A 57,671-nucleotide genomic window follows, 5' to 3' on the forward strand; every position below is an offset into this window, starting at 1 on the left:
GACCCGCACCACCACCGGAGAGCGTCGTGATCATGCCGACCTTCACCGGTTCGGCCTGGGCGGCTCCTGCCAGAATGGCCACCAGACTGGCGGCCGCAGCAAATTGTTTCAACATAGGAAATCCCCTCTCTTAAGTCCCTTGAGCCCGCTTGCGGGGCTCTTGAAACGACACTCTATCGGCACATTCGCGGATGGCAAACATGCAATTCGTCATAGAGTGAGAGGAGCGCTCCCTTTACTTTAAAGAGCGGTGCGCACGTGCCAGAGTTCGGGGAAGAGTTCGACCTCCAGCATGCGTTTCAGATAGGTCACGCCGCCGGTGCCGCCGGTCCCACGCTTGAACCCGATCACCCGTTCCACGGTGGTGACATGATTGAAGCGCCAGCGGCGGAAGTAGTCTTCGAGATCGACCAGTTTTTCCCCGACCTCATAGAGCGCCCAATGGGCGGCCGGGTCCCGGTAGACCGTCTGCCACAGAGCCATGATCTCGGGGATTTCGCGATGCGGGGCTGACGAAGGCTCGGCGATGGCGCTCTCCGGCACATCGAGCCCCTGCCTGCGGGCAAAGGCAAGCACGACCTGATAAAGGCTCGGCCGCGCCAGTTCCGCATTCAGCAGGGCAACGCTTTGCGCGTCATGCTCATGCGGGCGGATCATCGCCGTGTTCCGGTTGCCCAGCGCAAATTCGATCAGTCGGTATTGCAGCGACTGGAAACCGGATGACATGCCGAGCGCATCGCGGAACTGGGTGTAGTCGCTCGGCGTCATTGTCCGCAGCACGTCCCAGGCCGAATTCAACTGCTCCATGATGCGGCTGACCCGGGCAAGGAGCTTCATCGCCTGCGGCATGTGATCATCTTCAATGGCCTCGCGGGCGGCGTTCAGCTCATGCAGCATAAGCTTCATCCACAATTCCGAGGTCTGATGCTGGATGATGAAAAGCAATTCGTCAGACGCATCCGACAAGGGCGCCTGTGCGTTCAATATTTGTGTCAGGCCCAGATAATCACCGTAGGACATCTTGTCCGCAAAGCGCATCTCGGCGCCTTCCGATTCCGGATTATAGGCTTTTTCCGGCTCGACTTTATCGTTCATGCTTTTCCCCGCGGGTCCCTTCAAACGACCGTTTGAGGCATCTATAGCCTCCACACGGCAGAGTTGGATAGGAGAGATATCAAGAAGACACGACAAAACGGCCGGATACCGCCGTCTCCCTCCGGAAAGGTTTTAATTGCTGCCGGCAGCGTCCAGAATAGCCGCGGCAGAGAAGTCGTAGTGGCTGCGGCTGGAGATTGATTTGCAGAAGCCTGCAAAGTCTATCTTGTCCCAGTTGCTGTCCCCCAGCCGGGATAGATAGACGTCCACATTCTGCGAGGTGATGGGCGACATCGTGAACATGACATCGACAGAAACTTCGCTCTGGATGCGTCTGAAATAGTGGTCCCTCAGCATGACAATCGCCCAGGCGCCCGCGAAAAAATGACCACCGTGGGTCATGGTCAGCTTGCCCGATTTCACCGAGTCCATCCCCCGGGTCGACCAGTTGAGCCCTGCAAACAAAACGTCCTTGCCGATATGCAATCCGGCCTCGGCCGCTGCCCGTTGTGCGCCGAGAGCAATATCGTCGTTCGCGCCCCACACCACATCGATCCGCGTCCGGTTCAGGACATTGCGCGTGCGCACGAAAGCAAGTTCCTCATTCCAGCTCACCGGAATGGCATGGACCAGTTTGACATCGCTGTTGTCCGCGACGGCGCGCATCATGCCGAGTTCGCGTTGAAGGCCGGCAGGTGTGGTCGTGTCGCCTGTCAGGGCAAGCAACCGGATTTCTTTTACCTGCGGATGAAGCCGCCGCGCCTCGTCAAACAATGACTGTGCCATGTCGTACCCGGCCGTTTCATTGTCTGGAACGATCGAGGCAATGATGGCGCGCAGATCGATATTCCGGCGTTCGAGCTCGACCCTTTGCTGGGGTGTCAGCTTGTTGAGCAGGAACAGAACCTTGCTGGGCTTGCCTTCCATCAGCTGCATCAGCCGGGCTGCCGATTGGTTTTCGTTGACCAGGATGAAATAGTCCGGCAGGTCACCCTGGTCCAGACGGTGCTGGAGCAGTTCCTGCATGCCGTAGGGACGCCTGTTTGCATAAAGGATTTCCAGGTCGACATTCAGATCGGCGGCAGCCGCAGCCATCGTTCTGGACACATCTCCCCAAAAGCCCTTTTCCCCACCCGGATTGATGAAGGTCACGCGAAAGTCCGCCGCCTGAACCACACCGGCCGCAATCCAGAACCAAACCATGCACAGCAGTCTGACGAACATATCTACCCTTCGCACTTCAACCTTGCCCGCCACGGCCTTCCCGTCCAACCCGCCTTCAGGGACCAGACCAGAACCCTGGATCTGAAGCCCATCGGGTTCATGTGAACCACGCCACACATTCTGAAGAAGCGGCAAGCATTTCCGCGGACTTCAGTCAGGCAACACCCATGATTGTCAGGAACCGGCCTTCAAGACAGCCTGCGAAGGAACCGGGTTTGGCAGGACAACTGCCACCAGCCCGTTTGCAGACAGGCGGCACCTTGATCTGATTTTCTTAATCAAAGCAAAATCAGCGCTGAAAAAGCACGTTTCAAAACCGGCGGCGTCGGAACCATCGCATCGTGCTTAACGAACCCTGACCAACCGAACGTGGGTCTGAGCGACCACCTACCTAAGCGTCAGCCTCGTCGTCCTGACAAAGCGGTTCGCTGGGCGCTTCACCGCGCGCTTCGGCTCGTTTGCAAGGCCAAACTGCCTACAGAAAGACGTGGTTATACGTTTGATTTTGTGAAAACCTGAGATCCGCGCCTTGAAACGGACACTACCGGGATCCTGTTAATGTCAATTCGTGCAAGTATTTATCACCTCACCCATTACCGATACGACCGTCCAGTTACCTTGAGCCCGCAGATCATTCGCCTGCGGCCGGCCCCTCACAGCCGCACCCGGGTCCTCTCTCACTCGCTGAAGGTTTCGCCCGAAGGGCACTTCGTCAATCACCAGCAGGACCCCTACGGCAACTGGTTGTCCCGCTTCGTGTTTCCCGAGCCTGTGCGCGAATTCAAGATCGAGGTGGATCTGGTCGCCGACATGGCTGTCTACAATCCGTTCGATTTCTTCGTCGAGGAAAGCGCGGAGGAATGGCCTTTCGACTATCCGCCGGAACTGCGCGAGGATCTCCAGATCTACCGGCGGCTCGACCCGACTGGCCCGCACATGACCGCCTTCCTGGAAACGGTCCCGAAGGATCGCCAGAGGACCGTCGACTTCATCGTCGGACTGAACGCAAAAGTCGCCCAGACCGTCAACTACGTCATCCGGATGGAGCCCGGCGTCCAGACACCGGAAGAAACCTTCGAAAAAGGCACCGGGTCCTGCCGCGATTCCACCTGGCTGCTGGTGCAGGCTCTGCGCCACCTCGGCTTTGCCGCAAGGTTTGTCTCCGGATACCTCATCCAGTTGAAACCGGACCTCGAAGCACTGGACGGGCCTTCCGGCACCGATCACGACTTCACGGATCTGCACGCCTGGGCCGAGGTTTTCCTGCCCGGTGCCGGCTGGATCGGGCTGGACCCCACCTCTGGTTTGCTGGCGGGTGAAAGCCACATACCGCTGGCCGCTACCCCGCATTATGTCAACGCCGCGCCGATTGTCGGCATGGCGAGCAAGGCGGAGGTAGACTTTTCCTTTGATATGAGGGTCGCCCGCGTTGCCGAACATCCGCGCATCACCAAGCCGTTCTCCGACGACGCCTGGTCCGCGCTCAACCAGCTTGGCACCAAGGTCGACCGCATCCTGTCGCAGGAAGATGTCCGCCTGACCATGGGCGGCGAGCCGACCTTCGTTTCGATAGACGATTTCGAAGCCGCCGAATGGAACACCGATGCTGTCGGTCCAACCAAACGCCAGAAGGCCGACATCCTGATCCGCCGTCTGCGTGAACGGTTCGCCCCTGGTGGTTTCCTGCATTACGGCCAGGGGAAATGGTATCCGGGCGAAACACTGCCCCGCTGGACCTTTTCGCTCTACTGGCGGCGCGACGAAAAACCCATCTGGAAGGACCCGGCCCTGATCGCCGAAGAAGGCGACGACACCAAAGCCAGCGCCGAACAGGCAGAGGCGCTGCTGCAGGAAATCGCGACAAAGCTGGAAATCGATACGGACTATGTCGTGCCTGCCTATGAGGACCCGGCAGTCTGGCTGGTGAAGGAAGCCAATCTGCCGGAAAATGTCACCCCAAAAAATTCCAAGCTGGAGGATGCCGAAGCCCGGCATCGTATTGCCCGCGTCTTCGACCGGGGACTGACCGAACCTGCCGGGCATGTGCTGCCGATCCAGCGCTGGCAGTCGAAGGCCGGCGGACACCGCTGGCGGTCCGAGCGCTGGAAGCTGCGCCGAGATGCGCTGTTCCTCGTTCCTGGAGACAGCCCTGTCGGCTACCGCCTGCCGCTGGAATCCCTGCCCTATGTTCCACCGGCCCAATACCCCTACACCAACATCGCCGACCCGACCGTGCCGCGCGACCCTCTGCCGGAGTTTCCCGCCGGCCAACGCGCCGACCGCAAGCAGAATGTCGCCCATTTCACCGCTGCTGAAGGCCAGCAGGACCGGCAGGAGCAGACCCTGCCTGAGGGTGAACTCGGCGAAGCGTCCGTCAGAACCGCTCTGTCAGTGGAAGCTCGCGACGGACGGTTGTGTGTCTTCATGCCGCCGGTGGAGCGCATCGAGGACTATCTGGAACTGATTTCGGTTGCGGAAGCTGCCGCGGCCGACCTCGACCTGCCGGTCCACATCGAAGGGTATCCGCCCCCGACCGACCCGCGCATGAATGTCATCCGCGTCGCTCCGGATCCGGGCGTGATCGAAGTCAACATCCATCCCGCGTCCAACTGGCAGGACTGTGTCGCCATTACCGAAGGCGTCTACGAGGAAGCCCGCCAGTCACGGCTCGGGGCCGACAAATTCATGATCGACGGCAAGCACACCGGTACCGGTGGCGGCAACCACGTGGTGGTTGGCGGCGCGACGCCGCTCGACAGCCCGTTCCTGCGCCGGCCCGATCTTCTGCGCAGCCTGATCCTGCACTGGCAGCGTCACCCGAGCCTCTCCTACCTTTTCTCCGGCCTCTTCATCGGCCCGACGTCGCAGGCACCACGTGTTGACGAAGCCCGGCACGACGGCCTGTACGAGCTGGAAGTCGCCCTGGCCCAGATCCACCGCCCCAACGAAGGCGCTGCCCCGTTCCCGTGGCTGGTCGACAGGCTGTTGCGCAACCTTCTGGTGGATGTCACCGGCAACACCCACCGGGCGGAAATCTGCATCGACAAGCTCTACTCACCCGACGGCCCGACGGGGCGGCTGGGTCTGGTCGAATTCCGCGGCTTCGAAATGCCTCCGGACCCGCGCATGAGCCTTGCCCAGCAACTGTTGTTGCGGGCCCTCATCGCACGCCTGTGGCAGCAGCCGCTGTCCGGCAACCTGACCCGCTGGGGCACGGCCCTGCATGACCGCTTCATGCTGCCGCATTATGTGTGGACGGATTTCCTCGATGTTCTGGGCGATCTGGAGCATCACGGTTTTCAGATGCGTCCGGACTGGTTCGAGGCCCAGGCGGAATTCCGTTTCCCCTTCTGCGGGGAGATTGAGGTGGACGGCGTACACCTGGAGCTGCGCCAGGCGCTGGAACCTTGGCACGTCTTGGGCGAGACCGGCGCCATCGGCGGCACTGTGCGCTATACCGACAGTTCCACCGAACGCCTGCAAGTCAAGCTCACCACCAGCGATCCGGACCGTTATGCCGTCACCTGCAACCGCCGCACCTTGCCACTGAAGAAAACCGAAACCAACGGAGTTTCGGTCGCCGGTGTCCGCTACAAGGCCTGGCAGCCGGCGATGGCGCTGCATCCGGTGCATCCGGTCGACGCCCCGCTCACCTTTGATATTTTCGACCGGTGGAGCGGCCGGGCGCTTGGTGGCTGCGTCTACCATGTTGCCCATCCGGGTGGACGGAACTATGAAACGTTTCCCGTCAACGGGAACGAGGCAGAGGCCCGCCGACTTGCCCGGTTCGAGCCGCACGGCCACACGCCCGGGCTCTATCTGCCGGGGCTGGAACGGCCGCATCCCGAGTTTCCGTTGACGTTGGACCTGCGCAGACCGCAGAATGTCTGACGGACCGGCAGCCCCGCCGATTGGAAACAACGTATGAGCTTGGACGAAAACGCAGAAACCGGAGCGCTTCGCTACGGCCTCTTGAAGGCCTATCGTCCCTTTCCGGATGTCTCTGACGAGCTGTTGTTTCCTGACGGGCGGGTGAGACCTGTCTGGCGGCCGTTTCTCGATCATCTGAGCGCATTGACGGCAGAAGAAATCACCGAGCGGTTTGCGCGTGGCAATCAGTATCTGAACGATGCCGGTGTCTATTTCCGTCAGTACGGGCAGGATGGGGCCAACGAACGCGAATGGCCGCTGAGCCATATTCCGGTGATCATCAGCCAGGACGACTGGCAGGTGATCGCGGACGGCCTGACGCAACGCGCCGAACTGCTGGAACAGGTCGTTGCCGATCTTTACGGCGACAACCGGCTGGTGACGAATGGCTATCTGCCTGCAAGCCTGATTGCCCAAAGTCCCGAATGGCAGCGTCCGCTCGTAGGCATCAAGCCGAAATCCGGGCACTTTCTGCATTTCCTCTCGTTCGAGATCGGCCGCGGGCCCGACGGCACCTGGTGGGTCCTCTCCGACAGGGCGCAGGCGCCGTCCGGTGCCGGCTTCGCGCTGGAAAACCGGGTCGCCACAGGGCGCGTCTTCAACGAGTTCTTTGCCCGAGCGAACGTTCATCGGCTCGCCGGATTTTTCCGCCGGTTCCGCGATCACCTGGTTGAGCTGCGCGGAGAGAGCGACAGCCGCGTTTCCATCCTGACGCCAGGTCCCCTGAACGACACCTATTTCGAGCATGCTTATATTGCCCGCTATCTCGGCTTCATGCTGCTGGAAGGCGAGGACCTGACGGTTGAAAACGGCAAGCTGATGGTTCGCACGGTTGCCGGCCTGAAACCTGTCAGCGTTCTGTGGCGGCGCCTCGATGCCGGCTGGGCCGATCCGGTGGAACTGAACGAAACCTCCCAGATCGGCACACCGGGCCTTGTTCAGGCCGTGCGCAGCGGCTCTGTAACCATGATCAACGCGCTCGGCACCGGCATCCTGGAAACGCGGGCGTTGCTGGCGTTCCTGCCGCGCATCAGCGAACATCTGCTCGGCGAACGGCTGAAACTGCCGAATGTCGCGACCTGGTGGTGCGGCGAAGAGGGAACGAAAGCCTACGTGAAGGAACACGCGGAAGGCATGATGTTCAGCCCCGCGCTGTCGACCGCCCTGCCTTTCACCTCCTCCCAGACCGATTTTATCGGCAAGGATTTCGGCAAGTTCCACAAGGGCATTCTGGAAACCTGGATCGACAGCAAGAGCGACAAGCTCGTCGGACAGGAAGCCGTTACCCTCTCCACAACACCTGCCTACGACAAGGGTCTTCTGGTTCCCCGGCCGATGAGCCTGCGGGTGTTTCTGGCCCGGACCGCCAACGGCTGGGAAGTGATGGCAGGCGGCTTTGCCCGGATCGGCCAGACGGAAGATGTCAGCGCCATTGCCATGCAGTCCGGTGGATCCGCCGCCGACGTCTGGATCGTCGGCGGCCAGAAGCCTCACAAGGAAACCCTGCTTCACCAGACGGAATCGCCTTTCTTCAAATCGCAGACAGGCTCTCTGCCCTCTCGCGCTGCTGACAACCTGTTCTGGCTCGGCCGCTATGTTGAGCGGGCGGAAGGCGCGGTTCGGCTGCTGCGGGCCTATCACGCCCGGCTGATGGAAACGGCAGATCCGGAAGCCCCGTTGGTCGCCCTGACGGCGGAGTATCTCGACAAGATCGGCATGTCACCGGCCGAACCGGTTCCGGCAGGTTTGTGCGACATGCTGCAATCGGCCGTCGCCAGCGCGGCGAAGGTGCGAGACCGGTTTTCCGTTGACGGCTGGCTGGCGCTCAACGACCTGGCCCAGACCGCAAACGGCGTCAGGCTCACGATGCACGCCAATGCCGACGTTACACGGGCTATGGGCCTGCTCCTGCGCAAGATCACCGGCTTTTCGGGCCTCGTGCACGAGAACATGTACAGGTTCATCGGCTGGCGCTTTCTGTCCATCGGCCGCGCATTGGAACGTGCCCACCGGATGGCCGATCTCCTGTCTGTCTTCACCGCAAAGGATGCACCGGAAGGCTCTCTTGAACTGCTGCTTGAGGTGGGCGACAGCGCCATGTCCATGAGCCGTCGCTATGCGGTTTCCCTCAGCCAGGCCACGGTGCTGGACCTGCTGGCAATGGACATCAAGAACCCGCGCGCGGTGCTCTATCAGCTCACCGACATGAAAGACCATATCGGCGTCCTGCCCAACGCGACGGAAAACGGACACCTGTCGGAGCTGGCCCGCTCCGTCCTGCAGGTTCACACCCTTTTGGCAATCGCCACTCCGGAAACCCTGACACCGGAGTCACTTGCCGATCTTCGGGACCAGATTGCCTATCTCTCCGTGGAGCTGACCGATGCCTATATCCGCTGACATCCGGCCGCGTTCCCCCAACACGCCCGACGTGAGGCGCCCTTGCTCTACGATGTAACGCTTGAAATTACCTACGATTATGCCAGTCCGGCCAACTACGGTCATCACGCGCTCAGGCTGATGCCGGCAACCATTCCCGGCGAGCAGACATTGATGTCCGGGCAGATCCACATCGTGCCCGGCCCGTCCGAGCGGCACGACCGTGTGGACTTCTTCGGCAACGCCGTCACGGATGTCGCCTACCGGCGCAGCCACAGCGACCTCGCTTTCAAGCTGAAGGCCCGGATCGACAGAATCGCAATGCCGGAGGAACTCGACATTTCTCCACCGCTGAACGCCCTGCCGAAGGAACTTTCCGCAGTCCAGTCCCTGGCACCCAAGGCACCGGTGCATTTCCTGTCCGCCTCCCCGCGTCTTCCCCTCGACCCTGCCTTCGCGGTCTATGCGCAGGATCTCGTGGAGCCGGGCATGAGCACGATTTCAGCCATGGAAGCCATCGGCAAAGCCTTGAACCGGGACATGCATTTCGACGCTGAGGCCACGACGGTGGACACCCCGGCCCTTGATGCCTTCGAGCGCCGCCACGGCGTCTGCCAGGATTTTTCGCACATCATGATCGCCTGCCTGCGAAGCATCGGAATACCGGCAGGCTATGTCAGCGGCTTTTTGCGCACCATCCCGCCGGAAGGCCAGGAACGGCTGGAAGGCGCCGACGCCATGCATGCCTGGGTCATGGCGTGGTGCGGCATCGAGATCGGCTGGATCGAATACGATCCGACGAACGCGCTCCGGGTCGGCCAGGATCATATCGTTGTCGCCCATGGCCGTGACTATGGCGATGCGGCTCCGGTGAAGGGTGTCTTGCGAACCTCCGGGTCCCAATCGACCGATCACAAGGTCGATGTTGTTCCGCTTTGAAACAATCGTTTTGCCATCCCGACGTCTGAACATTGCCTTTGGATATTATCGCGAGATATCCCCGGCTGAGCCGGGCGCACCTGTTTCCATCAGGGCCGGTTTGGTAAAATGTGGAACGCGACCAAGGGGAGTTGGTTATGCGTTCTTTGCTTCATGCCATCGTGTTTTTGCTGGTCTCGGCCGGTACCGTGCAGGCAGGTTATGACCAGTCCAGGAACTGGTTCCATGCCAAGGACTGGAGAGAACGGGTCCGCATCCAGTTCCTGCTGGTTTTCACTGGCGATTACGCCTCCCAGGTGGATGGCACCTTTGGCAAGCTCACCTACAACGCGCTGACCACATTCCAGAAACATCGGGAGTTCTTTCCGGATGGTGTGCTCGATGACGAGCAGATGCAGATCCTTCAACGCGACGGTCTCGACCTAGTCGAGCGGGTCGGCTTCGAAACCTATAAGGATGCCATTGCCGGACTGCAGCTTGGCGTTCCGCGAAAACTCTTCGAACCGTCCACCCAGACACCACGCGGACACCTGTGGCGGGCCTATGACAACAGTATCGAACTTGAAACGCTGCAGGTCCCCAAAGACGAGACCACCTATGCGGCCCTCTACAAGCGGCTGACCGACACCAGCGACGGCAGGACCGTGGAGCACAAGCAGTTCCGCAACGATTACTTCGTCGTTTCTGGCCGGCAGAACGGACGCGATTTCTATCTGCGCATGATGAAGACCACTTCGGACAGCCGTGGTTTCTCGCTGGCCTGGCAGGCGCGTCATGCCGTCTTCATGGACCGGGTAGCCGTTGCCATGTCGAACAGCATGACGTTTTTCGACGGAACGGACGAGGAGAAACTGGACGCGGTCACATCGGCGCCCGCACTGCAGCTTCCCGAACCCGATAGCCGCACCGATCCGCTGCCCAAGGAAGCGCGCAAGGATGTGTCCGGCCGCAAGACATCTTCATCCGGCAGCGGTTATTTCCTGACCACGGAAGGCCACATCGGCACCAATGCGCATGTGGTCGGCAACTGCCGGTCGCTGGATATTCCGGGCCATGGAACAGCAAGACTGGTGAAGGCCGATACGGAAAACGATCTTGCGATCCTGCAGCTCGACAGCAAAAAATCGGAACATGCTGCGCAATTCCGGTCCGAACAGCCGATTGTGCGCGGCGAGGAAATCTTCGTGATCGGCTACCCGTTTGCCCAGATCCTGGACAACAACCTGAACTTCACCCCCGGCATGATCTCGTCACTGGCGGGCGTGAAAGGCGACAGCCGTCAGTTCATGCTGACGGCACCGGTCCAGCCCGGCAATTCAGGCGGCCCTGTTCTTGACCGCACCGGAGCCGTCGTCGGCACCGTTGTGTCCCGTCTCGACACGTTCAAGACGCTGAAGCTCGCCGGTGATCTGCCGGAGAACGTGAACTTCGCCGTGCGCGGAAAGCTGATGGCGCAGTTCATGGAAGAACTCGGCCTTGCGCCGCGCTACAACACGATCACCAGCATCAAGAGCCCGACGCGGATTGACGAGGAAGCCTCGCAATACACCGTCCTGGTGCTCTGCCGGAACTGAGCCTGCCGAAAAGAGATCCCTTCGTTCCGGCAGGCCTGACTTCAGCGGATGGCCTTGTCCTCTGCATCGAAGAAATGCAGGCGGCTTTCGTCGAAGGTGAGACCGACACGGGTGCCTTCCTCCACTTCGTCCGCCCCGCTGATGCGCACCAGGATCGTGTCCAATCCGTCGAGTGCCACATAAAGGAAGGTGTCGGCCCCCAGGTATTCGGCGACTTCCACCGTGCCGCTGCAATGCCCCTCACCCGGCGCGGTGATGCCGATGTGCTCCGGGCGAATGCCCAGTTTCACCGGCACCTGCGCGCTTCCCGCATGAGGATAGGGACCGCCGCCGTGCCCGCGCAGCGAAAATTGCCCCTCTTCCAGCGAACACGGCAGCACGTTCATCTTCGGCGAGCCGATGAACTGGGCAACGAACAGATTGTCAGGCCGCTCGTAGAGCTCCCGCGGAGACCCAACCTGCTCGATCCGGCCGGCCTGCAACACCACGATCTTGTCGGCCAGCGTCATCGCCTCGACCTGGTCATGGGTCACATAGATCATCGTGGTGCCCAGGCTCTTGTGCAGCCGCGCGACCTCAAAGCGCATTTCAACGCGCAGGGCCGCATCCAGGTTGGACAGCGGTTCATCGAACAGGAAGGCGCTCGGCTCACGCACGATCGCTCGGCCGATGGCCACCCGCTGGCGCTGACCGCCCGAAAGCGCCTTCGGGCGCCGGTCGAGATAGTCGTCCAGCTTCAGAACTTCGGCGGCCGCATTCACCTTGCGGTCGATCTCGGCCTTGGGAAAGCCTGCCGTCTTCAGGCCGAAGCCGACATTCTCGCGCACCGACATATGCGGATAGAGCGCATAGGACTGGAACACCATCGACAGCCCGCGCCCGGAAGGTGGCAGCGCCGTCACGTCCTTGCCGTCGATCTCGATAGCGCCGCGGCTGGTTTCCTCCAGACCGGAAATCAGACGCAGCAGTGTTGATTTTCCGCAGCCGGAAGGTCCGACAAATATGACGAATTCGCCGTCCTTGATATCGAGGTCGATCCCCTTGATGACCTGCAGGTCGCCGAACCATTTTTCGACCTTGTTGAGCTGGATCGCTCCCATCGCGTCCCCCTTAGGCTGCCTGCTCGGCGTGTGAAGGCGAAGCCCAGGTCAGCCAGATGGCCGACGTCCAGGAGAACGAGCGCCCACCTGCGCCCGCCCCTGTTTCCGGACTGAAATATTCGGCAAAGCCCCCGGTTTCGATCAGCCGCGCCGTATCGGCCCGCAGCCGTTCGGCCCGGGCGGCATCGCCCGCTTCGGCAAAGCCCTTTGCTATCATGTAGTTGATCATCGCCCACACCGGCCCGCGCCAGTAGCGCAAGGGCTCGTAGCTGCGGTGGTCAGGATCGTAGGAGGGCATCAGATAATCGACTTTTGCTGCGATCCTGTCGAAATGGTCCTGAAGCGCCGCAAGCGTCTGCGGATCGGCGAGCCCTGCATAGAGCGCCAGGAAAGAAGCGCTGGAAAGGCCATCGGTCTGCTTGCCGCTGCGCTCGTCGAAAGCGACATGAGCCTGGACCTCATCGTTCCACAATGTCCTGCTGCCTTTTTCCATCGCAGCGATCCAGCCCCGGATCTCATCGGCTTCCGCTCGCCTGCCGAGTTTTTCAGCCAGCGCGAGTAGGTCCCGGTTGGCACGCAGGAAGATGAAGGTCACTCCAGGATCGGCGACGAAGAAGGGGCAGGTCTCGGCAACCTTTTGCGGATCCCATCCAACCTTGCGGCAGGCCGCGACGATGCTGAGGTAACGGTCGTAATCCTCCTTGTGCGGCCGCATGGCAGGGTCGACGTGCGATGTATCCTTGCGCTCATACGGACCAATGTCCTTCACCTCGACCGCCCGCAGCGCTTCATCCCAGTCCGGCAAGTTGTCCCGGCCGGATTCCCAGGGGTGAATAACGGCAATGACCCCAAGCTTTTTCGGGTCGCGATAGGCCAGGTACCAGCGGTGCCAGGACATCAGCTTGGGCAACAGCGCCTCTGCCCGTTCCAGCGCCTTGCCGGTGCGGTCAGCCTCCACCAGACTGTGAACGACGGACGCGGCCACGGGCGGCTGGGAATGTCCGGAACTCGGGATCGGGCCGCCATCGGTACCCCAGACACTCGGTCCTGGAAAATAACTCGGGTCATCCTTGCGGAACAGGATGTGCGGCACCATTCCGTCGCGCCACTGGCCCTCGAACAGCATCTCGATTTCCTGCCAGGCGCGGTCCTGGTCGAATTCCGCAAACCCCAGCGCAACGAAGACGGAATCCCAGTTCCACTGGTACGGATAAAGCCCCTTTGTCGGGATCGTATATCCGCCCTGGTCGTTTTCGGTCAGGATGGCTCTTGCCGCCTGGTCTAGATCTGTGTGTGCCACAGCAAACTCCCTTGGGCTCTTCACAGCCCCTTCTCTTGATCGTTCAACCCTTAACGCTGCCGGCCGTCAGGCCCTGGACAAGGAAACGTTCGAACCACAGGAAAATGAAAAGGACGGGCACGGTCGCAATCACCGCGCCCGCCATGAGGTGCTGACGCGGCACCTCGGAGGAATTGAGGGACACCACGCCGCGCGATAGCGTGAAGATGTCCGGATCGTCCAGGAACATGAACGCGAACAGGAACTCGTTCCAGGCGATCATGAAGACGTAAAGCGAAACGGAGGCCAGCGCCGGCAGGGACAGCGGCAGGGTGATCTTCAGGATCACGCCGATGCGCGACAGCCCGTCCATCAGCCCGGCTTCTTCCAGTTCCGACGGCAGACCGCGGAAGTAGCCCTGCAGCATGTAGAGCGCGACCGGGATCGTGGTGGCCGGATAGACGATCAGAAGGCCGGTGAGCGTATTGCGCAGGCCAAGCTGCGAAAACACCGCATAGAGCGGGATCACCAGAACGATGGCCGGCACCATGTAGATGAGCAGCACGGAACGGGCAAGGAACGCCTGCCCCGGAAATCGCAAGCGCGACACCGCATAGGCACCCGGCACCGAGAACAGCAGCGTCAACACGACAGTTGCCACGGATACGAAGGCGGACACCATCAGGTAACGGCCGAAATTGAACTGCGTGAACAGCTCGACATAGGATCGGAACAGACCGCTGATGCCCTGACTGACATCGATCGAGAGGTCAAGCGGGTTGGCGAGCAGCGCCTGCTGGCTTTTCAGCGACGTCATGATCATGACGTAGAACGGTAGGGCCACGATGATGGTAAAGACGACGAAGCCGATGCCCTTGGCAATGCGGATATAGATGACCTCACGCTCGTAGCGCGACATGGCGCCAAGCTGTGCGCCGCTGAGACAGATGGCATTGGCACCTGCAACTCCGGCGATAAACAGCACCAGACCTAGCCCCTGCCAGAGAGTGTGCTGCCCAAGCGACAGACCGAAGGGCGCAGCAAAGGAAGCCGCGATCAGGACGACCAGCAGGACAGCTGCCGAAAGGCCCCTGTCCACCATGGCACCAGCGTGGCCCGCCGACTGCCTCCAGACCAGAACAAGAGCGCTGACAAGCCCGGCAAGACCCGCAGCGGATGCCTGCGGCAGGGCCACGTCGCCGGTGACCAGTGTCAGCGTGACCCCGATCACCACCATGGCTGTCACGCCCCAGATCAGGCCCGTCAGGGCAACGAGAAAGATGCTGCCGGGTTTCATAGCCCTTCCTCCTTCGGCGAGAAGCGGATGAACAGGGTGGCGAAGGTGACGAGGACGACGAAGACGACAACCGCGACTGCCGCACCGGCGCCGAGATTGGACAGGGCAAACCCCTGTTCATAGACATCGACGGTCAGCGTGCGGGTGCCTGCATTGCCGCCGGTCAGCAGGAAGATGTCGTCGAACTTGTTGAAGGTCCATATGAAGCGCAGCAGGAACAGGACCGAGAGGATGCCCATGAGCTGCGGCAGCGACAGGTACCAGAACTGCTGCAAGGGCGTCGCCCCGTCCATTTCGGCAGCCTCGTACATATCCGTGTTGATCGACTGCATGCGCGCTAGGATGAACAGAAAGGACAGCGGGAAGTAGCGCCACGCCTCAAAGGCGATCACCGTCGTCAGCGCCAGCGGAAATTCCATCGGAATGCCGAAGAAGGAAAACTCGATGGCCCGCTGGCCGAAGAAATTGATCGGATCGGTGACGACGCCCATTTTGGTCAAGAGGGCGTTCAGCGTGCCGGAGAACGGGTCGAACAGCACCACCCAGGTAAAGGCGACGGCAATCACGGGTGACACATAGGGAAACAGGAACAGGCCGCGCAGGACACCCCGCCCCGGAAAAGCCGTGTTGAGGAGCTGCGCCGCGAAGAGCCCCAGCACGAGGGCTCCGCCCGTGCCGAAGATGGTGTAGTAGAAGGTGATGCGCAGCACGGACCAGAATTCGTCCGCGCTGAAGATGCGGCTGAAGTTCTCGAACGTGAATTCGAAGTTGGTCAGCACGTTGTTGGCGTCCCCGGTAATCACCGGTTCGCTCGCCCGTTCGGGTCGATTTGCATCCAGAAATGCTTGTGTAACCGTTCCCACCAGCTCGACGTCGCCGCGCCAGCCGGGCGCCACCGTGCCAAGGTCACAGGTCATCTTCGAGCCGTTCAGGGAACAGCTTTCGGAGTGCGAGGTCACCGTGAAGCCCTCGGGCACCACATCGCTCAGCGTCACGTTGCGGATTTCCTCGTCCTGCGAGGAGTTGCGCAGCCGGTATTCCAACCGGGCCTCGTCGCCCGGTGCTTTCGGCCGGCCGCGCACCCGTTCGTTGACGAGCACGGTCGGCGGCCGCAGGTCTGCAAGCTGAACCGGTTTCACGCTGATCCAGAAATTGGCAAGCAAAGGTCCGGCAACAATCATCAGGATGATTGCAAATGTCGGTGCCAGCATCAGATAAGCCAGCCACATTTCGCGCCGTTGCATCGGGCCGATGCCTTTCGGTGGCCCTGAGGACGCTTCAGCTTGGGATTTGGTGTTCATGTTTCCGCCCGGGGTCTTGATCCCGTTCTGCCGTTGGCCCCATGCGGCACCAACCGGCAACTGTCTTGATTTCCATCAGGTCTGCGGGCCTGGCCGCAGCAGACGATGGGGAAGGACCGGGCATCCGATAGACGCCCGGTCCGGGTCGTTATGTGCGGGCTTTCCCACCCCTCGTGGGGTCTTGAGGGGTGGAAACGCGTTACTGGATCTTGGCCAGTTCTTCGTTGAGCTTGGCAACGGTTGCCGCTGCATCGCGCTCGTCGTCGATGTATTCACGCACCAGACGGTTCATCACCTGGCTGTTGATCATCTTGGAGGCGAGCGAAAGCTGGCCTTCCTTGACGCCCCAGCGGCTGGCTGTGTCGAGACCTGAAACGATGGTCTTGATGGTGTCCGCATCGTAGAGATCGGTCAGCGGTGCCTTGCGGTCGACGCCGACTGGAAGCTTCGCCCAGCCGTCGACAAACTCGGTCGGATTATCGGCCGTGCCACGGCGGATCGGGAACTTGCCTTCCGGCGCAATCGACAGCGTCGAGAGGTACCCCTCATCCATGGAGAACTCGACGAATTGCATGGCTGCTTCCGTATCCGCATCATTGGTGATGCCGAAATAACGGATGTCAGCCCAGGCAGCGCCATCGGGATTGGACGGACCGGTCAAGGTGGTGACGACACCGGTCTTGGACGCAAGTTCCTTGGAGGTCGGGTCATCGGTGATGGTCGGCGGGGCGCTGTCACGCAGGCCTGCAAGCTCATCGAGGATGAATGGCGACCAGATGATCATGGCTGCTTTGCCGGCAAAATAAAGTTCGCGCGACTGCTTCCAGAACAGATCACCCGGAGGTGATGCCTTGGCGATTGCCTTGTAGAACTCCAGTGCCTCGACGGTTTTCTTCTCGTCCAGCGGCGCGAAGCCTTCTTCGCCCACCGGGCTCACACCATTGGCCAGAAGCACATGCTCCAGCACCTGGCTCATGAAGTTTTCATCCACCTTGGTAGCGGCAACGAAGCCGAACATCTCGGGCGGATTATGCAGCTTTTCAACAGCCGCAAGAATGTCTTCGTAGCTGTCCGGCGCAGCAAGACCGTTTTCTTCGAACAGGTCCTTGCGATAGATCACCATCTGGGTCCAGCCGTCCACGGGGACCGAGGCAACACCGTCTTCGACGGCAGCCATGGCAACCGCGCCCGGCGCAAAGGTGTCAGCGCCCAGCTTCTCGAACACCTCGGTTGCAGCTTCCGTGTCCAGAATGCCCGCTTCAGCCCAGGGCAGCGCATATTGCAGCGTGTGATAGATGACGTCCGGCAGGTCACCAGCAGCAAAGGCCGCCGTGGCGCGCGTGCCGAGGTCGGATTCGGTCACCGGAATGACATTCACCTCAATGCCGGTCTTTTCCTTGAACGCAGCGGCCAATTCTTCCTGCTTGGCCAGGCGCTCCGGCTGTTCTTCTGTCGTCCAGAACCGCAACGTCTCGGCCTGTGCGTCCGTCAGACCGAGCGCGAGAACGCCCGCGATGGTCGAGGCCAGAAATGTCGTCCTCCCAATCATATTACTCTCCCTTCCTGCCGGAATGTGGCTGTTGGTTCAGCCGGTCGCGGAGCGCGCTTGCAAGCGCCTCCGATGAATTTGCCGGAGCGCCGTCGGAGGCGCGCCGGATCAGGTTTGCCTTGGCAAGTGCCTGCAGATCCGTGGGGTTCTTGCCGTCCAGAACGTCGATCAGCATGCGCGCAACCCTGCCGCCTGCTTCCTGAGCGCTTTGCGAAAACGTCGTCAGCGGCGGGTCCAGATATTCGCCCACCGGCAGGCCGTCATAGCCGACAATGGTCACGTCGGAGCCGACCTTGAGGCCGAACTTGCGGCAGAACTGGACCGCCCCGATGGCCAGGGCATCGGTCACGCACAAAAGGGCGGTCGGCGGCGCCTGAAGCGACAGCAACGCCTCGGCTCCGGCAAAACCGCCCTTCTCGCTGAGTTGCTGGATGTCTTCCAGTGCCGGATCATGCGCAAGGCCCAGCGCCTCGAGCCCTTGCCGGTAACCCTCGCGCCGCTGAAGCGCGAAATTGAGTTCCATCGGACCGCCGATGAAGCCGATCCGCTCATGCCCGAGGCTGTAGAGATGGCGGACGCCATCGGCAAAAGCCGCTTCGTTGTCGATATCGAACCAGGCATAGCCGGCCGGATCGCGCGTTCGCCCGTGAGCGACAAAGGGAAAGTTATGCTCCCGCAGATAAGCAATGCGCGGATCGTCTACCTCCGTGCGGGTGACGATGAAGCCATCCACCTTGCGCCGGGCAATCAAGCGCTTGACGGTTTCGATCATATGGTCGCGTGAATGGGCCGTTGTCACCAGAAGGTCGAGCCCCAGTTCGTCGAGAGCCCTGGCGATGCCATCAATGAATTCCGAAAGGAATGGATCAGCGCCGCTGCCATGGCCAACGGGAATGACGATGCCGAGCGTGTCCTGGCGCCCGCGCTTCAGGTTGCGGGCGGTGGCGGACGGCTGGTAGCCGAGATCCTGTACCGCTTTCAGGATGCGCTTGCGGGTGGCATCGGAGATATCGGTGTAATTGTTGAGGACCCGCGACACGGTTCCCTTCGCAACGCCCACATGGCGCGCCACGTCATCAATGGTGACGGAATCGCGAAGTCGCGACATCGATCCTCCCTGCGAGCCTTTTCGGCTCGGGTCCCGGTCCGCCGCCGTTTTCGGCAACGGTTTGTTTTATTGGGAAAATTTTTACAAAACCGATTTTGTAAGTCAACAAAATCGGTTTCGGAGATGAAATATTTCTTTTTTGCAGAGCGGGAAGCAACTGAGGTTACAACGAAACATGCCGCTGCAACGTTTCGGAAAACAAAAAAGGAGGAGCGTTTCCGCTCCCCCCTTGCAACGATGGAAATATGGTCACAGGCCCTTGAAACGGACCCGGTCGCCCACGATTGCGGCGATTGTCAGAACGGCACCCCGGAAACGAGAATCAGGTTGGCGTAAGGCGTGCACTCTCCCGTACGGATAACGGCGCGTGCTTTCGAGCATCGCTCCTTGAAATCCTCATGCGACAGACGGACGTGTTCGATGGGCTTGCCGGTATCGGCCGCCCAATGTGCCAGCCGGACCTCGATCTGGGTGACCAGATCCTCCGAGGCTTCATCCGCGAAAACAGCCTGTTCGACGATCATTTCATCGGCCAGCGCTTCCAGAACATCGAAAAAACCCGGAACACCCGGGCTCACCGCCAGGTCGATCACACCGACATTGGCAGGCACCGGCAGGCCCGCATCCGCAAGGACGATTTCGTCCATATGGCCGAGCGAGGCGACAAGTTTGCTAAGGTGCCGGTTTAATAGCTTCGTACGTTTCATGGCCTTGTCCTGAATGTTCTGGGGTGCTTACGTGAGCGAGACCAGCGTTTCGCAAAGCGGCACGGGATCATAATAGGGTGCGGAAGCCTTGCTGACGAGAGCGAGCCGAACCACGCAAAGACCCAGTTCCCGCAGCCCTTCCGTTTCACTTTCCGGAACCCCCTGGTCGACGATCACGAAATTAAGCAGGCGGTCCACCGGGCAGTCGCTGCCCGCGTCCCGCCTGAGATAGGCAAGCAGGGTCGTCACCTTGTCCGCCACGCTCATGGTCCCGGTTTCCGGGTCATGCCCCGTTCCGGGCACAAAGACCTTCGGCACCGTTCGTGAGGCGATGGCTTTTCCGACGCCAGTCGGCAAGAGGTTGGCAATCAGGCTGGTATAAAAACTGCCGGGGGCATAGCAGATGATATCCGCGGTCTGGATCAGGCTCCGGTTGCGGTCCGGAAATACCGCCTCGGCCTCATCCTTGCCGGACAGGCCCTGATTGAGGAAAAGGGATTTGATCGGCGACACCAGCGGCGGATGTTCCTTGCCGGTCAGAAGATGCTGGCCGATGACCACCTCGCCATTCTCAAGCTCCGCGCCCAGATGCAGGTTGTCGTCCGTAACGGCCCGCACGGTGCCCTGCACCCCCACCAGCTTGGCCACCAGAAAGATGATCGGTTCAAGCTGCTTGTTCTGGTTGAGATAGCCCCCGGCCAGGATCAGGTTGCCGATACTGGCGCCCCTGAGATCGAAACTGTCCGGACGCGCGTCGTCAAACATGCCCAACTGGTTCTGGATCAGTGTGCGCATCGGCTGCTCGATGGCCGCCACCAGAACATGTCTCCCGGCAATCATGCTTTCCAGCTCACCCGCGAGATCCGCTTGCGCTGCCGATTTGGCAAACCGGTGCGTGAACAGGCGAAAGACATCGGGATGGCCGAGCACCGTCTCGTCGGCAAGGGCCATCAGCCGGCTTCTGAGATCGCCGATGGCCGGCATGTTGAAGGCAATGCGGAGGCCTTGAGAGCTGCCTCCGCTATCAAAGGGTGTGACCAGATGAATGGAATTATGCGTGTAGCGTTTCAGGTTCTGGGCAACACCGTTGAGCGCCGATCCCCCGCTGAAAAACAGCGTCCTCGGACCAAGCTTGGGGTTGGACAGAAACCGTTCGATCCGGAACGGATCGGGCAGGCGCGCCACACGGGTGATGGTGATTTCAGTCAAGTCCTGTCCCTTGGGATGTCCGGCCAGATCAGCCGGGTAAAGGAAGTGGGGCGCCTATCCTGCCAATGCGCTATCCGATCCATATGGCACGGAAATCATTGACATTCGTCAGTGTCGGTCCGGTGACAATCTGATCTCCGATCGTGTCGAAAAAGCGGTGAGCGTCATTGTTGAGCAACGCTTCTTCCACATGGGCCCCGGCCGTGTCCGCCCGGGTGAGCGTATCGGGCCCGATGACGGCCCCGGCCACCTCCGCAGCCCCGTCGACACCATCCGTATCGCAGGCAATCGCATGGATGCCCGGTGCACCACGCAAGGCGAAGGCCAGAGCCAGAGCATATTCGGCATTCGGCCCGCCGACACCTTCACCGCGCCGGGTAACCGTCAGCTCGCCACCGGACAGAAGCAGCAGGGGCCGGCTGCCCTCTGGCCGTTCGCTCTGGCGGTTCAGGGCCAGCTCGGCATGGGCGCGTGCCACGTCCCGCGCCTCACCCTCCAGCGCATCGCCCAGGATCTCGACATCGCAGCCCTCTGCCTCTGCAAGGCTTTGGGCAGCTTCCAGCGACTGCGAGGGAGCCGCGAAGATGACATTCGAGACTCGGCTGAGCTTTTCGTCATCCGGCTTCAGAACGCCGCTCCCGTCAGCCAGTACCTTCTGAACCGAGTCCGGCACTTCGATTTTCCACTGGTCGAGGATGGCCTTTGCATCGGCTGCCGTGCTTTTGTCGCCAACCGTCGGACCGGAGCCGATCTCGGCGGGATTGTCGCCGGGAACATCGGAAATCAGCAGGGTCAGCATTTTTGCCGGATAGGCGGCAGCGGCAAGCTGGCCGCCCTTCACGCGGCTCAGATGTTTGCGCACGACGTTCATCTGGCCGATCGCAGCCCCGGAGGCCAGAAGCGCCTGATTGACCGCCTGCTTCTCGGCAAGCGTAATCTCTCCCGCAGGCGCGACCAGCAACGCCGAAGCGCCGCCGGAGATCAGCGCCAGCACGAAGTCATCCTCACCCAGGCCGGACACCAGCTCGATCATGCGCTCGGTTGCGACAAACCCCATTTCGTCCGGAACTGGATGCGCAGCTTCCACGATCTCGATGCCCTCGCATGGTCGCGCGTAGCCGTAGCGCGTGATCACCAGACCTTCACAAGGTCCCCAGACCTTTTCAACCGCCTCCGCCATGCGGGCAGACGCCTTGCCCGCACCGATCACCACAACCCGGCCTGCCGGTTTTTCCGGCAGAAACCCGGCGAGGCTCTGCATCGGGTCGGCCACTTCGACGGCCCGCAGAAACAACCGCTTCAAAAAATCCTGAACGTTTTCGGCCATTGCACCACTTCTTCCGTAAATCGTGTTTTCCTGTTTGAGCGCAGAACCGGAGGAATTATCAAGGCCGAAACGATGTCTTCCGGTCTGGCATGCCTCAAAACCCAGCGAAACTGTGTGCCGTGCAGCATAGAAATGTTTTGCGTTTTATCCCTGCCATCCACACATGAGCACCAATTCCACGGAGGACATGATGACTGCGCAGACAATGCCTGCCTTTGAAACGGCAATCCGAAATCCGGACGATCCCGGCCACCTGATGGTGATCAAGGATGTTCCCCGGCGCATCCGCATCTACCAGGGCGCTGCCCTGCTTGCGGACAGCACCCACGCGCTCCGCGTACTGGAGATCGGCAAGTCTTTTTATGATCCCGTGATCTATGTGCCGGAAGCAGATCTCAAGACCCGCTTCGGATACGTCGACAAATCCACACATTGCCCCATCAAGGGCGATGCCAGCTATCTTTCCCACGACGGCGAAGAGATCGGCTGGGTCTACCGCTCACCGGTGCCGATGGCGGAAAAACTGTCCGGGCATTATGCCTTATGGCCATCCAAGGTCCGGATCGTGGAAGGCGAGTAACAGCCCTCGGAACGCGCGCCCGGTCAGCCGAACGCCGCGCAGCAATCTGAAACCTTAAACAACGGCTCAGCCCTTGCCGACATCCTCGACGTAGACCAGCGCCCGGCCCTGACAGATCCGGGTGCCGTCTTCGGCTTCGCAGACCGTTTCCAGATCAACGAGGTGCTTTTCCGGCCTCAGCCGCGTGATCGTAACGGAGGCCGTCAACATTTCCCCGACAGGTGCGGGCGCCAGAAACTCCAGGCTTTGCTTCAGGTAGTTGGTTCCCCTGCCCGGCAGCTCGACGCCCAGCAGATAGGAGAAAAGCCCACCGATCAGTGGCCCTGGAACAGAAACCGGCACCTCCGCCCCGGTCCCGGCAAGCTGCGCGAAACCACGCATGTCGTCTTCTGTGTAGCTGCGCCTGACTTCCGCGCGCGCCCCGACTTCCAGGCTCATGTCCGCCCTCCGAGTTTGCAGGAACCGGACAGGGTCACGGCATCGTCCGCCGCGCGGGCAACCTCTATCAGGATCAGGTCCGCGTCGTCCTCGCTCGGCGTGAACGAGAAGGTCAGTTCCTCGTCCGCATAGGCCGGGTTCGGAAACATCAAGGTCTGAACGGCATGGCTCCGCCCCGGGCAGAGCGCTTCCAGATGCGCGAAGACACGCGTGTAAAGCAGCATACCGTGTGAGACGGTCCGACCGAACCGGGTGCGGCTGGAAAACTCGGGATCGACATGGATGGGGTTGTCGTCACCGGACAGTTCGGCAAAGGCGTCGAAATCCTCCTGGCGGGGGATCCAGCGAAACGTCGCGCCGTGCTGCGCGTCGGCGGTAAGGCTCATCGGTTATGCTTTCTCCAGAGATTTGTCGGCAAGGAAGTCGTCTTTCAGGATGTTCTTGCGCACCTTGCCCGCGGCTGTGCGCGGCAGGTCACCCACAACGGTGAAGCTCTTCGGCACCTTGTAGGGAGCAAGCTGCTTGCGGCACCAGTCGGCCAGCGTCGCCGTGTCCAGATCTCCACCAGGCCGCACAATCAGGAAAGCCGCGCCGACCTCACCCCATTTGGGGTCCGGCACACCGATGACCACGGCTTCAAGGATTGCGGAATGACCGACCAGCACTTTCTCGACTTCGGCCGGATAGACGTTCTCGCCACCCGAGATGTACATGTCCTTGATCCGGTCGACGATGTAGTAGTAGCCGTCCTCGTCGCGGCGCCCGATGTCGCCGGATTTCAGCCAGCCGTCGATTGTGAAGGTCCCGACCGTAGCTTCCTTGTTGTCCATGTAACCCGGCGTGATGTTCGGCCCGCGAAACTGGACCTCCCCCTCACCCGGCCCCTCGACGATGCCGCCATCACCGTCGACCAGACGGACGTCCGTCAGTATCTGCGGCTTGCCGACAGAACCGATCTTGGCGGATGCGTGATCCTTGTCCATCAGGAAGACGGTTGGACCGGTCTCGGTCATGCCCATGCCGTTGCAGATGGTGACGCCGCGCTGCTGAAACTCGGACAGCAAATGTTTCGGCACGGGCGCACCGCCACATCCGAGCGACCGGACCTTCGAAAAGTTCGTCTTGCCGATCCTGGGTGACAGGGCCAGTGCCTGATAGATCGCCGGAACGCCGAAGAAGCAGGTGACGTTTCCAGCGGAAACGAGATCGAGCACGGTCTCCGCATCGAACTTGCGCAGAACCGTCGACATGCCGCCGTTGAGGAAGATCGGCAGCGTCGGAAGATTTATGCCCGCAGTATGAAAAAGCGGCAGGAAATTGATACCCTTTTCCCCGATGGAAAGGCCCGTCGCCTGGCAGTAGTTGATCATGTTGGCATAGGCCATGCCCGCCGTCTGGATGACCGCCTTCGGCAGGCCGGTCGTTCCGGAGGTGTAGAGCAGATACCAGGGCGCTGACGCCTTCACCTTGCCGCAACCGATTGCAGCAGGACTTGCCGCTGCCAGATGATCATCGAGAGCGCTGACGCCGTTGCCTTTGGACCCCAGCGGCAGAAGGGGCAAGCCGGCACCAGCGGCAAGTTCTGCGGCAACCTCCGCAAAGTCCTGATCGTGAAAAAGCAGTTTCGCCCCGGCAGCAGCCAAAATGGGCTGCAGCTCCGCCACCGGCTGGCGCCAGTTCAGCGGCACCAAGAGAATGCCGGTCTTCTGAGCGGCAAACAGCAGAACGAAGAAATCCGGATGATTGTGGCAGAGCACCGCCATTCGGTCGCCCTTGGCAAGCCCCCGGCCCAGCAGCAGGTTGCCCAGGCGGGTGGCCCGCTGGTTGATTTCGCAGAAAGTGAAAGATCTGCCGCTGTCCCTGTCGACAAAGGCAGTAGCCCCGGGCGTGAGCTCCGCCCGTTTGGCAGCCATGTCGGTCACATACTCCATAGGTCCTCCCAACACCTGGTACGGCCGTGAACCGGCAGACCGTGGAAGGTTGAGGCGACCTGGTTGGCAGTCGTCGCTCGAACCTTCAGGCCGGGCCTCTCCTCAAGCCCACTTCCTGGTGAATTCCTTCATCCCGTCGAGCGTGCTCTGACGGCCTACCAGGTCCAGAAACCTGGTCTTTTCCTGATCAAGACGCTCACGGACACTGTTCCGCCTGCGCTCATCCCAGACACTCTGCCTCGTCGCGCGGTGGGTCTGCGCGAACCCTTTGGCGATTTCGGCAACCCACCCCGCAATGGTTGCGGCAAGGTCAGCTCCTCGCACGCGGCACTCGGCAAGTCCCAACGCAACGGCATCCGTCGCCCCGATGCGCGTGTTGCGATACTGGATTGCAAGTGCTCTCGCCGTGCCAATCCGCTCCGGCAGCAGCGCAGTCCAGCCACCGTCCGGCCCAAAGCCCACCTGATTGTAATAGGGTTGAACAAAGGCCGTCTCCGACATGGCGACCATGTCAGCCGCCAGCATCAAGCCCGCAGACCCACCCGTCACTGGCCCGTTGACGGCCGCAATCACCGGTGCGGGAAAGGCGAGCAGATCAAGGATCGTCTCGTGCAGACTGCCAACAAGCTCTTCGGCATAGGCATGAAGCTCCTCGGAGGATCCGGCATGGTCCATGAAACCGACGATATCACCGCCGGTCGAAAAACTGGAACCGCGACCGGACAGCACCAGCGCCGCAGGCTTGACTTTGGCAGCCTCGGCAAGGGCACTTCGCAAATGGGAGACCAGAGCCGGAACCAGCGCGTTATGTCGCTCCGGCCGGTTCAGCCAAAGCCAGATCGCATCGCCGCGCGTTTCTGTCTCTACGAGGCTCATGACATCTGCCTCAGGGTTTGATGCCGTTGGCAATCAGGTCGTAGGCACTGGCCACGAGATCGGAAATCGGTTTTTCCGACTTGAAGACGACCAGTTGCTCGCCCAGCGCCCGGGCAATTCCCATCAGCGCCCAGGCACGGGTTTCCGTGTCGCCCTTCGAGATCTGGCCGGCAGCCTCGGCAGCGACCAGCCCCGACCGGTAGCCGTCGGCAAATGTCCTGTAATATTCCTCATAGGCGGCGGGATCGACAAACAGCGCTTCCTGCACGATCCGGTAGAGATCGGGATGGGCCTGGACGAATTCCAGAAAGGCCCGAAGACCGGCCTCTTCGGCTTCCAGCCGGTTGCCGATGTCCTGCGTCGCCTCGGCGATCGTGTGGCGGACAAGGCGGCCCATTTCCAGAACAAGCTCGGAGAACACCTGCTCCTTGGTGGTGAAGTAGATGTAGAAAGTGCCTTGGGCGACGCCGGCCTCACTGGTAATATGGCCGATGGACGCGTCGTTGTAGCCTTTCTCGCCGATCACCCGTTCGGCAGCGGTCAGGATCGCCTTGCGGGTGGCTTCCCCGCGCGCCGTTTTCGGCTGGTTGCCCGCCCCCTTTTGCGGCGCATGTGCTTCTGCGGCCGGTTTGCCCACCTGCTGTTTCCTCCCAAATCCTGAAACATGAATCAGTATTCATGTTTGAGAAGTGAAAGCAAGAACCTTCTTCAAACACATCCGCATAAAGCGGTCATCCGCCCCCTTGGGAGCACCATGATCGGTCTGCTGTTTAAGGCCCTCTCGCAAACATTCCGGCAATCAATTTTGGATATCCTTGTGGTTCGCCGTAAATTGCGAACGTTTTCCACTATTGGAAACGCCCCGGTTTCTCCGGGTAAATTACGGCGACTGACAGTATGGCGATTGGACGCAGCCGCGGTTTTTGACCTTGATCAAGGCCAAAACTTTGATAAGCAGTTTTGAATGGCTATAAGTTAGCTGCTAGTCTGGAATCGGACGGAAAGGCTCCAGACAGCAAATTGGCCGCGCGGGACGCGAGTTGCGCGGGCAGGAGAGAGGCGCTGGCAAAGGTGCCCGCGATGAGAGGATCCTGAGAATGGACGTGAACGCGTATCTGGAAGAACGCCTGGGCAAACTGCACGACAATGGTAATTACCGCGTGTTTGCAGATCTGGAACGCCAGGCAGGTGCTTTTCCGCGCGCAACCCGTTACTGCGAAGATGGTTCCGTTCAGGACGTGACCGTCTGGTGCTCCAACGACTATCTCGGCATGGGCCAGAACGAAAAGGTCGTGTCCGCGATGCAGGACGTGATCTCCAAATGCGGCGCAGGCGCAGGCGGAACGCGCAACATTTCCGGCACCAACCACTACCATGTCATTCTGGAGAACGAGCTGGCCGACCTTCATGGCAAGGAAGCGGCTCTGATCTTCACGTCCGGTTATGTTTCCAACTGGGCAGCGCTGGGTACGCTCGCCTCCCAGGTGCCGGGCATGATTGTCTATTCGGACTCGCTCAACCACGCCTCCATGATCGAAGGCATCCGCCACGCCCGCTGCGAAAAGCGCATCTTCAAGCACAACGACTATGAAGATCTGGAACGCCAGATGGCGGCGGACGATCCGGACGCGCCCAAGCTGGTCGCATTCGAGAGCGTCTACTCCATGGATGGCGACATCGCGCCGATCAAGGAAATCTGCGACGTTGCCGACAAGTTCGGCGCACTGACCTATCTCGACGAAGTGCATGCCGTCGGCATGTACGGTCCGCGCGGCGGTGGCGTTGCCGAACGCGAAGGCCTGATGGATCGTCTGACCATCATCGAAGGCACGCTCGGCAAGGCTTTCGGCGTGATGGGCGGTTACATCACCGGTTCGAAGACAGTGGTCGACTTCATCCGCTCCTTCGCGTCCGGCTTCATCTTCACCACCGCCCTGCCGCCGGCACTGGCAGCAGGCGCAGCCGTCTCCATCCGTCACCTGAAGGACAGCCCGTTCGAGCGCAAGGCCCACAAGGACCGGGTCGCCCAGGTCCGCGCCGCTCTCGACAAGCGCGGCATCCCGCACATGGAAAACCCGAGCCACATCGTTCCGGTGATGGTGGGCGACGCCAAGAAGTGCAAATGGATCTCCGACATCCTTCTGGACACCTACGGCATCTACGTTCAGCCGATCAACTATCCGACGGTTCCGGTCGGCACGGAGCGCCTGCGCTTCACCCCGACCCCGCTGCACACGGCAGAGGACATCGAACACCTTGCCAACGCGATCAACGACCTGTGGTCACAGTGCGCTTTGGCCCGCGCCGTCGCATAAGTTCAGATTCCAAACAGATCAGGCAAAACCCGCTTTCCGATGGAAGGCGGGTTTTTCTTTGACCGTTTTCAACCGTGGTTATCCCGTGACTTGAGCACGAGTTCCAAGCTGCTGCAGTTCCTGTGAACGATAAAGAGCATCAGCATGGACTTCAGGATCGAGCATCCATGATTTGTCGTCCCGGTTTGATGCGTCAGCAGCAAGACCGGGACCCAGTACGCCGTGTCGTTCGGGGCAAAGACACACACTCAGCCTTTTACTGGGTCCCTGTCTGCGCGGGGATGACTAGTTGACATTGGCTGAGGGCAACATTCTGTGTCGAGGGCTTTCCCGAATACGCGTGGGGCGAACCTTGCAAGAGGCGTAATACAAATAACGAACGTCTCCACGCGGCCATCGTCCGCCCTGCCCTTTTTGCGCCCCTGCCCTAGCTACCCTTGAGGGTCTTTGTTTCGGGGAGATGATTGCGATGCGGATTATCCTTGCTGTTGTTGTCTGGTGCCTGTGTCAGATCCCGCCAGCCTATTCGGAAGAGCTCGACCTGGAACTGGTTCTCCTGGCCGATGCGACCGGGTCCATCGACGACGAGGAAATCCGCTTCCAGCGCAAGGGATATGCCGACGCGATCACGGATCCGTCAGTACTGAACGCCATTTCCAGCAATATCTATGGCAAGATCGTCGTCACCTACGTCGAATGGGCGGACATGCTCTCCCAGGACGTTGTCGTCGACTGGACGATCATCGACGGACCGGAGAGTGCCCAGCATTTTGCGACGGAACTTTTGGCGGCCCCACGCCGCGCCTATGGCCGCAATGCCATCGGCGCCGCCCTCCTGAAAGGCAAGGAACTGATAGACGGCAATGCCTATGCGGGCCTGCGCAGGGTGATCGACCTGTCCGCCGACAGCGCCAACAACTGGAACGGTCCGACCATTCCCGAAGCACGGGATATCGTGGTTTCCTCCGGAATTGTCATCAACGGCCTGGCGGTTCTGTGCCGCCATTGTTCCGGACGGCCGATAGCCTACGACCTGGAAGAACGGTTCTATCAGACCATCATCGGCGGACCGGCCGCCTTTGTCGTGACCGCCGACAGTCCCGAAACCTTCGCCGAAGCGGTGCGCAAGAAACTGATCCTGGAAATTGCCGCGAAGCCTTCTGACGCTCAGCGTATCCTGAAACAATTGGCGGCCTTGCAGTAACCCTCGCACGGGCTTTTGACCTGCCCTTCCAAACGCATTTTCGCCTTTGGCAAATCACGGCTGTCACACAACCGCGTCATCGCATTATGATTTGAGACGGCAGCCTGCGCTGTCCTAACGTCACAGCGTCCGAGGGGGAAATCGTTTCATGACAACCGGCCTGTTGCTTCTGGCGCTGTTTACGGTCAGCTACACGCTGCTGGCCAGGACATTGTCGAACGGCATATTGACGGCGCCGATCCTCTTCATCGGCTTCGGTTACCTGATGGCGCAGACAGGTTTGATGCCAGGGACCGATGCGGAACGCCTGCTGCACATCGTTGCCGAAATGGCGCTTATCGTCCTTCTGTTTCTGGATGCGGCACAGATCAACCTTCAGGCCCTGCGCCAGCGCCACCAGTGGCCCCTGCGGATGCTTGCCCTCGGGCTGCCGTTGGCCATCATTATCGGCACACTTGCCGCAATGCCGTTTCTGAGCGGCGAACCGCTCATTGTCGCGGCTCTTGCCGCTGCGCTTCTTGCGCCGACCGATGCTGCTCTCGGCCAGGCAGTCATCACCAACAAGGCTGTGCCGGAGCGGGTGCGCCGGGCCCTGACGCTGGAAAGCGGCCTCAATGACGGCCTGGCTCTGCCTGCCGTTCTACTCTTCGCGAGCCTTGCCGGGGAAATGATGCAGCCGGGTGCAACCGACTGGCTGATGTTCGGCGCCAAACAACTGGTCCTCGGCCCTCTGGCCGGTGCGGCCCTCGGCGCAGTCGGAGGCGTGCTGTTTCTGACAGCCAAACGCCGGGGCATGACCACCGACACCATCGAAGGCATCGGCGCCATCGCCATGGCCGGCGGCGCTTATCTTGCTGCGGATGAAATCGGCGGCAACGGCTTCATTTCTGCGTTTGTCGCAGGACTGTTCTTCGGCAACGTCATCAAGGGCCAATGCGCCTTCATTTACGAGTTTACCGAAAGCGAAGGCCAGATGCTTTCCTGGGGGGCGTTCTTCCTGATCGGCCTTGCCCTGTTGCCCGAAGCCATCGCGCACCTTGATGCCGGCAGCCTGGCTCTCATCCTGGTCAGCCTCTTCATCGTGCGACCGCTGGCAGTCTGGCTGTCCCTCGCCGGCACGGATGCGGCTCCGCTGACCAAGCTCTTTTTCGGCTGGTTCGGCCCGCGTGGGCTGGCGACTGCCTTGTTCGCGCTGCTTATCGTTGACCAGATCGATCACGAAATCGGCCAGCAGTTGCTGAACCTTGCCGTCAACGCTGTCTGGATCAGCGCGGTCCTGCACGGCGTCACGGCCGTACCATTTGCAAGGTGGTACGCCGCTCACATGTCCGGCCAGGACGGGGCCGCGGAACTCAAGGCCATGCCACCGATGCGGCCGGAGGTGACCGCCGAAGTGAAGTGAGATCAATCCAATAGCCAGGGCGCAAAACGCCAGTAGCCGGGGGAAGACATGACAAAACAGGTTGTTGCCAAACTCAGCGAATTGGCGGACAGGAAACCGCAATACGCCCTCGTCGCCGATGTCGACCTTGTGGTCGTCCGCTTCGACGACGACATCTCCGTCTTCTACGGCCGCTGCCTGCATCGCGGCGCGCTCATGTCCGACGGCTATGTCAGCGGCAACAACCTCATCTGCGGGGTTCATTACTGGGATTACCGGCTCGACAGCGGTGTCTCTGAATACAACAACTCGGAGGCCCTGCCGAAATTCAGAAGCTGGGTGGAAGAGGACGATATCCTGGTCGACGCGGACGAGGTCGCGGCCTGGGCAAAGGAAAACCCGCAGCCGTTCAACCGCGAAAGCTACCTCGGCCTTTATGCCGACACCAGCCACGGCACCGAGGAAGAACCCTATAATGGCCTGATCCAGCAATATGCCCGCGATGGCCTCAGCAAGACGGGACATCATGGCCGTGTTGACGCCATGGGCGTGCCGCGCAACCAGTTGCCCGACTGGGACGACATCCAGATCCTGACGGCTCAGCTGCAGACATTCCCGCTTCTGGAGGACGAGCCGGTCGGCACCGATGTGGTGGTGGGGCCGAACGCACAGAAGCCGCTGAGATTGAAGATACCGCTGCTTGTGTCCGACATGAGCTTCGGCGCCCTTTCGGAGCCAGCCAAGATTGCCCTTGCCAGAGGCGCGGACCTTGCGGGCACCGGCATCTGCTCAGGTGAAGGCGGCATGCTGCCGGAAGAACAGCAGGCCAATTCAAGGTATTTCTATGAACTTGCCTCGGCCCGGTTCGGCTTTGCCTGGGACAAGCTCGACAAGGTTCAGGCTTTCCACTTCAAGGGTGGTCAGGGCGCGAAAACCGGCACGGGCGGCCATCTGCCCGGTGCCAAGGTCAGGGGCAAGATTGCCGAAGTACGCGGTCTGGAGGAAGGTGAAGACGCCATCTCGCCACCCCGTTTTCCGGACTGGACGGACCTCTCCCAGATAAAGGATTTCGCCGACCAGGTCCGCACCCGCACCGGCGGCATCCCCATCGGCTACAAGCTGTCGGCCCAGCATATCGAAAACGACATCGATGCGGCGCTGGAAGTGGGTGTCGACTACATCATCCTCGACGGCCGTGGCGGCGGCACCGGGGCCGCGCCGATCATTTTCCGGGACAACATCTCCGTTCCAACCATTCCCGCGCTTGCCCGCGCCCGGCGGCACCTCGACGCTTCGGGACGGCCGGACGTCACGCTGATCATCACTGGCGGCCTGCGCAAACCGGCCGATTTCATCAAGGCCCTGGCCCTTGGTGCCGATGCGGTGGCGCTTTCCAATTCGGCCATGCAGGCCATCGGCTGCATCGCCATGCGGGCCTGCCACACCAACAATTGTCCGGTGGGGATCGCCACCCAGAAGCCGCATCTGGTCAATCGGCTGGAAATCGAGAAATCCGCCCGCCAGCTGACCAACTTCTTCGAGGCCTCGGTTGAACTGATGCAGGTGATGGCGAGGGCCTGCGGCCATTCGCACCTGAACCAGTTTACCCTGGCTGACCTGACCACTTGGAAACGGGAAATGACGGAGCTCTCCGGCGTTGCCTATGGCGGCATCGCGTAATCGATCGGCATTTTTAGGGAGGAAGACCCATGGACGCTCAGAACCTCGACTGGATCAAGGTGGGCAACGTCAACGACCTGCCTGAAGGCCGGGTGAAAACGGTCACGGCCCGCACGACCTCGATTTGCCTCTCCCATTTCGATGGCCAGTGGGCGGCAATGGACAATCACTGCCCGCATCAGCGCGGCCCGCTCGGCGAAGGGTCCATCGAAAAGGGGTCGGACGGCAAATGCTGGATCCGCTGCCCCTGGCACGGGTGGGATTTCGATCCGCTGAGGGGCACTCCACCCGGCGGTCACGAGGACAGTGGTCAAACGCTCTATCCGCTCAGGATCGAAGGCGACGAGATCTTCATCGGCCTGGAGCCGGAGCCGCCCCACGAACGCACGGTCACCGACGTCATGGCCGAAACCATGGTCAACTGGGGCGTCAAGCGCGTCTTCGGCATGGTCGGCCATTCCAACCTCGGCCTTGCCGATGCCATCCGCCGTCAGGTCGACAAGGGCACATTGGGCTATGTCGGCATTCGCCACGAAGGCGCTGCCGCCTTCGCTGCCTCTGCCTATGGCAAGCTGACCGGCAAACCGGCGGCCTGTCTCACCATTGCCGGGCCCGGCGCGACAAATCTTCTGACCGGCCTCTGGGACGCCAAGGTTGACCGATCGCCGGTGCTGGCCCTTACCGGTCAGGTGCAGACCCAGGTGTTCGGCCCGGGGGCCTTTCAGGACATCGATCTGAAATCCGCGTTCGAAGCCGTCTCGAAGTTTTCCCAGCCGGTGCTCAGCACGTCCAACCATGCCGAACTGATGTCGCTGGCCTTGAAAACCGCGCTGGTGGAGCGGGACGTTGCCAACCTGATTTTCCCGGATGATGTCCAGACCAACCCGAGCAGCAAGGACGCCGGCCACCCCGAGGGCCGCCTTGGCGGAACCACCATCACGCCCTCGGGCGAGGACCTCGCCAGGGCTGTTGCGATGATCAACACAGCCAGACGCCCCGTTATCGTGCTCGGTTATGGCGCCAAGGATGTCCGCGACAAGGTCATCGCGCTGGCCGAAAAGATCGGCGCGCCGGTGCTGACCACCTTCAAGGGCAAGGGGCTGATCCCCGACACGCACCCGCTGGCAGCCGGCGTTCTTGGGCGTTCCGGAACCCCGATTGCAAGCTGGTTCATGAATGAGGCGGATCTGATCGTCTCGCTCGGGTCGTCCTTTGCCAATCACACCGGCATCGCCCCCTACAAGACCATCATCCAGGTGGATTTCGAGCGCATGCAGCTTGGCAAGTTCCATCCCGTGACCTTGCCCGTGTGGGGCGAGATCGGCACCTTCTGCGAGGCCATTGTCGATCAGGTGCTGAAACCGGCAGATGCCCCCGACCAGGCGAGCGAGCTGGTGGAACGATGGACAATCTGGCGCGCGGAAAAGAAACATCGCCTTGCCGAGGACAGCGGCAGGGGCATTCATTCGGCAGCCGTGTTCAAAGTGTTGAGCGAACTGTGCCCACCGGACGCGATCATCCCGGTCGATGTCGGCAACAACACCTATTCCTTCGGGCGGTATTTTGAGCCTTGCGGACAGCGCATCCTGATGTCCGGCTATCTCGGCTCCATCGGGTTCAGCCTGCCGGCAGCCCTCGGCGCATGGAGCGCGACCCAGGACTTCGAAGAATTCCGGGGTCGCAAGGTGATCTCGATTTCCGGGGACGGCGGCTTCGGCCAATACGCCATGGAGTTCACCACCGCCGTCAAATACGGAATGGATATTACCCATATCCTTTTGAACAATTCCGAGCTCGGCAAGATCTCCAAGGAGCAGCGCTCGGGCGAATGGCCGGTCTGGGAAACGAACCTCACCAACCCATCCTTCGCCGCCTTCGCGCGCCTGTGCGGCGGGCACGGCCACAGGGTGACGGAGGCTGCCGAACTGAAAGACGCCATCACGGATGCCATCGCCCATAACGGCCCCTCACTGGTGGAAATCATCACCGATGCGGATCTGGTGTGATGGGGTTTCAGGATGAGACTTGTCATCCCCGCGAAGGCAGGGAGCCAGTAGACACCGCCAGGGGTTTGTTGCGACACTTCATCGTCTGCAAATACTGGATCCCGGCCTTCCGCTACGCTTCAGCCGGGATGACAAGGAGTGGACAGGACGCAGGGGGAGCGCGATGCAAACAGCAGCTATTCTGATCGACATCGGAAAATACTATCTCATCGCCGGCGGGCTCGTCGCAGCACTCTTTCTTGTCATCGGCATCGACCGGGTGGAACCATCCGCACGCGGATCTTACGTGTTCCGGCCCCTGCTCATTCCCGGCATCTGCCTGATCTGGCCTCTGGTGCTCTATCGCTGGTATGTGCTTGAAAAACACGGGGAGGCTGGCCGGTGAAACGTGCGCATCGCAAGGCTCATGCCCGTATCTGGACCCTCCTTGGCCTGCTCCTGCCGCTGGTTTTCTTCACCATTCTGGCCATGCGCCAGTCGCCCCCCGCGGACAGACCGGCTGTGCTGATCGAGGCCCCGGCAGAAAACTCCGGGGAGGCAAGCCAATGAGCGTGCAATACACGCCGGTAATCTGGAACCGCAACAAGATGGTCTATGATGCCGTCCTGCTGATTGGCGTTGCGCTTTATCTTTACATCTTCATTCGTGTCGGGCCGTTCTACGAGGATGTCACCCGGCCAATTGACGGGGCCATCCTGAGGATGCGCGCTTTCGGAAGCTGTGCCTTCCTGATGCTGACGGTTATCCTGTGCATCGGGCCGCTGGCCCGGCTCGACCGGCGCTTTCTGCCGCTGCTTTATAACCGCCGCCATTTCGGCGTGATGACCGCCGGTATTGCCGCCGTTCACGCCAACTATGTGCTCGGCTGGTATTTCAACTTCTCACCGACCGACAGCTATGTCGCGCTGCTGTCCTCCAACACAAGCTACGGGCAGGTGCTCGGCTTTCCCTTCGAGGCCTTCGGCATTGCCGCGCTGTTGATCCTCTTCGTGCTGGCCGCCACCAGCCATGATTTCTGGCTCAGCTTTCTGGGAGCGCCGATCTGGAAGGCGCTGCATATGTTCATCTATGCCGCCTATGCTTTCGTCGTGCTGCATGTGGCGCTCGGCGCTCTGCAGGGACCGTCCGATCCCGTCTTCACCGGCATGGTTTCGGCAAGTGTTGTTCTGGTCTGCGGCCTTCACTTTGCAAGCGGGCGCCTGGAAGCCAATCGGGAAAAGGACGATGCCACGGCAAAGGCTTCGCTGGAGGAAGCCGGCTGGGTGGTTGCTGGAGAGGTCGACGAGATCGACGACAACTGCGCCAAGGTCGTGACCCTGAGCGAAGAGGAACGTGTCGCCATCTTCAGGTATGACGGCAAGCTGTCGGCTGTCACCAATGTCTGCGCCCACCAGAACGGCCCGCTTGGCGAGGGCAAGGTGCTGTGGGGCTGCATCACCTGCCCCTGGCACGGATATCAGTACAATCTGGCCGACGGCTGCGCGCCCGCGCCCTTCACCGAGAAGATCGCCACCTACAAGCTGAAGCTGGTCGGCTCCACCGTTCTTCTCGATCCCAACGCCCTGCCACCCGGCACCTATGTCGAGCCGGCCGTGATCGGAGGTGCGTCATGAGCTGGAAACAAACCAAGGCTGCGCCGTTTTTCGTCGGCTATCTCAACAAGGTGCCAAAACCGCTGGTCGCTTTTCTCGGTGTCTTCTCCCTGTGCTTTGTCGCAGGGCTCGGCCTTGCGGCCTTTGCTCTGTCCTCCACCCAGAACGACCCGGGCAACGGCGCGTTTCAGTGGGGCAACCGGTTCGAAGAAACGGGACTGCTGGAACTGCGCCCCTATCCGGTGTTCCGCCTTCCCTCTGATGGCAACACCCCAGCCCGCACATACATGCTGGCCGGTCAGGGCAAACGTGGTGTGTTCGAACAGGCGGAAGCCAATCGCGAGACGCCGGTGACCCTGCGCGGTGTGCCGGTGAACCGGGGCGACCTGACGATGATCCAGGTCGGGCAGGTGGAAGCTGCAACGGACGCTGCACCCGGTTTCAATCCGGCCGAACCCGTCTCGCTGGGACGCTGGAAACTCACCGGCGAAATCTGCGACGGCAAGTGTTATGCGGGCGCCATGCGCCCCGGGCGCGGCCTTGCGCACAAAGCCTGCGCGGATCTCTGCCTCACCGGTGGCATTCCCCCCGTCTTCGTCTCCTCCGGACCGGTCGAGGGGCGCAATTTCTTTCTTTTGGCCGGCAAGGACGGCCAGCTTCTCGGCGAGGCCATCGATCCACTGCTGGCGCTTTACATCGAGGTGGAAGGCGAGGTCGAAAAACTGGATGACCTGATGGTCTTCAAGGTAGACCTTCTGACCGCAAGGGTGCTGAAATGAGCGAACAGCCGCAAAAGCCCCTCTGGCAGACCATCCTGATCTCGCTGGTGATGACGGCCCTCCTCGCCGGGATTGCCTGGGCAGTGTGGACTTACGCCAACAAAGGCGTTCAGGAAATCGCACCCGGCTCGTTCCTGCGCGATTTGCGCTTTTTCATCGGCCTGCTCGCCGTGTTCCTGGTGCTCAGTCTGCTGGACCGAATAGTCGAGTTCGTGAAGGCAAAATTGGGCAACGGACACTGACGACAAAACCATCGGGATGGTCATCCCAGGTTCCTGGCCCTACCACCAAGTCTTCAAATTTGAAGACTTGCCGGTCTGCTTAGCAACTCAGCCCTTCACCAGGTCCCGCAGCAGGGCGTTGAACGTCTCCGGTTCTTCCATATGCGGCGCATGGCCCGATGCTTCATAGCCGTGGAAGTGGAAATCCGGAACATTGTCCGCGTGCCAGCGATGCACACCCGGGCCATAGAGCTGGCTGCGAAGACCGGCCACCAGATGAAACGGCACGGGAAAGGCTTTCAGAAGCAGGCGGAAATCCTGTGAGGTCAGCGATGCCCACATCGGCTTCAACAGGACAGGATCGGCTACGGCAATTTCCGTGCGGGCAAGCTCTGCTGCGGCCTCCGGCACCGGCAAGCCTTCCGCGAATAGGCGTCTGGCGATCCGGGCCGGCAGTTTGGCCCAATCCGCCACAATGGCGTTCAGGAAATGACTGTTGAGGTCTGCATTGAGACCGTTCAGCGTGCCGTTCTGCCAGTCGGGATCGTTGAGCACCTTCGGAGTCATGTCGATGGCAACGAATTGCGAGATCCGGTCCGCGCCGTGCCGCTCGATCATTGCATAGGACACCAGCGCGCCCATCGACCAGCCGCAGAGGATAGCATCGGTCAGGTCGCGCTCGGTCAGGGCCGCATGAACCGCATCGGCTGCCGACTCGATGGTCAAGGGCAGCCGCCCAGCCGTTTTGCCATGTCCCGGCAGATCCGGAACGATACAGCGGGCGTGAGTTTTCAGGGCCTCGATCTGGCCTTCGAAAAACCGTCCCGGACAGGACCAACCATGGATCAGCACCAGCGGCCTGCCCGTTCCCTCGTCGCGGATATGCAGCATATTCCCGCTCACGCACGCCCTGCCCGTAGCCGTCCGACAATGCCTGTCGGGAAGAAATAGACCGACAGAATGAAGAGAACACCCAGCCACAACAGCCAGCGTTCCGGTGCAACCAATGTCGAAAACACCGGCACCGCGCTGGTTGCTTCTGCAGCAACGCCCATCAGGTTCTGCAGATAGGTCTGCGCCAGAATGAACAGGGTTGCCCCGAGCACGGCCCCGTAGAGCGTGCCCATGCCCCCTATCACGACCATCAGCAGAATGTCGATCATGATCTCCATGGAGAGCGTTGTCGCCGGGCCGGTGTAGCGGAGCCAGATGGCCAGGAGAGAGCCGGCAAGCGCTGCCATGACTGCGGACAGAACGGTGGCCGTGGTGCGGTACCAGACCACACGGTAACCGATCGCTTCCGCCCGGAAGGCATTGTCGCGCACCGCCTTCAACGTGCGGCCGAAGGGGGAATTGACGATGCGCAACATGACCAGGAACAGGATCGCAGCGGCAAAGAACACAAGGTAATAGGCCAGGATCTTGCCGTTGATGCTGACGTCGAGCACCTTCTCCTTGATCAGCTTGAAGGCCGGCGTCAGCTCGCGCGGGATCTTGTAATTGAGCCCATCCTCACCGCCTGTCAGCCAGGACATCTGCGACACCAGCACGGCAAAAGCACTTGCCACCGCCAGTGTCACCATCGCGAAGAAGATCGCCTTCACCCGCAGCGAGAACAGCCCGATGGCCAGTGCAAACAGGGCCGCAACCCCGGCGCCCGCCGCCGTTCCCCAGATCAGCGAGCCGTAGTTCGGTCCGGTGGTCGACAGGGCAAGGGCGGTCCCATAGGCGCCGATGCCGAAGAACATGGTGTGGGCGAAGGAAACGATACCGGCATAACCGAGCAGCAGGTCGTAGCTCGCCACCAGCACGATGAAGATGCAGATCCGCGCGGCCGTTTCCAGCGACTTGGTGCCGGGAAAGAGAAACGGTGCAAAGGCGAGCGAGATCAGCACGATCAGCAGCAGCGCTGTCAGAAGGCCGCTGCGCGGCGTGTCGCCGGAAAGAAGTCTGGTCAGCATGATCTTGTCCCGTCCCTACTTCGCCTTGACCACCGGATAAAGGCCCTGCGGCCGCCACATCAGCACCACGACCATCAGCGCGATTGTCGAGATCAGCGCCACCTTCGGCGCCAGGAAGGCCGTGTAGTTTGCAAGCAGCCCCACCAGCATGGCGCCGATGAAACAGCCCTCGACCGATCCGAGCCCACCGATGATCACGACGATGAACACCAGCACCATGATCTCAGAGCCCATGTGCGCTGTAATCGTTTCCTGATAAAGGCCCCACATGACGCCCCCGAGTCCGGCCAGTGCCGACCCGGCCATGAACACGATCAGGAACAGGCGGCGGATGCGGTAGCCGAGCGCTTCCACCATCTCGCCGTTCTCCACCCCGGCGCGCACCAGCAGACCGATCTTGGTGTTCTTGAGGATGTGGCGCATGCCGATGAACAGCGCGAGACCAATGCCGACAGCCACCAGACGGTATTTCTCGATGGCCGCTTCGCCGATCACCAGCGATCCCTGCAAGGCTTCCGGGCGGGACATGTGCAACTCGTCCGGCCCCCAGACCACGTAGATCATCTGCTGGGCAACAATCAGCCCGCCCATGGTGACAAGGATCTGCTTCAGATGCTCGCCGTAGACCGGCATCACGATCACCCGCTCGAAGGCAAGGCCGAGCAGGCCGGTGACGAGCATGGCCGCAAGGATCGCGATCAACACGGCGGAGAGGTTCATGAAGACGCTTGGCGAAGCCGTCCAGCCGGCCAGCCAGGCCAGCACCGTGAAGCCGACAAAGGCACCGACGGCGACAAAGGCCCCGTGGCCGAAGTTGATCACGTCCATCAGCCCGAAGACCACCGTCAGGCCAGACGCCATGATGAAGATCATCATGCCCATGGCAAGCCCGGCCACCGTCAACGTCAGCCAGCTCGCCGGATTGCCGATGGCGATGAGCCCGACAGCGGCCAGCACCGGCACCAGCAGCACCGGCAGTTTCTGGGCAAGCTGTTCCTTCAGCGGGATCTTCTCGATCCGCGGTTTGATCGCCGTCTCGCTCATTGATGCGCCTCCAGGCTCAGTCCCATGAGTTTTTCCTGCAAGGCGACATCCGCCACCAGTTCGTCCATGCGGCCGGAATGAATGATGTGACCATCATCCATCACCGCGACCGTGTCGCCGATGCTGGATGCCATGGCGAAATTCTGCTCCACCAGCAGGATGGTGGTATCGGTTTCCTTCAGTTCCTTAAGCGCATCGGTCATCGCCCTGATGATCGCCGGCGCGAGGCCCTTCGTCGGCTCGTCGATCAGGATCAGCCGGCGCGGCTCGATGATCGCGCGCGCCACCGACAGCATCTGCTTCTGACCACCGGACAGCGTTCCTGCGGAGGAATTCCAGAAGCTGCCGATCGGCGGAAACAGCTCCTTGATCCAGGCAAGGCGCTTCTGGTCCATCGGCCCGTTGGCGGCGGCCAGGATCATGTTTTCGGCAACCGTCAAATCAGTGAAGATGCCCATGTCTTCCGGCACGAAGGCAATTCCCCTGCGGGAAATCTCGGGCGTCGACAATCTGGTGATGACATGATCGCCAAACCGGATATCGCCCTGGCTGGCCGTCCAGAGCCCCATGATCGTGCGCAAGGTGGTGGTCTTGCCCGCGCCGTTGCGACCAAGCAGAACGGTCACGCCGCCTTCCGGCACTGCGAGGTCCACACCCTGCAGGATGTGATAAGGGCCGATGTGGGTGTGCACCCCGGAAAGGGTGAGCAGATTTTCCGCCATCACGCAGCCTCCCCGGAGGAAGCCGGCGCCTTGCCGAGATAGGCCTCCTGCACGATTGGCAGGGCAATCACTTCCGACGGTTCGCCGTCGGCCACCAGTGCCCCGTTGTGCAGAACGATGATGCGGTCGGCCAGGGTGCGAATGACATCCATCTTGTGCTCCACCAGCAGGATCGTCCGGTCCATGTCGCTCTTCAATTTCTGGATCAGCTCCAGGATCACCGGCACCTCATCGACACTCATGCCGGCGGTCGGCTCGTCGAACATGAGCACCTGCGGACCAAGCGCGATCAGCAGCGCCACTTCCAGCTTGCGCTGGTCGCCATGGGGCAAGGCGGAAACGGTCTGGTCGGCCTGATCGATCAGCCGGACTTCAGCCAGCACATGGTCTGCCCGCTCCAGAAGTTCCACATGGCTTTCGGCAACGGTGAAGAGATCAAACCCCTTGCGCGCCTTCGCCTGAGCTACCAGCCGCACGTTTTCGCGCACGCTCAACGTCGGGAACAGATTGGTCAGCTGGAAGGCGCGGCCGATGCCCCTGTCCGTGCGTTCGGGCACCGACAGTCTGGTGATGGTCTCGCCGTTGAGCAGCACAGCCCCGGAAGTAGCCGCCAGCTGACCGGAAATCAGGTTGAAATAGGTGGTCTTGCCCGCACCGTTCGGCCCGACGATCGCCGTCAGGGTGCCGCGCTCGAACGCGCAGGAAACGTGATCGACCGCCACATGCCCACCGAAGCGGATGGTCAGGTCTCTCGTTTCCAGAATCGGGTGTTCCTTGGCCACGATGCGCGTTCCCAGGCTTGATATGTCGCGAAAACTGTATCGGATGGGTGCCCGGCCGGACGGGTTTCACGTCGGCCGGGCAATTCTTGGTCTTGGGGCCACGCAGGCGAAGCTGATCGCTCCGCCGCGTCTTCATTCGGCTTACTGGTTGCGCACCGGGATGTTCATGTCCTCGATTTTCAACTCGCGCACCAGTTCCGGGATGCCCCATTCGACATCCGGGTCGACCTTGATCTTGAAGTGATACATGGACTGCAGCGCCTGGTGATCTTCCGCCCGGAACATCATCTTGCCCTTCGGCGTTTCAAATTCCATGCCTTCCATGGCCGTGATCAGGTCTTCGGTCTCCGTGGAACCTGCCTTGCGGATCGCCTCGACGATGGCGATGCCAGCCGACATGCCACCTGCGGTGAAGAAGTCCGGCGGCGCATTGAAGCGCTTCTGGTGTTCTGCCACCAGCCAGTCGTTCACCGGGTTCTTCGGGATCTCGTAGTAATAGTAGGTCGCGCCTTCCATGCCCGGCAGTTCCTTGTAGGCCGCCATGGCCGCCAGGATGTTGCCACCCGTGGCAATCTCGACACCAAAGCGCTCCGGCTCCATTGCCTTGATCTTGCTGATCGGATTGCCGCCACCGGCCCAGATCACGAACAGGAACTTGCGGCCTGGTTCGTCCTTCAGGGCATCAAAGACGCGCTGTGCGTTGGCGGTGAAATCCTTGGTATCGGTCGGAGCGTATTCCTCGAACACCAGCTTGGCGCCGGTTCCCGCCAGCGCTTCCTTGAAGGCGGCGACGCCATCGCGGCCGAAAGCATAATCCTGGGCCAGCGTCGCGATGGAGACACCTTCCTGACCAAGGGCCACAGCGTTGGAAATCGCGTCCTGGGACGAGTTGCGCGCCGTGCGGAAAATGTAGCGGTTCCAGTTCTCACCGGTGATGCTGTCGGCCACCGCCGGCTCCACCAGCAGCACCTTCTCGTATTCTTCGGCGACCGGAAGCATGGCCAGCGCAACGCCGGAGGAGACAGGGCCGACGGCGATATCGACTTCATCGTCGCCATAGGCTTCCGCCAGCGCAGCCTTGCCGATATCCGGCTTCAACTGCGTGTCCTTCTCGATGACCACGATCTTGCGGCCATCGATTTCCATGGTGCCGTCGGTTGCGTATTCGAGGCCCATCATCAGGCCGGTATGCGACTGTTTCGCATAGGCCTCCAGGGCGCCTGTCTTGCCATAGACATGGGCGATCTTGATATCGTCGGCCTGGGCGCCGGCAATCCCGGCAGCCGCCACGCCGATGCCGGCCACAAGCGGCACGGCCCAGCGAAAAACGCGTTTCGTCATGAATTCTCCTCCCGTTGCGCGAAAGGCCGGCAAACCTGCAAAGCCGCTCCCACGGCCTCCACAGGGTAACATCATCGCCTGACGCTGGAATATATGACACATGAATCAGTATTCATGTCAAGGCAAGATACGCGTTCGAAGCGCCGCCTTTCCGGGATCGTCGTCAGTTAGCGTAACAGGAGCCCATGACAGATGAATGCTGCCTGGTCACGCAAAGGCACACCACCAAGAGCGGCAGCGCAATGCCTGGAGGTCATGTGAGAAAGGCTGGCTGAAGGATTATGACGACAGAGGGAAAAGATCGGTTCTGACAGGAGAGCCGCCCATCAGACGAATGCAGTGCATTCGGCCCGCAGACAAAAAGCCCTGCGGCCCGGCATAAGTGGAAAGGCGTTCTCAGCTCCCTGCGCAATCCGGTCGCCAGCCCCTCGAGGACAAGGCCCTCAACGGTTACCCACAGTCATTCCGGACAAGCGCAGCATAAGCTGCGTGCAGATCCGGAATCCAGCGCATTTGCGTGAGTTTAGCGAACTCTTTTCGAACGAGGAGACGCGCCAAAGGCGAGGCGGATATCTGGGTTCCGGATAGGCGCTCTGCATTGCCTCTCTTGTCCGGTATGACGCGCGGAAGGCCGCCTGCCTGAGCCAGCAGCCTCGGCGAGACTACCGCAGCCGCTGTTCCGTCTTCGCATCGAAGAACAGCGCCGAAGCCGGGTCGAAGTCGATGGCGACAGTTCCATCGGAAACCGGCGCATCCTCACCCTTGGTTTCCACGATCACACGCTCGCCCGTCGGGCAGATGAGATAGGAATAGGCGACGCCGCCGAGCTGCTCGCACAGATCGACCTTCGCGCCGTCCTGCGCCGGAGAGACTTTCAGATGCTGCGGCCGCAGACCGACGAGAACCTTTTCCCCCTTGGCGGGCAACGCAACCGCGGTCGGCACGGCAACACCGCCGAACGCAGCAACACTGACCGCCCCCTCCCCGGCAATACCTTCGACAAAATTCATGCTGGGGGAACCGATGAAACCGGCGACAAACCTGTTGTCCGGATCGGAATAGAGCTGCATCGGCGAGCCGACCTGCTCGATTATACCACCGCGCAGAACCACGATCTTGTCCGCCAGCGTCATCGCCTCGACTTGATCGTGCGTCACGTAGATCATCGTCGCGCCGATATCCTTGTGCAGTCGGGCGATTTCTACGCGCATGTCGACGCGCAGTTCCGCATCGAGGTTGGATAGCGGTTCGTCGAACAGGAACACTTCCGGTCCGCGCACGATGGCGCGGCCAATCGCAACGCGCTGACGCTGACCGCCGGAAAGCGCCTTCGGCTTGCGCTTCAGATAAGGGTCCAGCTTCAGGATGCGGCTCGCCTCGGCAACCTTGGTCTGGATCTCGGCCTTGGGATGACCGTTCATCTTCAGGCCGAAGCCCATGTTCTCTTCAACCGTCATATGCGGGTAAAGCGCATAGGTCTGAAACACCATGGCCACGCCCCGTTCCGCCGGATCTGTCTTGGTCACATCCCGGCCACCGATCTCGATCCGGCCGTCGGTCGTTTCCTCCAGCCCGGCGATCATGCGCAGAAGGGTGGACTTGCCACAGCCGGACGGACCGACAAAAACGCAGAATTCGCCATGCTCGATCTGAAGGTCCACTCCGTGGATCACTTCCAGGTCGCCATATTTCTTGACGGCTTTTGTCAGTGTGACGCCAGACATGTAATTCTCTCTCCCTTGGGATTCTTGTTAGGCAGGGAACTGCCAGTCCTGGACCGCCGCCGCGATCTTGGAGGCCGCATCCAGCAATGCGGGCCGCGCCTCCAGAAGCTGTTCCAGGCTCTTGCGCTGCGTGGACGTGGTAACCGAAAGCGCTCCAACCGGCCGCCCCTTGGACGACAGGATCGGCGCTGCAATGCAGATGATGCCGGGCTCGTGCTCCTCGCGGTCGTAGGACAGCCCCTCTTCGCGGATCTTTTCCAGATCCGCCCGCAGTTCGGCTTCGCTTGCAAGCGTTGCCGGCGTGTAGCGATAGAACGACTGCTTCTTCAAGACGTGATCGAGTTCAGCCGGCTCCAGAAACGCCATCAGGGCCTTGCCGACCCCGGTGCAATAGGCCGGGCCGACCTTGCCGGCCTGGGAAAACATGTCGATGGCATTGGTCGGATTGCGCTTGTCGACGTAAAGCACCTGCCCGCTGTCGAGTTGCGCCAGGTGAACGGTTTCGCCGACCGCTTCCGACAAGGCGTTGATGAAGGGACGCGCAATCGGTGCAATGGAGCTTTGCCTCCAGGCCGCGTGCGCCAGCCGGACCAGGCGAATGCCAAGCGAATAGGTCTGCTGGCGCTCGTCGTAGGCCAGCATGCCCTGGCTCACCAGCGTCTGCAGCAGCCGGTACAGCGTCGCCTTGGGATGGGTGCTTTCAGACAGCAGTTCGGAAAAGCGCACGGGCCGGCCCACAGCCGCAACCTTGTCCAGCACTTCCAGCGCCTTGCCGACCGTGCCGTCACCGGTCGATGACCCCGCCTGTTTGTTCATGAGCTCCTCCATCTGCCCGTTTCTTGTTGCCGAGCCTGTTGACAACTTATCGCCTTCGCATCAAAGTATCAATATACAAAACTAAGTTTCACATAATGGAACCAAAAGGGAGGACACCATGCGTTCCATGCTGAAAACGTCCGTAGCGGCATTTGCCATGTTGGCAGCCGCGATGGGCGCAGCTTCTGCTGACGGCCTGACCGGCAATCTGAAGATCTTTCTCGACACATCGAACCCGGCGCCACGCGCAACCATGGAAGAGCTGATCGCTCAGTTCCAGGAGAAGAACCCGGAGCTGAACATCGAGACGACGGTGATTGACCGGGAAGCCTACAAGACCCAGATCCGTAACTTCCTGACGGCAAATGCCCCGGACGTTGCCACCTGGTACGCAGCCAACCGCATGCGTCCCTACGTGGAAGCAGGCCTTTTCGAGGACGTATCCGACCTGTGGGCGGAACCGGAAATTGCCGACAACCTCGCCTCCACCAAGGGTGCGATGACCATTGATGGCAAGCAGTGGGGCGTGCCCTACACCTACTATCAGTGGGGCGTTTACTACCGTAAGGACATCTTTGACGAGCTTGGCCTGTCCGAGCCCACCACCTGGGAAGAGGAAAAGGCGAACTGCCAGAAGATCATCGATGCCGGCAAGAAGTGCTACACCATCGGCACCAAGTTCCTGTGGACCGCGGGCGGCTGGTTCGACTACCTGAACATGCGCACCAATGGTTTCGACTTCCACATGGACCTGCTCACGGGCAAGGCATCCTGGAAGTCCGATGAAGTCCGCAAGACCTTCGCCAACTGGCGGGAACTCATCGACATGGGCGCCTTCATCGACAACCACCAGACCTACTCCTGGCAGGAAGCCCTGCCGTTCATGGTCAAGGGCGATGCGGCCGCTTACCTTATGGGCAATTTCGCCGTGGCGCCGCTGCGCGAAGCCGGTCTTTCCGATGACCAGATCGATTTCTACCAGTTCGTGGAAATCACGCCGGGCATCGCCAAGGCGGAAGACGCGCCGACCGATACCTTCCACATCCCGGCCAATGCCGAAAACAAGGAAAACGCACGCGAATTCCTGAAGTTCGCCGTTTCTCCGGACGTCCAGACCTGGATCAACGACGGCAAGCATCTCGGCCAGCTGCCGGTGAACGCCAAGTCGTCGGTGGACGATGACAAGTTCCTGGAACAGGGCTTTGAAATGCTGTCCTCGAACTCCCCGGGTGGCGTTGCCCAGTTCTTCGACCGCGATGCCCCGGCTGAAATGGCAAAGGTTGCCATGGAAGGCCTGCAGGAATTCATGGTCAAGCCGGACAACCTGGACAAGATCCTGGACCGTTTGGACCGTGCCCAGGAGCGTATCTACAAATAAGGTCTGCCTTCGCATGACCGGACAGGGGGCAACCGCTCCCTGTCCTCATTTCCGGTATACGCCGACGACTCACGAAGAGTTCCGCAAATGGCCCAAGCATCCGTCTCCGAGACCCGCCAGAGTTCCTGGTGGCATCGCAACCAGCAGCAGCTGACGCCCTGGCTGTTCCTGGCTCCCGGGATCCTGTTCTTCCTGTTCTATGTGATCTTCCCGATCTTCCAGTCGTTCAACCTGTCGCTCTACGAGTGGGACGGTTTGGGCCAGGCGGAATTTGTCGGGCTCTACAATTACGAGGAACTCTACTGGGATGATGCCTTCTACACCTCGCTGAAGAACAACGTCATCTGGCTGCTGCTCTATCTGCTTGCCATTCCGGCCGGTCTGTTCATCGCGCTGTTCCTAAACCAGACCGTCACCGGCATCCGGCTCTATAAATCCCTGTTCTTCTTTCCCTTCGTGATTTCCCAGGTCGTGGTCGGCCTGGTGTTCACCTGGTTCTACGACCCGACATTCGGCATCCTCAACGTTCTGCTGGGCGCGGTCGGCCTGCCGCCGCTCAACGTTCTGGGGGACGAGAACTGGGTCACCGTCGGCATCATCGTCGCGGGCCTCTGGCCCCAGACAGCCTATTGCATGATCCTCTATCTCACCGGCCTCAATGCGGTTGACCCGGAACAGATCGAAGCCGGACGCCTCGACGGCGCCAAGGGCTGGCGCATGCTCTGGTACATCATCGTGCCGCAGCTTCGCCCGGCCACCTTCATCGCCTTCGTCGTCACCATCATCGGCGCACTGCGCTCCTTCGACCTGATTTCGGTCATGACCAATGGCGGTCCCTTCGGCGCCAGCCGGGTGCTCAGCTTCTACATGTTCGAGGTCGCACTCTCCGAATACGGCTTCCGCATGGGCTATGGCGCGGCCATTGCCGTGGTGCTGTTCCTGATCATGCTGGCCTTCATCGCCTACTTCCTCTGGTCGATGTACAAAGAAGAAAAGGCGCGCTGACATGTTCCCGACACCGATCGAACGCACGTCCCGCTCCTGGCAGATCACCTATCAGACGCTGCTGCCGCTGGCGCTGATCCTGTGGCTCTTGCCGCTGATTGCGGTCGCCATCTTCTCCGTCAAGCCGGACTCGGATTTCTCCAACGCCAACTACTGGGGCTGGCCATCATCCTTCGAGGGCTTCACCAACTACGCGCTGGTCTTCACTGGCTCGGACATGCCGCAGTATCTCCTGAATTCGTTCAAGATCACCATTCCAACGGTGATCGGCGCGGTTGGCCTGTCCTGCATGACCGGCTTTGCCCTTGGCATCTACAAGTTCAAGGCCAATATCTGGATCTTCTTCGTGTTCGTGGCCGGCAACTTCGTGCCGTTCCAGATCCTGATGGTGCCGGTGCGCGACCTGACCCTGCAGATGGGTCTCTACAACACCATCACCGGCCTTGTGCTGTTCCACATCGCCTTCCAGACCGGCTTCTGCACACTCTTCATGCGCAACTTCATCCGCGCCCTGCCGTTTGAACTTATCGAAGCCGCCCGCGTTGAAGGTGTCTCCGAATGGCGAATCTTCTGGTATGTGGTGCTGCCGCTGATGAAGCCCGCCATCGCCGCCCTGTCGGTGCTGATCTTCACCTTCATCTGGAACGACTATTTCTGGGCGGTGGTGCTGACGCAGGGTGTTGAAAGTCAACCCGTTACGGCAGGCATCACCTCCTTCAATGCCCAGTACCGCGCCGCCTATCACCTGATGAGCGCCGGTTCCATCGTGGCCGCCCTGCCGCCTGTCGCGATGTTCTTCCTGATGCAACGCCACTTTATTGCAGGCCTCACACTCGGAGCCGTGAAATGATCCGCACCTGGCATCTTGGAGATGACAGACAGAGCCTTGTTCTTGCCAGCTTCGACAACCGATTGCCGGAAGCTGTCTACTGGGGCCCCGCCCTTCCCACAGGCGAAAACCTGGAGACGCTTTCGGCAGCCGCGCTTGCCGATGTCGCACCCGGCATGGTCGACCGCAACGCCGGCCTGAGCCTGTGCCCGGAAGCTTCTGAAAGCTTCCCCGGCCAAACCGGCCTGACGGCCAGGGACAGCGCCGGAACCCCGCTCACGCCGAGTTTCCGGTTCGAAAGCGAAGCAACTTCAGAGCACGGCCTGACGCTTGTCTTCACCGACAAGAACCACGACCTCACCCTTGTCTTTGATCTGGTCCTGACACCGGAGACGTCGCTGCTGAAATTGCAAACGCGGCTGGAAAGCGCGGACGAGATCACTGTCGACTGGCTGGCAGCGCCGGTTCTGCAGGTGCCGGCCCACACCGGCGAGATGATCGAGTTTTCCGGCCGCTGGTGCGCGGAATTCCTGACCCGCCGCCTGCCGTTTGCGCCCGGCGCCCGCGTCCGCGACAACCGCACGGGCCGCACGGATCATGCCCATTTTCCGGGCCTGATCGTCTGCGGTGCCGGAACAACCAACACGGCGGGCGAAGCTTTCGCGTTTCATTATGGCTGGTCAGGTGGTCACAAGATGGTGGCCGAGGAACTTGCCGACGGTCGCCGCCAGGTCCAGTTCGGCCACGCCACTGCGAGCCTTGCCAGCGGGCGCCATTTCGTCAGCGCGCCGCTTTACGCCACCTATTCCGCAACCGGTTTCAACGGTGCCGCCATTCGGTTCCAACGCCATGCCCGCGATCAGGTGGTTCAAGGTGCCCGAATGCCCCGCCCGGTGCACTACAATTGCTGGGAAGCCGTCTATTTCAAGCACGACCTCGAAGAACTCAAAGCCATCGCCTCCCGAGCAGCGGACCTTGGCGCCGAGCGTTTTGTGCTGGACGACGGCTGGTTTGGGCGCCGGGATGACGACACCTCGTCTCTCGGAGACTGGGTGATCGACAAACGCAAGTACCCGGACGGCCTCACTCCGCTGATCGACCACATCAAGGCGCTCGGCATGGAGTTCGGTATCTGGTTCGAGCCGGAAATGGTCAATGAGGACAGCGATCTCTATCGCGCTCATCCGGACTGGGTTCTCGGGCACGCCGACCAGATCCGCGGACGCCAGCAGCTTGTGCTGGACATGTCCCGTCAGGAGGTTCGCGACTATCTTTACGCCCATATCGCCGACGTCCTGCAAAACAACGATATCGGCTACATCAAATGGGATCACAACCGCATCCTGCCCGTGGTCGATGCCCGGCAGGCTGCAGGCTATTACGAGCTGGTCGACCGTCTGCGGGCAGACTTTCCCGGCGTGGAGATCGAAAGCTGCTCGTCTGGCGGCGGACGCATCGATTTCGGCGTTCTGGAGCGCACGCACCGGGTCTGGCTGTCTGACAGCAACGATGCGCTGGAACGCCAGCGCATCCAGCATGATGCCGCCCTGTTCCTACCGGCTTCCGTAACCGGGTCTCATGTCGGGCCCCGTCACTGCCATACCTCCGGCCGCACGCTCGACATTCGCCTGCGCGCCTGGACTGCGGCGCAACGTCATATGGGTTTCGAGATGGACCCGCGCGAACTGACGGAAGACGAAGCCGTCATTTTGCGTGAGGTGACGAGCTGGTGGAAAGCCAACCGAGACTGGATGATGCAGGCCGATATCCTGCGGCTCGACAGCACCGACCCGGCGGTGATAGCCGAACAGCAGCTTTCACGCGACGGTGGCCAATTCGTTGCCTTCGCCGCGCTGACGCGCCCCAGCGACCAGATCTTGCCACGCCCTTTGAGGCTGAGCGGACTGGACCCGCAAGCCAGATACAGGATATCTGTCGTCAATCGGGACGAAGCGCCCCGGCTGTCTCGCGGCGCGCCTCTCCTGAAAACTCAAGACCTTGAAGCCAGTGGACAATATCTGATGTCCCACGGGCTGACACTCCCCTGGCGGTTCCCCGAAACGCTCTGGGTTGTGGAAGGCAAGCGGATTTGAGTAACGTTACTCAAGACGAACCGATTTCGGCTACGGCCACCAAACAATTGAGGAAGTGCCATGTACGCAACATACCCGGATCTCGAAAATGCATCGGTTTTCATCACCGGTGGCGGCTCCGGAATTGGCGCGGCCCTGACCGAAGGGTTCCTGCGGCAGGGCGCCAAAGTCGCCTTTGTGCAGCGTTCCGACGCAGCCTCCTTCTGTGACGAGATGGAGCAGAAATACGGCAGCCGTCCGTTGTTCCTGCCCTGTGACATCACCGATATGAGCGCCCTGAAGGCCGCAATGGACCAGGCAGCCGAGGCCCATGGCCCGATCACGGTTCTGGTCAACAACGCGGCCAACGACAAACGCCACAAGACCGAAGAGGTAGACGAGGCGTTCTGGGACTGGTCCGTGGCCATCAACCTGAAGGCCTATTTCTTCGCCTGCCAGCATGTGGTGGCCGGCATGCGTGCCGCCGGCGGTGGCTCGATCGTCAACTTTTCGTCAATCTCCTACATGATGGGCAACGCCGGTTACCCTGTCTACACCACCGCCAATTCAGGCATCAACGGCATGACCCGCAGCCTTGCCCGAGAGTTCGGCCCGGAAAACATCCGCGTCAACGCAATCGCCCCGGGCTGGGTTCTGACCCAGAAGCAGAAGGACATGTGGGTGACGCCCGAAGGCCTGGCTGCTCACATCGACCGGCAGTGTCTCAAGGTCGAATTGCAGCCGGAAGACATGGTTGATCCGGTCCTGTTCCTGGCTTCCCGAACCAGCAAGGCCATGACCGGCCAGGCGCTGGTCGTGGATGGCGGCGTGGTGGTGACGGGATGAACACGCACCCAAAGGCGTCCTGGATCGCGGCGGATTGGGGCACCACCAATCTGCGCATCTGGGCGCTTGACGAAACCGGCGGCATCCTGGCCCATCGCAGCTCGGACAAGGGCATGGGCCGGTTGGAGAAACCGGACTTCGAACCCGCCCTGATCGAACTGGCCGGAGACCTCCTGAAGGAGGGTGTGGCCACACCGGTGATCGTCTGTGGCATGGCCGGGTCCCGTCAGGGCTGGGCCGAAGCCCCCTATATGACGGTTCCCTGCGCGCCGCCGTCGATCCGGAACGCCACCCGTGTGAACGCAGCCGATCCGCGCCTCGATGTACGCATTCTGCCCGGCATCAAGCAGCTTTCTCCGCCCGATGTCATGCGCGGCGAGGAAACGCAAATCGCAGGTTTCCTGGCGGACAATCAGACCTATTCCGGCACCCTGTGCCTGCCTGGTACGCACACCAAGTGGGTCTCCCTGAAGGACGGACGGATCGAGCGGTTCCGCACCTTCATGACTGGTGAAACCTTCGCGCTTCTGTCCAGACACTCTGTTCTGAGGCACGGCCTTTCCGCAGATGAGCTTGACAGTGCGGCCTTTGCCGAAGCGGCCGAACACAGTTTCAATGCGCCCGAAGAACTGACTGCCGATCTCTTCGGCGTGCGCGCAGCCGGTCTCGTCGCGGACCTTGGTCCGGTGCAGGCCAGCGGCAGATTGTCGGGCCTTCTGATCGGCGCCGAACTTGCCGCCGTCAGCCGGGACTTCGACCTCGGCAACACAGCCCTTCTGGGCAGCGACAAGATTTCTGGAGCCTATCACGCCGCGCTCTCCCAACTCGGGCACGCCTCCAGGCAACTCGACGCAGAGACCATCACCTTGAAGGGTCTGACCCTGGCCTATTCCTCCTACGAACCGGAGCATTCATGAGCCGTAACCTGATTGCCATCCTGCGCGGTCTGACCCCGGACGAAGCCCTGCCCGTTACCGAATGCCTGATTGCCGCCGGCATCACCCGTATTGAGGTCCCGCTCAACTCGCCGGACCCGCTTGTCAGCATTGCCGCCATGGCCAAGGCCTTTTCCGCAAAGGCGGAAATCGGCGCAGGCACCGTGCTGGCGCCCGAGCAGGTGCGCGACGTCAAGAACGCCGGCGGCACGCTGGTTGTTTCCCCCGACTGCAATCCGGATGTCATCAAGGCGACCAAAGCCGAAGGCATGTCTTCCTTTCCCGGTGTGATGACACCGAGCGAGTGCTTCACGGCCCTGCGCAGCGGTGCAGATGGCCTCAAGTTCTTCCCTGCGTCGCTCATTGGTCCGGATGGGTTGAAGGCGATGTCGGCGGTGTTGCCGAAGGGAACCGCGACCTATGCGGTCGGCGGGGCAGGTCCGGACAATTTCAGTGACTGGATCAAGGCCGGGGCTGCCGGCTTCGGCATCGGCACGGCTCTGTTCAAACCCGGTTTCAGTGTTGCGGAAATCAGCGACCGGGCCGAAAAAATCGTCGCCGCCTATGACGCGGCCGTTACAGCATCCAGGTGATTTCATGAGCACAGTTTTCGACGAGCGTCAGTGCACCCTTGGTGAGGGACCGCTGTGGCACCCCGAACGCCAGCAACTCTTCTGGTTCGACATCCTGAACAAGCGGCTGCTCAGCCGCGACAACGGCACCGAGAAAACCTGGCAGTTCGATGAATATGTCTCTGCTGCCGGCTGGGTGAGCCGGGCCGAACTCCTGATCGCAAGTTCTTCCAAACTGTTCCTGTTCAATCTGGAAACGGAAGCCTCCGCAAAAATCTGCGACCTTGAAGCCGACAACGCGGTGACACGCTCCAACGACGGCCGCGCCGATCCAAAGGGCGGCTTCTGGATCGGCACCATGGGCCTTGGTGCAGAAAAGGACGCCGGATCGATCTACCGCTTTTACAAGGGCGAACTGCGCAAGCTGTTTTCCGGCATCACCATTTCCAACGCCATCTGCTTTTCGCCGGATGGCAACACGGCCTATTTCGCCGACACCGACACTTTGACCATCCAGCAGGTCGCTCTGGATGTCGAAGGCTGGCCTGCGGCCAACCCGACCCTGTTCACGGATCTGTCTTCCGACGGGTTCAACCCCGACGGTGCGGTGATCGACAGTGAGGGGTACCTGTGGAACGCCCATTGGGGCGCGAGCCATGTCGCCCGCTACACCCCGGACGGCAAATTCGCCGAGGCAATTTCCATGCCCGCAAAACAGATCTCCTGTCCGGCGTTCGGCGGCGAGGATCTGCAGACCCTCTTTGCAACGTCTGCCGCCGACGGCCTGACTGGCGAAGCCGAAGGCAAGACCTATTTCGCTGAGGTGAAGGTGCGCGGACAGAGTGAGCACAGGGTCGTCCTGTAACTGCCTTTCGCCGTCTTGCCCGGCACGCTGTCCCGGACGGAGCGCAAGGAAGGCCGAGACCCTGGTTTTCAGGGCGGCGGCAAAAGCCATGAATTCAACGGACTTGTGAAAAGGTCCCGGTTCCCCGCAGTCGCGGGACGGACTCGGAATATGGAGCAACGCCTCCCCCATCGCAGAGGCATTGCCGAACCATCAAGCAGTGAGCATCCATCATGAAACGCACTCTTGGCACCTGCTATTACCCGGAACATTGGCCGGAGGAGATCTGGGAAGCCGATGCCCGCCGGATGGCGGAAACCGGGCTGACATGGATCCGCATCGGTGAGTTCGCCTGGTCGCGCCTTGAGCCCCGCCCGGGCGACCTGCGCTTCGAGTGGCTGGACCGGGCCATCGAAACCCTCGGCCGGGCCGGACTGAAGGTCGTCCTCGGCACACCAACCGCAACACCGCCGCGCTGGGTCGTCGACAAGCATCCGGACATGGTCGCGGTCGATGCCGAAGGCAAACCACGCAAGTTTGGCTCCCGCCGCCATTACTGTTTTTCACACGAGGGTTTTCGTCAGGAGAGCGACCGGATCGTGAAGCTCGTCGCCGAGCGTTACGGCAACAATCCGCATGTCGCCGCCTGGCAGACCGACAACGAGTACGGCTGCCACGACACCATCCTTTCCTATTCGGAGGCCGCCCGAAAGGCGTTCCGGGTCTGGCTGAAGGGGCGCTACGGCTCCATCGAGGCGCTCAACCGCGCCTGGGGCAATGTCTTCTGGTCGATGGAATATCTCTCATTTGACGAGATCGACCTGCCGAACCTGACCGTGACCGAACCGAACCCTTCGCACACGCTCGCCTTCCGGCGGTTCTCGTCCGATCAGGTGGTGACCTTCAACAAGCGTCAGGTCGATATCATCCGGGCGCATTCCAGTGCGCCGATCAGCCACAACTACATGGGCCGAGTGACTGATTTCGACCACTTCAAGGTTGGCGACGATCTGGAAATTGCCACCTGGGACAGCTATCCGCTCGGCTTTCTGGAAGACCGCGTCGGCGCGGATGATGCCCATCAGCGGGCCTTCATGCGCCAGGGCGATCCGGACTTCCAGGCCTTCCACCACGATCTTTACCGCGCTGTCGGCAAGGGCCGCTGGTGGGTGATGGAACAGCAGCCGGGACCGGTGAACTGGGCTCCCCATAACCCGGCCCCGCTGCCGGGCATGATGCGGCTTTGGGCCTGGGAAGCCTATGCCCATGGCGCGGAAGCCGTGTGCTATTTCCGCTGGCGCCAGGCACCCTTTGCCCAGGAACAGATGCATGCCGGCATGCTGCGCCCGGACAATGCCGATGCACCTGCCCTTCTGGAAGCCCGCAAGGTCGCTGACGAATTGCGCGATGCACCTGACGTCTCGTCCCCACAAGCACCTGTTGCGCTGATCTTCGACTATGATGCGGATTTCGCCTGGACCACCCAGCCGCACGGCAAGGAGCTATCCTACTTTCAGCTGGTGTTCGACACCTACAAGGCCCTGCGCAAGCTCGGGCTTTCGGTCGATATCCTGCGCGGCGAAACCCGTGACTTTTCCGGCTACAAGATCGTTGCCCTGCCCGGCCTGATCTACGTGCCGCAGGACCTGAAACAGGCGCTTGCCGAAACCGAAGCGCTGGTGGTTATGGGCCCGCGCACAGCCGCCCGCAACGCCGACATGGTCATTCCTGTGCCATTGCCACCAGACATGCCCGGGCTCGACCTTGCGGTCTCGCGGGTCGAAAGCTTGCGCCCGGATATGCCGATGCCGCTCAAAGGCGGTGGCGCTTTCACCGGTTACCGCGAGGAACTGGAAGGCGCTGGCGAAGTCATTCTCGAACTGGAAGACGGCCAACCCGCCGCCTACCGCCAGGAGCATCTTGTCTATCTCGGCGGCTGGGGAGACGAAACCGTGCTGAAGCGCCTCTACACCATGCTGTGCGAGGAAGCCGGGATCGACACACTCGACCTTGCCGGTGGCGTCCGCTGCCGCATGACAGACGGCGTCAGGATCTGGACCAACTACGGTGCAGAACCTGCCGACACGCCGGCCGGCCGGATCGAAGCTGCAGGCGTGTTGTTCGAAAAGCTCTGAGGAAACAGTGGCTACACCCTGGGAAGGGTTAGAGAACCCAGCTCTTCCTTCTCCCCTTCATTGCAGGATTTGATCCTGCAATCCATGCTGCGACAGCACCTCAAACTGAGGCCTGTCGAGCAGAACCGGAACGGCATGGATGCCATGGTCGAGCCATGGCATGACGAAAAAAGTGGACGATCTACTGGGTATCTTTAAGGCTATGCCGTCAGGCCGCCTTGCCCTTTGTCAGTTCGGTGATGATGGCCGCGAAATTGTCGACGCCCTGAGCGCCTGAAACCAGGTGCTGACGTTCGAAGATGACCGCCGGAACGCCGTGGATACCGTTGCCGGTCCAGAAGGCTTCTTCCGCGCGCACGATTTCGGCATACCGGCCATCTTTCAGTACGGCGAGGGCTTCGACGCGGTCCAGGCCGACGCTCTCGGCCACATCCGCCAGCACCTGATCGTCGTGAACGTCCTTCCGGTCGTGGAAATAGGCCTGGAACAAGGCCATCTTCAATGCATGCTCCTTGCCGCTCTCGCCAGCCCAATGGATCAGCTGGTGCGCCTTGAATGTGTTCACCATGCGCATGTCGTCGGTGAACCTGAAGTCGAAATCGAGGCTTGCTCCGAGCTCCGTCAGCCGTTCCCGCGCTGCCTGGGATTGCTCCGCGCTGGAGCCGTATTTGCGCATGATGTGCTCGCGCAGGTTCTCGCCCTCGGCAACCATGTCTGGATTGAGTTCGAACGGATGCCACTTGATGGCGGCAGAAACGCCGGTCCGGGCGATGGCCTGTTCAAGCTGCTTGAAGCCGACGATGCACCACGGGCAGACCACGTCTGACACGATATCGATCTGAAGAACATCGTCGAGGCCGGTCGTGTCGGTGTCTTGTGAAGTCATGATGTTTCCTTTGCCGGCGCTGTCAGCCGATCCCCGGCAAGCGCCATTGTCTGTCTTTCGCTGCATATAGGAGCCGCAGCCGGACGGGAAAAGGCGACGGTTACCGGCGGGTAACCGCATTTTCCGGTCAATCGGCTGCATTCCGTCTCACCTTCAGAGGTTCTGATCGCCTTTCGGCGGGGGTGTCCAGCCGCGCTCCATGCCTTCCGCACGGTCCCCGCCCCGGTCAACCTGCATGATTTCGAACAGGGTTTCGGAATGAGCCCGCATCGCATCGATATAGGAGGTATCGACACCGCCATCGTTGAAGTTCTCGCGAAGGTCATCAAGCATCGCAATGTCGTGATGCCGGAACTCCCGTGTCTTGGTGCGGGCGCGGAACGGATGGAAGCCCAGTTCAATCAATGCCTGGCGGCTTAGCGCGAGCGCCCCTTCGAAGACTTCCCGTTCGGCAAAATGGGCGCCGGCATTTTCCAGTTCATAGACGTGATGCCGGTCGCGGGCTCGGGCAAGAATCCGAACCTTCGGATAGGTCTTGGCGACATGTTCCACCAGCTTCGTCTGCTTGTCGCGATCATCCAGAGCGGCAATGAAGAGATCTGCATCATCCAGCCCGGCACCGTGCAGAAGATCCGGCCGGGTTGCATCCCCATAAAAGGTCTGAATGCCGATCCTGCGCAGGTTCTCGATCGTCTGCGGATCATGATCGAGAATGATCACGTCATAGCCGCTGGTCAGCAGTAGCCGCGAGACGATCT

Annotated in this window: 51 protein-coding genes and 1 pseudogene (1 of these 52 running past the window's edge); 25 read left to right on the forward strand and 27 right to left on the reverse strand. The window is 61.0% G+C overall.

Features of this window, described 5'->3' with window-relative positions; genetic code table 11:
* From V1T76_RS19640 to V1T76_RS19650, 3 genes and pseudogenes are all read right to left on the reverse strand, one after another.
* Positions 1-115, reverse strand: a pseudogene (locus V1T76_RS19640) (ABC transporter substrate-binding protein); the annotation flags it as partial.
* 125 nt (positions 116-240) lie between these two features.
* On the reverse strand, positions 241-1,095 hold the full coding sequence (gene kynA, locus V1T76_RS19645) for a tryptophan 2,3-dioxygenase (RefSeq protein ID WP_330562353.1): 855 nt from the start codon (positions 1,093-1,095) through the stop codon (positions 241-243).
* Between the two features lie 132 nt (positions 1,096-1,227).
* Positions 1,228-2,319: an ABC transporter substrate-binding protein gene (locus V1T76_RS19650; protein WP_330562354.1), complete on the reverse strand. Its 1,092-nt coding sequence runs from the start codon at positions 2,317-2,319 to the stop codon at positions 1,228-1,230.
* Between the two features lie 558 nt (positions 2,320-2,877).
* Here V1T76_RS19650 and V1T76_RS19655 point away from each other — a divergent pair.
* The 4 genes from V1T76_RS19655 (at position 2,878) to V1T76_RS19670 (ending at position 11,141) form a co-directional block, all read left to right on the forward strand.
* A complete protein-coding gene (locus V1T76_RS19655) occupies positions 2,878-6,210 on the forward strand; it encodes a transglutaminase family protein (protein WP_330562355.1) in 3,333 nt (1,110 codons plus the stop codon).
* Between the two features lie 33 nt (positions 6,211-6,243).
* Positions 6,244-8,649, forward strand: a complete 2,406-nt coding sequence (locus V1T76_RS19660) for a circularly permuted type 2 ATP-grasp protein (RefSeq protein ID WP_330562356.1) — start codon at positions 6,244-6,246, stop codon at positions 8,647-8,649.
* Between the two features lie 42 nt (positions 8,650-8,691).
* Positions 8,692-9,567, forward strand: a complete 876-nt coding sequence (locus V1T76_RS19665) for a transglutaminase family protein (RefSeq protein ID WP_330562357.1) — start codon at positions 8,692-8,694, stop codon at positions 9,565-9,567.
* Between the two features lie 137 nt (positions 9,568-9,704).
* Positions 9,705-11,141, forward strand: a complete 1,437-nt coding sequence (locus V1T76_RS19670; protein ID WP_330562358.1) for a serine protease — start codon at positions 9,705-9,707, stop codon at positions 11,139-11,141.
* Between the two features lie 41 nt (positions 11,142-11,182).
* Here V1T76_RS19670 and V1T76_RS19675 read toward each other — a convergent pair whose 3' ends face one another.
* The 9 genes from V1T76_RS19675 to V1T76_RS19715 form a co-directional block, all read right to left on the reverse strand.
* Positions 11,183-12,241, reverse strand: a complete 1,059-nt coding sequence (locus tag V1T76_RS19675; RefSeq protein ID WP_330562359.1) for an ABC transporter ATP-binding protein — start codon at positions 12,239-12,241, stop codon at positions 11,183-11,185.
* Between the two features lie 10 nt (positions 12,242-12,251).
* The gene (locus tag V1T76_RS19680; RefSeq protein WP_330562360.1) at positions 12,252-13,541 is read right to left on the reverse strand and encodes an MGH1-like glycoside hydrolase domain-containing protein; all 1,290 of its coding nucleotides are present in this window, start codon (positions 13,539-13,541) and stop codon (positions 12,252-12,254) included.
* Between the two features lie 43 nt (positions 13,542-13,584).
* A complete protein-coding gene (locus V1T76_RS19685; RefSeq protein ID WP_330562361.1) occupies positions 13,585-14,817 on the reverse strand; it encodes a carbohydrate ABC transporter permease in 1,233 nt (410 codons plus the stop codon).
* Entirely contained in the window at positions 14,814-16,118 is a 1,305-nt protein-coding gene (locus V1T76_RS19690; RefSeq protein ID WP_330562362.1) for a sugar ABC transporter permease, read from the reverse strand. Before V1T76_RS19690 ends, V1T76_RS19685 begins: the two co-directional genes overlap by 4 nt.
* 199 nt (positions 16,119-16,317) lie before the next feature.
* Positions 16,318-17,667, reverse strand: coding sequence for an ABC transporter substrate-binding protein (locus V1T76_RS19695; RefSeq protein WP_330562363.1), 1,350 nt, complete (start codon positions 17,665-17,667; stop codon positions 16,318-16,320).
* A 1-nt stretch (position 17,668) separates the two neighbouring features.
* The gene (locus V1T76_RS19700) at positions 17,669-18,775 is read right to left on the reverse strand and encodes a LacI family DNA-binding transcriptional regulator (RefSeq protein ID WP_330562364.1); all 1,107 of its coding nucleotides are present in this window, start codon (positions 18,773-18,775) and stop codon (positions 17,669-17,671) included.
* A gap of 296 nt (positions 18,776-19,071) precedes the next feature.
* The gene (gene rbsD, locus V1T76_RS19705) at positions 19,072-19,482 is read right to left on the reverse strand and encodes a D-ribose pyranase (protein WP_330562365.1); all 411 of its coding nucleotides are present in this window, start codon (positions 19,480-19,482) and stop codon (positions 19,072-19,074) included.
* Positions 19,483-19,509: 27 nt separating this feature from the next.
* Positions 19,510-20,691, reverse strand: coding sequence for a GAK system CofD-like protein (locus tag V1T76_RS19710; RefSeq protein WP_330562366.1), 1,182 nt, complete (start codon positions 20,689-20,691; stop codon positions 19,510-19,512).
* 70 nt (positions 20,692-20,761) lie between these two features.
* Positions 20,762-22,018 carry a glycerate kinase type-2 family protein gene (locus V1T76_RS19715; protein WP_330562367.1) on the reverse strand — a complete coding sequence of 419 codons (1,257 nt, stop codon included), beginning with the start codon at positions 22,016-22,018 and terminating at the stop codon, positions 20,762-20,764.
* Positions 22,019-22,208: 190 nt separating this feature from the next.
* Here V1T76_RS19715 and V1T76_RS19720 point away from each other — a divergent pair, with 190 nt between their 5' ends.
* A complete protein-coding gene (locus tag V1T76_RS19720) occupies positions 22,209-22,598 on the forward strand; it encodes a DUF427 domain-containing protein (RefSeq protein WP_330562368.1) in 390 nt (129 codons plus the stop codon).
* Positions 22,599-22,664: 66 nt separating this feature from the next.
* On the opposite strand, the gene V1T76_RS19725 is transcribed toward V1T76_RS19720, so the two are convergent.
* From V1T76_RS19725 to V1T76_RS19745, 5 genes are all read right to left on the reverse strand, one after another.
* The gene (locus V1T76_RS19725) at positions 22,665-23,036 is read right to left on the reverse strand and encodes a phosphate acetyltransferase (protein WP_330562369.1); all 372 of its coding nucleotides are present in this window, start codon (positions 23,034-23,036) and stop codon (positions 22,665-22,667) included.
* On the reverse strand, positions 23,033-23,422 hold the full coding sequence (locus tag V1T76_RS19730) for a MaoC/PaaZ C-terminal domain-containing protein (protein WP_330562370.1): 390 nt from the start codon (positions 23,420-23,422) through the stop codon (positions 23,033-23,035). The genes V1T76_RS19725 and V1T76_RS19730 overlap by 4 nt, the downstream gene beginning before the upstream one ends.
* Before the next feature lie 3 nt (positions 23,423-23,425).
* Complete coding sequence (locus V1T76_RS19735; protein WP_330562371.1) at positions 23,426-24,967, reverse strand: AMP-binding protein; 1,542 nt, start codon at positions 24,965-24,967, stop codon at positions 23,426-23,428.
* A gap of 102 nt (positions 24,968-25,069) precedes the next feature.
* On the reverse strand, positions 25,070-25,843 hold the full coding sequence (locus V1T76_RS19740; protein ID WP_330562372.1) for an enoyl-CoA hydratase/isomerase family protein: 774 nt from the start codon (positions 25,841-25,843) through the stop codon (positions 25,070-25,072).
* A gap of 10 nt (positions 25,844-25,853) precedes the next feature.
* On the reverse strand, positions 25,854-26,480 hold the full coding sequence (locus tag V1T76_RS19745) for a TetR/AcrR family transcriptional regulator (protein WP_330562374.1): 627 nt from the start codon (positions 26,478-26,480) through the stop codon (positions 25,854-25,856).
* Positions 26,481-26,597: 117 nt separating this feature from the next.
* Here V1T76_RS19745 and V1T76_RS19750 point away from each other — a divergent pair, with 117 nt between their 5' ends.
* From V1T76_RS19750 to V1T76_RS19800, 11 genes are all read left to right on the forward strand, one after another.
* Positions 26,598-26,807, forward strand: coding sequence for a hypothetical protein (locus V1T76_RS19750; RefSeq protein ID WP_330562375.1), 210 nt, complete (start codon positions 26,598-26,600; stop codon positions 26,805-26,807).
* A 133-nt stretch (positions 26,808-26,940) separates the two neighbouring features.
* On the forward strand, positions 26,941-28,158 hold the full coding sequence (gene hemA / locus V1T76_RS19755; RefSeq protein ID WP_330562376.1) for a 5-aminolevulinate synthase: 1,218 nt from the start codon (positions 26,941-26,943) through the stop codon (positions 28,156-28,158).
* 469 nt (positions 28,159-28,627) lie between these two features.
* Positions 28,628-29,362: a DUF1194 domain-containing protein gene (locus V1T76_RS19760; protein WP_330562377.1), complete on the forward strand. Its 735-nt coding sequence runs from the start codon at positions 28,628-28,630 to the stop codon at positions 29,360-29,362.
* A 148-nt stretch (positions 29,363-29,510) separates the two neighbouring features.
* The gene (locus V1T76_RS19765) at positions 29,511-30,764 is read left to right on the forward strand and encodes a cation:proton antiporter domain-containing protein (protein WP_330562378.1); all 1,254 of its coding nucleotides are present in this window, start codon (positions 29,511-29,513) and stop codon (positions 30,762-30,764) included.
* Between the two features lie 48 nt (positions 30,765-30,812).
* Positions 30,813-32,423: a glutamate synthase-related protein gene (locus tag V1T76_RS19770; RefSeq protein ID WP_330562379.1), complete on the forward strand. Its 1,611-nt coding sequence runs from the start codon at positions 30,813-30,815 to the stop codon at positions 32,421-32,423.
* 29 nt (positions 32,424-32,452) lie between these two features.
* On the forward strand, positions 32,453-34,429 hold the full coding sequence (locus V1T76_RS19775; RefSeq protein WP_330562380.1) for a thiamine pyrophosphate-binding protein: 1,977 nt from the start codon (positions 32,453-32,455) through the stop codon (positions 34,427-34,429).
* Positions 34,430-34,592: 163 nt separating this feature from the next.
* The gene (locus V1T76_RS19780; protein WP_330562382.1) at positions 34,593-34,814 is read left to right on the forward strand and encodes a hypothetical protein; all 222 of its coding nucleotides are present in this window, start codon (positions 34,593-34,595) and stop codon (positions 34,812-34,814) included.
* A complete protein-coding gene (locus V1T76_RS19785; protein ID WP_330562383.1) occupies positions 34,811-34,978 on the forward strand; it encodes a hypothetical protein in 168 nt (55 codons plus the stop codon). Before V1T76_RS19780 ends, V1T76_RS19785 begins: the two co-directional genes overlap by 4 nt.
* Positions 34,975-36,042 carry a Rieske 2Fe-2S domain-containing protein gene (locus tag V1T76_RS19790; protein ID WP_330562384.1) on the forward strand — a complete coding sequence of 356 codons (1,068 nt, stop codon included), beginning with the start codon at positions 34,975-34,977 and terminating at the stop codon, positions 36,040-36,042. The genes V1T76_RS19785 and V1T76_RS19790 overlap by 4 nt, the downstream gene beginning before the upstream one ends.
* On the forward strand, positions 36,039-36,800 hold the full coding sequence (locus V1T76_RS19795; RefSeq protein WP_330562385.1) for a hypothetical protein: 762 nt from the start codon (positions 36,039-36,041) through the stop codon (positions 36,798-36,800). Before V1T76_RS19790 ends, V1T76_RS19795 begins: the two co-directional genes overlap by 4 nt.
* Positions 36,797-37,042, forward strand: a complete 246-nt coding sequence (locus V1T76_RS19800) for a hypothetical protein (protein WP_330562386.1) — start codon at positions 36,797-36,799, stop codon at positions 37,040-37,042. The genes V1T76_RS19795 and V1T76_RS19800 overlap by 4 nt, the downstream gene beginning before the upstream one ends.
* Positions 37,043-37,129: 87 nt before the next feature.
* On the opposite strand, the gene V1T76_RS19805 is transcribed toward V1T76_RS19800, so the two are convergent.
* From V1T76_RS19805 to V1T76_RS19840, 8 genes are all read right to left on the reverse strand, one after another.
* On the reverse strand, positions 37,130-37,912 hold the full coding sequence (locus V1T76_RS19805; RefSeq protein ID WP_330562387.1) for an alpha/beta fold hydrolase: 783 nt from the start codon (positions 37,910-37,912) through the stop codon (positions 37,130-37,132).
* A gap of 8 nt (positions 37,913-37,920) precedes the next feature.
* The gene (locus V1T76_RS19810) at positions 37,921-38,982 is read right to left on the reverse strand and encodes a branched-chain amino acid ABC transporter permease (RefSeq protein WP_330562388.1); all 1,062 of its coding nucleotides are present in this window, start codon (positions 38,980-38,982) and stop codon (positions 37,921-37,923) included.
* 15 nt (positions 38,983-38,997) lie between these two features.
* Positions 38,998-40,026, reverse strand: a complete 1,029-nt coding sequence (locus V1T76_RS19815) for a branched-chain amino acid ABC transporter permease (protein WP_330562390.1) — start codon at positions 40,024-40,026, stop codon at positions 38,998-39,000.
* Positions 40,023-40,748: an ABC transporter ATP-binding protein gene (locus V1T76_RS19820; RefSeq protein ID WP_330562391.1), complete on the reverse strand. Its 726-nt coding sequence runs from the start codon at positions 40,746-40,748 to the stop codon at positions 40,023-40,025. Before V1T76_RS19820 ends, V1T76_RS19815 begins: the two co-directional genes overlap by 4 nt.
* Positions 40,748-41,530: an ABC transporter ATP-binding protein gene (locus V1T76_RS19825; protein ID WP_189640247.1), complete on the reverse strand. Its 783-nt coding sequence runs from the start codon at positions 41,528-41,530 to the stop codon at positions 40,748-40,750. Before V1T76_RS19825 ends, V1T76_RS19820 begins: the two co-directional genes overlap by 1 nt.
* 141 nt (positions 41,531-41,671) lie before the next feature.
* On the reverse strand, positions 41,672-42,871 hold the full coding sequence (locus V1T76_RS19830; protein ID WP_330562393.1) for a substrate-binding domain-containing protein: 1,200 nt from the start codon (positions 42,869-42,871) through the stop codon (positions 41,672-41,674).
* Between the two features lie 662 nt (positions 42,872-43,533).
* Positions 43,534-44,595 (reverse strand): ABC transporter ATP-binding protein, encoded by a 1,062-nt coding sequence (locus tag V1T76_RS19835; RefSeq protein ID WP_330562394.1) that lies wholly within the window; start codon positions 44,593-44,595, stop codon positions 43,534-43,536.
* A gap of 27 nt (positions 44,596-44,622) precedes the next feature.
* Positions 44,623-45,411, reverse strand: a complete 789-nt coding sequence (locus V1T76_RS19840; protein WP_330562395.1) for an IclR family transcriptional regulator — start codon at positions 45,409-45,411, stop codon at positions 44,623-44,625.
* Between the two features lie 118 nt (positions 45,412-45,529).
* On the opposite strand from V1T76_RS19840, the gene V1T76_RS19845 reads away from it, so the two are divergent.
* The 9 genes from V1T76_RS19845 (at position 45,530) to V1T76_RS19885 (ending at position 56,027) form a co-directional block, all read left to right on the forward strand.
* Positions 45,530-46,789 carry an ABC transporter substrate-binding protein gene (locus V1T76_RS19845; RefSeq protein WP_330562396.1) on the forward strand — a complete coding sequence of 420 codons (1,260 nt, stop codon included), beginning with the start codon at positions 45,530-45,532 and terminating at the stop codon, positions 46,787-46,789.
* A gap of 87 nt (positions 46,790-46,876) precedes the next feature.
* Positions 46,877-47,794 carry a carbohydrate ABC transporter permease gene (locus tag V1T76_RS19850; RefSeq protein ID WP_330562397.1) on the forward strand — a complete coding sequence of 306 codons (918 nt, stop codon included), beginning with the start codon at positions 46,877-46,879 and terminating at the stop codon, positions 47,792-47,794.
* 1 nt (position 47,795) lies between these two features.
* On the forward strand, positions 47,796-48,644 hold the full coding sequence (locus V1T76_RS19855; RefSeq protein ID WP_330562398.1) for a carbohydrate ABC transporter permease: 849 nt from the start codon (positions 47,796-47,798) through the stop codon (positions 48,642-48,644).
* A complete protein-coding gene (locus tag V1T76_RS19860; protein WP_330562399.1) occupies positions 48,641-50,716 on the forward strand; it encodes an alpha-galactosidase in 2,076 nt (691 codons plus the stop codon). Before V1T76_RS19855 ends, V1T76_RS19860 begins: the two co-directional genes overlap by 4 nt.
* A gap of 60 nt (positions 50,717-50,776) precedes the next feature.
* A complete protein-coding gene (locus tag V1T76_RS19865; protein WP_330562401.1) occupies positions 50,777-51,541 on the forward strand; it encodes an SDR family NAD(P)-dependent oxidoreductase in 765 nt (254 codons plus the stop codon).
* Positions 51,538-52,458, forward strand: a complete 921-nt coding sequence (locus tag V1T76_RS19870) for a 2-dehydro-3-deoxygalactonokinase (RefSeq protein WP_330562402.1) — start codon at positions 51,538-51,540, stop codon at positions 52,456-52,458. Before V1T76_RS19865 ends, V1T76_RS19870 begins: the two co-directional genes overlap by 4 nt.
* Positions 52,455-53,069 carry a 2-dehydro-3-deoxy-6-phosphogalactonate aldolase gene (locus V1T76_RS19875; RefSeq protein WP_330562403.1) on the forward strand — a complete coding sequence of 205 codons (615 nt, stop codon included), beginning with the start codon at positions 52,455-52,457 and terminating at the stop codon, positions 53,067-53,069. Before V1T76_RS19870 ends, V1T76_RS19875 begins: the two co-directional genes overlap by 4 nt.
* A gap of 4 nt (positions 53,070-53,073) precedes the next feature.
* Positions 53,074-53,913 (forward strand): SMP-30/gluconolactonase/LRE family protein, encoded by an 840-nt coding sequence (locus V1T76_RS19880; protein ID WP_330562404.1) that lies wholly within the window; start codon positions 53,074-53,076, stop codon positions 53,911-53,913.
* A 212-nt stretch (positions 53,914-54,125) separates the two neighbouring features.
* Positions 54,126-56,027 carry a beta-galactosidase gene (locus V1T76_RS19885; protein ID WP_330562406.1) on the forward strand — a complete coding sequence of 634 codons (1,902 nt, stop codon included), beginning with the start codon at positions 54,126-54,128 and terminating at the stop codon, positions 56,025-56,027.
* A 208-nt stretch (positions 56,028-56,235) separates the two neighbouring features.
* On the opposite strand, the gene V1T76_RS19890 is transcribed toward V1T76_RS19885, so the two are convergent.
* Both V1T76_RS19890 and V1T76_RS19895 read right to left on the reverse strand, forming a co-directional pair.
* The gene (locus V1T76_RS19890; RefSeq protein WP_330562409.1) at positions 56,236-56,913 is read right to left on the reverse strand and encodes a DsbA family oxidoreductase; all 678 of its coding nucleotides are present in this window, start codon (positions 56,911-56,913) and stop codon (positions 56,236-56,238) included.
* A 153-nt stretch (positions 56,914-57,066) separates the two neighbouring features.
* Positions 57,067-57,671, reverse strand: partial view of a monovalent cation:proton antiporter-2 (CPA2) family protein gene (locus V1T76_RS19895; RefSeq protein WP_330562410.1) — the final stretch only. It continues 1,285 nt past the right edge of the window; only the last 605 of its 1,890 coding nucleotides appear in the window; its start codon lies off the right edge, out of view; the stop codon is at positions 57,067-57,069.

Origin of the sequence: Roseibium sp. FZY0029 (genome assembly GCF_036350355.1) — a bacterium.
Taxonomy (GTDB): domain Bacteria; phylum Pseudomonadota; class Alphaproteobacteria; order Rhizobiales; family Stappiaceae; genus Roseibium.

Excerpts from the sequence above, each read along its gene's own strand:
- kynA (WP_330562353.1), bottom strand. The coding sequence starts at position 1,095 with ATGAACGATAAAGTCGAGCCGGAAAAAGCCTATAATCCGGAATCGGAA.
- V1T76_RS19650 (WP_330562354.1), bottom strand. The coding sequence starts at position 2,319 with ATGTTCGTCAGACTGCTGTGCATGGTTTGGTTCTGGATTGCGGCCGGT.
- V1T76_RS19655 (WP_330562355.1), top strand. The coding sequence starts at position 2,878 with ATGTCAATTCGTGCAAGTATTTATCACCTCACCCATTACCGATACGAC.
- V1T76_RS19660 (WP_330562356.1), top strand. The coding sequence starts at position 6,244 with ATGAGCTTGGACGAAAACGCAGAAACCGGAGCGCTTCGCTACGGCCTC.
- V1T76_RS19670 (WP_330562358.1), top strand. The coding sequence starts at position 9,705 with ATGCGTTCTTTGCTTCATGCCATCGTGTTTTTGCTGGTCTCGGCCGGT.
- V1T76_RS19675 (WP_330562359.1), bottom strand. The coding sequence starts at position 12,241 with ATGGGAGCGATCCAGCTCAACAAGGTCGAAAAATGGTTCGGCGACCTG.
- V1T76_RS19685 (WP_330562361.1), bottom strand. The coding sequence starts at position 14,817 with ATGAAACCCGGCAGCATCTTTCTCGTTGCCCTGACGGGCCTGATCTGG.
- V1T76_RS19690 (WP_330562362.1), bottom strand. The coding sequence starts at position 16,118 with ATGAACACCAAATCCCAAGCTGAAGCGTCCTCAGGGCCACCGAAAGGC.
- V1T76_RS19695 (WP_330562363.1), bottom strand. The coding sequence starts at position 17,667 with ATGATTGGGAGGACGACATTTCTGGCCTCGACCATCGCGGGCGTTCTC.
- V1T76_RS19700 (WP_330562364.1), bottom strand. The coding sequence starts at position 18,775 with ATGTCGCGACTTCGCGATTCCGTCACCATTGATGACGTGGCGCGCCAT.
- rbsD (WP_330562365.1), bottom strand. The coding sequence starts at position 19,482 with ATGAAACGTACGAAGCTATTAAACCGGCACCTTAGCAAACTTGTCGCC.
- V1T76_RS19715 (WP_330562367.1), bottom strand. The coding sequence starts at position 22,018 with ATGGCCGAAAACGTTCAGGATTTTTTGAAGCGGTTGTTTCTGCGGGCC.
- V1T76_RS19720 (WP_330562368.1), top strand. The coding sequence starts at position 22,209 with ATGACTGCGCAGACAATGCCTGCCTTTGAAACGGCAATCCGAAATCCG.
- V1T76_RS19725 (WP_330562369.1), bottom strand. The coding sequence starts at position 23,036 with ATGAGCCTGGAAGTCGGGGCGCGCGCGGAAGTCAGGCGCAGCTACACA.
- V1T76_RS19730 (WP_330562370.1), bottom strand. The coding sequence starts at position 23,422 with ATGAGCCTTACCGCCGACGCGCAGCACGGCGCGACGTTTCGCTGGATC.
- V1T76_RS19735 (WP_330562371.1), bottom strand. The coding sequence starts at position 24,967 with ATGGAGTATGTGACCGACATGGCTGCCAAACGGGCGGAGCTCACGCCC.
- V1T76_RS19740 (WP_330562372.1), bottom strand. The coding sequence starts at position 25,843 with ATGAGCCTCGTAGAGACAGAAACGCGCGGCGATGCGATCTGGCTTTGG.
- V1T76_RS19750 (WP_330562375.1), top strand. The coding sequence starts at position 26,598 with ATGATCGGTCTGCTGTTTAAGGCCCTCTCGCAAACATTCCGGCAATCA.
- hemA (WP_330562376.1), top strand. The coding sequence starts at position 26,941 with ATGGACGTGAACGCGTATCTGGAAGAACGCCTGGGCAAACTGCACGAC.
- V1T76_RS19760 (WP_330562377.1), top strand. The coding sequence starts at position 28,628 with ATGCGGATTATCCTTGCTGTTGTTGTCTGGTGCCTGTGTCAGATCCCG.
- V1T76_RS19765 (WP_330562378.1), top strand. The coding sequence starts at position 29,511 with ATGACAACCGGCCTGTTGCTTCTGGCGCTGTTTACGGTCAGCTACACG.
- V1T76_RS19770 (WP_330562379.1), top strand. The coding sequence starts at position 30,813 with ATGACAAAACAGGTTGTTGCCAAACTCAGCGAATTGGCGGACAGGAAA.
- V1T76_RS19775 (WP_330562380.1), top strand. The coding sequence starts at position 32,453 with ATGGACGCTCAGAACCTCGACTGGATCAAGGTGGGCAACGTCAACGAC.
- V1T76_RS19780 (WP_330562382.1), top strand. The coding sequence starts at position 34,593 with ATGCAAACAGCAGCTATTCTGATCGACATCGGAAAATACTATCTCATC.
- V1T76_RS19790 (WP_330562384.1), top strand. The coding sequence starts at position 34,975 with ATGAGCGTGCAATACACGCCGGTAATCTGGAACCGCAACAAGATGGTC.
- V1T76_RS19795 (WP_330562385.1), top strand. The coding sequence starts at position 36,039 with ATGAGCTGGAAACAAACCAAGGCTGCGCCGTTTTTCGTCGGCTATCTC.
- V1T76_RS19800 (WP_330562386.1), top strand. The coding sequence starts at position 36,797 with ATGAGCGAACAGCCGCAAAAGCCCCTCTGGCAGACCATCCTGATCTCG.
- V1T76_RS19805 (WP_330562387.1), bottom strand. The coding sequence starts at position 37,912 with ATGCTGCATATCCGCGACGAGGGAACGGGCAGGCCGCTGGTGCTGATC.
- V1T76_RS19810 (WP_330562388.1), bottom strand. The coding sequence starts at position 38,982 with ATGCTGACCAGACTTCTTTCCGGCGACACGCCGCGCAGCGGCCTTCTG.
- V1T76_RS19815 (WP_330562390.1), bottom strand. The coding sequence starts at position 40,026 with ATGAGCGAGACGGCGATCAAACCGCGGATCGAGAAGATCCCGCTGAAG.
- V1T76_RS19820 (WP_330562391.1), bottom strand. The coding sequence starts at position 40,748 with ATGGCGGAAAATCTGCTCACCCTTTCCGGGGTGCACACCCACATCGGC.
- V1T76_RS19830 (WP_330562393.1), bottom strand. The coding sequence starts at position 42,871 with ATGACGAAACGCGTTTTTCGCTGGGCCGTGCCGCTTGTGGCCGGCATC.
- V1T76_RS19835 (WP_330562394.1), bottom strand. The coding sequence starts at position 44,595 with ATGTCTGGCGTCACACTGACAAAAGCCGTCAAGAAATATGGCGACCTG.
- V1T76_RS19840 (WP_330562395.1), bottom strand. The coding sequence starts at position 45,411 with ATGAACAAACAGGCGGGGTCATCGACCGGTGACGGCACGGTCGGCAAG.
- V1T76_RS19845 (WP_330562396.1), top strand. The coding sequence starts at position 45,530 with ATGCGTTCCATGCTGAAAACGTCCGTAGCGGCATTTGCCATGTTGGCA.
- V1T76_RS19850 (WP_330562397.1), top strand. The coding sequence starts at position 46,877 with ATGGCCCAAGCATCCGTCTCCGAGACCCGCCAGAGTTCCTGGTGGCAT.
- V1T76_RS19855 (WP_330562398.1), top strand. The coding sequence starts at position 47,796 with ATGTTCCCGACACCGATCGAACGCACGTCCCGCTCCTGGCAGATCACC.
- V1T76_RS19860 (WP_330562399.1), top strand. The coding sequence starts at position 48,641 with ATGATCCGCACCTGGCATCTTGGAGATGACAGACAGAGCCTTGTTCTT.
- V1T76_RS19865 (WP_330562401.1), top strand. The coding sequence starts at position 50,777 with ATGTACGCAACATACCCGGATCTCGAAAATGCATCGGTTTTCATCACC.
- V1T76_RS19870 (WP_330562402.1), top strand. The coding sequence starts at position 51,538 with ATGAACACGCACCCAAAGGCGTCCTGGATCGCGGCGGATTGGGGCACC.
- V1T76_RS19875 (WP_330562403.1), top strand. The coding sequence starts at position 52,455 with ATGAGCCGTAACCTGATTGCCATCCTGCGCGGTCTGACCCCGGACGAA.
- V1T76_RS19880 (WP_330562404.1), top strand. The coding sequence starts at position 53,074 with ATGAGCACAGTTTTCGACGAGCGTCAGTGCACCCTTGGTGAGGGACCG.
- V1T76_RS19885 (WP_330562406.1), top strand. The coding sequence starts at position 54,126 with ATGAAACGCACTCTTGGCACCTGCTATTACCCGGAACATTGGCCGGAG.
- V1T76_RS19890 (WP_330562409.1), bottom strand. The coding sequence starts at position 56,913 with ATGACTTCACAAGACACCGACACGACCGGCCTCGACGATGTTCTTCAG.